This window comes from Bacteroides sp. 51 (assembly GCF_010500965.1).
GTDB lineage: Bacteria > Bacteroidota > Bacteroidia > Bacteroidales > Bacteroidaceae > Bacteroides.
Map to the genome: position 1 here is coordinate 115,344 of NZ_QVMI01000017.1, position 57,671 is coordinate 173,014.

40 protein-coding genes (2 of these 40 cut by a window edge) are annotated in these 57,671 nt (G+C 42.7%); 21 read left to right on the forward strand and 19 right to left on the reverse strand.

Going from position 1 to position 57,671, the window contains the following annotated elements; translation table 11 throughout:
• The 3 genes from D0T87_RS13845 to D0T87_RS13855 form a co-directional block, all read right to left on the reverse strand.
• On the reverse strand, nucleotides 1–1,208 hold the 5' portion of the coding sequence (locus D0T87_RS13845; protein WP_163175727.1) for an SWIM zinc finger domain-containing protein. It extends 547 nt beyond the left edge of the window; 1,208 of the gene's 1,755 nt are visible here — the first part of the coding sequence; its start codon is at nucleotides 1,206–1,208; its stop codon lies off the left edge, out of view.
• A gap of 33 nt (nucleotides 1,209–1,241) precedes the next feature.
• Complete coding sequence (locus D0T87_RS13850; RefSeq protein WP_163175728.1) at nucleotides 1,242–1,721, reverse strand: HU family DNA-binding protein; 480 nt, start codon at nucleotides 1,719–1,721, stop codon at nucleotides 1,242–1,244.
• Between the two features lie 308 nt (nucleotides 1,722–2,029).
• The gene (locus tag D0T87_RS13855; protein ID WP_163175729.1) at nucleotides 2,030–2,770 is read right to left on the reverse strand and encodes a helix-turn-helix transcriptional regulator; all 741 of its coding nucleotides are present in this window, start codon (nucleotides 2,768–2,770) and stop codon (nucleotides 2,030–2,032) included.
• Between the two features lie 94 nt (nucleotides 2,771–2,864).
• Between D0T87_RS13855 and D0T87_RS13860 the strand changes: the two genes are divergently transcribed.
• The 17 genes from D0T87_RS13860 to D0T87_RS13940 all read left to right on the forward strand — a co-directional run bounded on the left by D0T87_RS13860 (nucleotide 2,865) and on the right by D0T87_RS13940 (nucleotide 19,591).
• On the forward strand, nucleotides 2,865–3,074 hold the full coding sequence (locus D0T87_RS13860; protein WP_163175730.1) for a hypothetical protein: 210 nt from the start codon (nucleotides 2,865–2,867) through the stop codon (nucleotides 3,072–3,074).
• Nucleotides 3,067–5,103, forward strand: coding sequence for a DDE-type integrase/transposase/recombinase (locus D0T87_RS13865; RefSeq protein WP_163175731.1), 2,037 nt, complete (start codon nucleotides 3,067–3,069; stop codon nucleotides 5,101–5,103). The genes D0T87_RS13860 and D0T87_RS13865 overlap by 8 nt, the downstream gene beginning before the upstream one ends.
• Nucleotides 5,104–5,152: 49 nt before the next feature.
• Entirely contained in the window at nucleotides 5,153–6,004 is an 852-nt protein-coding gene (locus D0T87_RS13870; protein WP_163175732.1) for an ATP-binding protein, read from the forward strand.
• Nucleotide 6,005: 1 nt separating this feature from the next.
• On the forward strand, nucleotides 6,006–6,764 hold the full coding sequence (locus tag D0T87_RS13875; RefSeq protein ID WP_163175733.1) for a hypothetical protein: 759 nt from the start codon (nucleotides 6,006–6,008) through the stop codon (nucleotides 6,762–6,764).
• Entirely contained in the window at nucleotides 6,745–7,938 is a 1,194-nt protein-coding gene (locus D0T87_RS13880; RefSeq protein ID WP_163175734.1) for a head maturation protease, ClpP-related, read from the forward strand. The genes D0T87_RS13875 and D0T87_RS13880 overlap by 20 nt, the downstream gene beginning before the upstream one ends.
• 25 nt (nucleotides 7,939–7,963) lie before the next feature.
• On the forward strand, nucleotides 7,964–8,848 hold the full coding sequence (locus tag D0T87_RS13885) for a hypothetical protein (RefSeq protein WP_163175735.1): 885 nt from the start codon (nucleotides 7,964–7,966) through the stop codon (nucleotides 8,846–8,848).
• A gap of 95 nt (nucleotides 8,849–8,943) precedes the next feature.
• Nucleotides 8,944–9,210, forward strand: coding sequence for a transposase (locus tag D0T87_RS13890; protein ID WP_163175736.1), 267 nt, complete (start codon nucleotides 8,944–8,946; stop codon nucleotides 9,208–9,210).
• Nucleotides 9,211–9,619: 409 nt separating this feature from the next.
• A complete protein-coding gene (locus tag D0T87_RS13895; RefSeq protein WP_163175737.1) occupies nucleotides 9,620–10,837 on the forward strand; it encodes a transglutaminase domain-containing protein in 1,218 nt (405 codons plus the stop codon).
• Between the two features lie 273 nt (nucleotides 10,838–11,110).
• Nucleotides 11,111–11,491 carry a hypothetical protein gene (locus tag D0T87_RS13900; RefSeq protein WP_163175738.1) on the forward strand — a complete coding sequence of 127 codons (381 nt, stop codon included), beginning with the start codon at nucleotides 11,111–11,113 and terminating at the stop codon, nucleotides 11,489–11,491.
• A 231-nt stretch (nucleotides 11,492–11,722) separates the two neighbouring features.
• Nucleotides 11,723–12,799, forward strand: coding sequence for a tRNA 2-thiouridine(34) synthase MnmA (gene mnmA, locus D0T87_RS13905; RefSeq protein WP_163175739.1), 1,077 nt, complete (start codon nucleotides 11,723–11,725; stop codon nucleotides 12,797–12,799).
• An 80-nt stretch (nucleotides 12,800–12,879) separates the two neighbouring features.
• Nucleotides 12,880–14,253, forward strand: a complete 1,374-nt coding sequence (locus tag D0T87_RS13910) for a S8 family serine peptidase (RefSeq protein WP_163175740.1) — start codon at nucleotides 12,880–12,882, stop codon at nucleotides 14,251–14,253.
• A gap of 59 nt (nucleotides 14,254–14,312) precedes the next feature.
• On the forward strand, nucleotides 14,313–15,548 hold the full coding sequence (gene xseA, locus D0T87_RS13915; RefSeq protein ID WP_163175741.1) for an exodeoxyribonuclease VII large subunit: 1,236 nt from the start codon (nucleotides 14,313–14,315) through the stop codon (nucleotides 15,546–15,548).
• 12 nt (nucleotides 15,549–15,560) lie between these two features.
• On the forward strand, nucleotides 15,561–15,764 hold the full coding sequence (xseB, locus tag D0T87_RS13920; protein WP_163175742.1) for an exodeoxyribonuclease VII small subunit: 204 nt from the start codon (nucleotides 15,561–15,563) through the stop codon (nucleotides 15,762–15,764).
• A gap of 48 nt (nucleotides 15,765–15,812) precedes the next feature.
• Nucleotides 15,813–16,832, forward strand: coding sequence for a branched-chain amino acid aminotransferase (locus D0T87_RS13925; protein ID WP_163175743.1), 1,020 nt, complete (start codon nucleotides 15,813–15,815; stop codon nucleotides 16,830–16,832).
• 6 nt (nucleotides 16,833–16,838) lie between these two features.
• Nucleotides 16,839–17,645: an MBL fold metallo-hydrolase gene (locus D0T87_RS13930; protein WP_163175744.1), complete on the forward strand. Its 807-nt coding sequence runs from the start codon at nucleotides 16,839–16,841 to the stop codon at nucleotides 17,643–17,645.
• Between the two features lie 3 nt (nucleotides 17,646–17,648).
• Nucleotides 17,649–18,407, forward strand: coding sequence for a tRNA (guanosine(46)-N7)-methyltransferase TrmB (trmB, locus tag D0T87_RS13935; protein ID WP_163175745.1), 759 nt, complete (start codon nucleotides 17,649–17,651; stop codon nucleotides 18,405–18,407).
• A gap of 83 nt (nucleotides 18,408–18,490) precedes the next feature.
• Nucleotides 18,491–19,591 (forward strand): Mrp/NBP35 family ATP-binding protein, encoded by a 1,101-nt coding sequence (locus D0T87_RS13940; protein WP_163175746.1) that lies wholly within the window; start codon nucleotides 18,491–18,493, stop codon nucleotides 19,589–19,591.
• A 56-nt stretch (nucleotides 19,592–19,647) separates the two neighbouring features.
• On the opposite strand, the gene D0T87_RS13945 is transcribed toward D0T87_RS13940, so the two are convergent.
• The 8 genes from D0T87_RS13945 to D0T87_RS13980 all read right to left on the reverse strand — a co-directional run bounded on the left by D0T87_RS13945 (nucleotide 19,648) and on the right by D0T87_RS13980 (nucleotide 37,552).
• Nucleotides 19,648–21,717: a M56 family metallopeptidase gene (locus tag D0T87_RS13945; protein WP_163175747.1), complete on the reverse strand. Its 2,070-nt coding sequence runs from the start codon at nucleotides 21,715–21,717 to the stop codon at nucleotides 19,648–19,650.
• A 19-nt stretch (nucleotides 21,718–21,736) separates the two neighbouring features.
• Nucleotides 21,737–22,102, reverse strand: coding sequence for a BlaI/MecI/CopY family transcriptional regulator (locus tag D0T87_RS13950; protein ID WP_163175748.1), 366 nt, complete (start codon nucleotides 22,100–22,102; stop codon nucleotides 21,737–21,739).
• Nucleotides 22,103–22,314: 212 nt separating this feature from the next.
• A complete protein-coding gene (locus tag D0T87_RS13955; RefSeq protein ID WP_163175749.1) occupies nucleotides 22,315–25,218 on the reverse strand; it encodes a discoidin domain-containing protein in 2,904 nt (967 codons plus the stop codon).
• 99 nt (nucleotides 25,219–25,317) lie between these two features.
• Nucleotides 25,318–26,514 (reverse strand): DUF4998 domain-containing protein, encoded by a 1,197-nt coding sequence (locus tag D0T87_RS13960; RefSeq protein ID WP_163175750.1) that lies wholly within the window; start codon nucleotides 26,512–26,514, stop codon nucleotides 25,318–25,320.
• A gap of 16 nt (nucleotides 26,515–26,530) precedes the next feature.
• The gene (locus tag D0T87_RS13965) at nucleotides 26,531–27,709 is read right to left on the reverse strand and encodes a DUF4959 domain-containing protein (protein WP_239063666.1); all 1,179 of its coding nucleotides are present in this window, start codon (nucleotides 27,707–27,709) and stop codon (nucleotides 26,531–26,533) included.
• 20 nt (nucleotides 27,710–27,729) lie between these two features.
• Entirely contained in the window at nucleotides 27,730–29,634 is a 1,905-nt protein-coding gene (locus D0T87_RS13970; RefSeq protein ID WP_163175752.1) for a RagB/SusD family nutrient uptake outer membrane protein, read from the reverse strand.
• Nucleotides 29,635–29,647: 13 nt separating this feature from the next.
• Nucleotides 29,648–32,857: a TonB-dependent receptor gene (locus D0T87_RS13975; RefSeq protein ID WP_163175753.1), complete on the reverse strand. Its 3,210-nt coding sequence runs from the start codon at nucleotides 32,855–32,857 to the stop codon at nucleotides 29,648–29,650.
• Nucleotides 32,858–33,532: 675 nt separating this feature from the next.
• Nucleotides 33,533–37,552, reverse strand: coding sequence for a hybrid sensor histidine kinase/response regulator transcription factor (locus D0T87_RS13980; RefSeq protein ID WP_163175754.1), 4,020 nt, complete (start codon nucleotides 37,550–37,552; stop codon nucleotides 33,533–33,535).
• 367 nt (nucleotides 37,553–37,919) lie between these two features.
• Here D0T87_RS13980 and D0T87_RS13985 point away from each other — a divergent pair, with 367 nt between their 5' ends.
• From D0T87_RS13985 to D0T87_RS13995, 3 genes are read left to right on the forward strand one after another with little or no spacing between them, the layout of a single operon-like run.
• The gene (locus tag D0T87_RS13985; protein WP_163175755.1) at nucleotides 37,920–41,159 is read left to right on the forward strand and encodes a TonB-dependent receptor; all 3,240 of its coding nucleotides are present in this window, start codon (nucleotides 37,920–37,922) and stop codon (nucleotides 41,157–41,159) included.
• A gap of 12 nt (nucleotides 41,160–41,171) precedes the next feature.
• A complete protein-coding gene (locus tag D0T87_RS13990; protein WP_163175756.1) occupies nucleotides 41,172–43,154 on the forward strand; it encodes a RagB/SusD family nutrient uptake outer membrane protein in 1,983 nt (660 codons plus the stop codon).
• Between the two features lie 12 nt (nucleotides 43,155–43,166).
• Entirely contained in the window at nucleotides 43,167–44,384 is a 1,218-nt protein-coding gene (locus D0T87_RS13995; RefSeq protein WP_163175757.1) for a glycoside hydrolase family 88 protein, read from the forward strand.
• A gap of 637 nt (nucleotides 44,385–45,021) precedes the next feature.
• Here D0T87_RS13995 and D0T87_RS14000 read toward each other — a convergent pair.
• The 7 genes from D0T87_RS14000 to D0T87_RS14030 all read right to left on the reverse strand — a co-directional run bounded on the left by D0T87_RS14000 (nucleotide 45,022) and on the right by D0T87_RS14030 (nucleotide 55,122).
• Nucleotides 45,022–47,898, reverse strand: a complete 2,877-nt coding sequence (locus D0T87_RS14000; RefSeq protein ID WP_163175758.1) for a triple tyrosine motif-containing protein — start codon at nucleotides 47,896–47,898, stop codon at nucleotides 45,022–45,024.
• A gap of 235 nt (nucleotides 47,899–48,133) precedes the next feature.
• Entirely contained in the window at nucleotides 48,134–49,375 is a 1,242-nt protein-coding gene (locus D0T87_RS14005; protein ID WP_163175759.1) for an ABC transporter permease, read from the reverse strand.
• A complete protein-coding gene (locus tag D0T87_RS14010; RefSeq protein ID WP_163175760.1) occupies nucleotides 49,375–50,559 on the reverse strand; it encodes an ABC transporter permease in 1,185 nt (394 codons plus the stop codon). The genes D0T87_RS14005 and D0T87_RS14010 overlap by 1 nt, the downstream gene beginning before the upstream one ends.
• A 92-nt stretch (nucleotides 50,560–50,651) precedes the next feature.
• Nucleotides 50,652–51,650, reverse strand: coding sequence for an HlyD family secretion protein (locus D0T87_RS14015; RefSeq protein ID WP_163175761.1), 999 nt, complete (start codon nucleotides 51,648–51,650; stop codon nucleotides 50,652–50,654).
• A 221-nt stretch (nucleotides 51,651–51,871) separates the two neighbouring features.
• Nucleotides 51,872–53,338 carry a TolC family protein gene (locus D0T87_RS14020; RefSeq protein WP_163175762.1) on the reverse strand — a complete coding sequence of 489 codons (1,467 nt, stop codon included), beginning with the start codon at nucleotides 53,336–53,338 and terminating at the stop codon, nucleotides 51,872–51,874.
• A 301-nt stretch (nucleotides 53,339–53,639) separates the two neighbouring features.
• Nucleotides 53,640–54,116, reverse strand: coding sequence for a transposase (locus tag D0T87_RS14025; protein ID WP_163175763.1), 477 nt, complete (start codon nucleotides 54,114–54,116; stop codon nucleotides 53,640–53,642).
• A 130-nt stretch (nucleotides 54,117–54,246) separates the two neighbouring features.
• Complete coding sequence (locus tag D0T87_RS14030) at nucleotides 54,247–55,122, reverse strand: hypothetical protein (RefSeq protein WP_163175764.1); 876 nt, start codon at nucleotides 55,120–55,122, stop codon at nucleotides 54,247–54,249.
• Nucleotides 55,123–55,434: 312 nt separating this feature from the next.
• On the opposite strand from D0T87_RS14030, the gene mdh reads away from it, so the two are divergent.
• A complete protein-coding gene (gene mdh, locus D0T87_RS14035) occupies nucleotides 55,435–56,376 on the forward strand; it encodes a malate dehydrogenase (protein ID WP_163175765.1) in 942 nt (313 codons plus the stop codon).
• A gap of 361 nt (nucleotides 56,377–56,737) precedes the next feature.
• Here the strand turns inward: mdh and D0T87_RS14040 are convergent, their stop codons facing one another.
• On the reverse strand, nucleotides 56,738–57,671 hold the 3' portion of the coding sequence (locus D0T87_RS14040; protein WP_163175766.1) for an ROK family protein. It continues 47 nt past the right edge of the window; only the last 934 of its 981 coding nucleotides appear in the window; the start codon falls outside the window, past its right edge; its stop codon occupies nucleotides 56,738–56,740.

Here is a 57,671-nt window from a genome sequence, read left to right on the forward strand (position 1 = left end):
TCTTTAGACTTCTGTACACGCTCAATAGCTTCATCAGTCAGTATTAATGCTTCCTGGTATTTTTCTAATCTCATGAGTCGTTCGATCTCGTCCTGACGTATTTCCGGTAAATGCAGGAACTGTAGAACTATATGATTGGCTTCTTCTTCTCGTTCCAGCTCTCTTAGGATATTGATTTTTTCTCTGACGAACTGAGTCTTTTCATTGTTTTCAGTTTGTGAGTCAATTATTTGAGTAAGATATTCGAGTGCTTCCTCTTTCGAGCGGCTCTGTATATTCAGTTCATGAACGAAGTCGTCTATCGGGAAAACAGCTCCATCTTCAAATGCCTCTTCATCTTTTATCTGGTCAATTGCGGCGCATATTTCGGCTTTGAGTATATCGGATGTATTTGAATTATCGATAATTTCGAGAAGGAATTCGCAAGCTTTTTCGCATTCACAGTTCAGATAACCATCATCTTCATAATAGTTGTATTCGCTTTGATCGTAGTTGCGGGCAACGACTTCCAGTATCTGTATGGCTATGGCTGCGGCATCTCCCAATGCTCCTGACTCAAACAAAAATGTGGCTTTCTCGAGATGTTTTGACAAATTGCGAGCTGTTGCTTCATAATCTATATCCGAGTCATAATCGCCATACCTATGCCTCGAACGTCTTGAGGTATGAAAAGTGTATGAATTAGCAACATCCTGATCGTAAGTTGTTGATAAGTGGTCTGTGTTTTGGATTGGAATGAAGTGTTTTTGCGCATCTTCAGCAAACACCGGATGCTCTATGGCATACTGACAAATAAACTCAATGATTTCCTTCTTGTCGGCTTGCTTAAGGGCGTCTCGCAGCAGTAATTTGGTTTGCGATGGCTGACTATCGGTTTGCCCGGCTGAGACGGCTTCTTTTGTTTTTGATCTATCTTTGGCGGAAGTGAATATTGCTATAGCCTTTTGTTGATCTCTGATAGCGAAAAGAGTAGCTACTACATGTTTGCATACAGCGCCATCGTAAGGACAATTGCAGAACCAACTTTCGACCTGGTTTTTGCTGATAGATAATTCAACAGTGTAAAGCTCAGTACCTTCTACATAGGCTAGCCATTCTCCCGGCTCAGTTTCATTTAAGTCTGTAATGGCCTCACTGTTATAATAGTCTTTGCCCCGGTATAAGATTTTGGGGTCTATTTGTAGTTCGAAATCAGGAAAACGAATCATAAGCTTGTTGAATTTGGGTGTTTATCGGGTTTATTATTCAATACCATCAGGAGCAGGAAGCGTTGCATCTTCTTCCTGCATTTCTTTAGTCAGCAGTTCTTTTGGGAAATAGTATTTGAACGGAACACGCAGGCAGGGCACTTGCTTCATGCGGTATGCCAGTCCCCGGTCTGCCGTAAAATAGATGCGCGATACACTCACTTCGCTTGGCGTAATCTGTGTAGGATCTTTAAACCCTTTGCTGGTTAGCGACGTTTGGAACGTCCCCAAATCTTTGATGGTTACAGAGCGCCCCATTTCCAATACTTTTTCTATTGTAGCTGCCAGTTCGATGATCAATCCCTGAATCTCTCCCCGGCTGAAAGTGGTATGATCGGAAATCATCCACGCCAGATCTTCTTCTGTAACGCCTCCACCCTTCTTTTGCAGCTTTTTGGCAACGGCGTACCACATTTCTTCCCTTTCTCCTTTGATAACATTCGCTTTTTTGCGAACAACATACGGTATAGACATACTTATCTTCTTTTGGTTCGTTATTTTAAATACTATAATGTATAGGGGGCAATAACAAAGTGCGTAGTTCGGCAATTACTACATATTTCGCTCTATTTGTCTGATTATTAATTAATTATGAAAGTTTACTCTTGAGACTACAAGAACAGAAAAAGTTAACATTGCTTTCCTTTTGCTTTCCATATTTCCCTGAAAATCAAGAAAAAGCACCTCTTTTGCTTTACATTCAGCTTATAAGTCTTATCACGCATTTTGTTTTTGCCGATAAAACCCCTCATAAAAATCGTATTTTATACCCTCATTATTTGTCACTTTACCCCCTCATTTTTCTCAAGAATATGATCTTGGATCATGTCTTTATATCTCTCCATATATTCAATTGAATTAATTATCTGACGTGTCCAATGTCGAGTGATTTCTTTAATGTGAAGAATATATAATATTTCCTTTAATTTAGGATCATCCAATTTATGAGTATCTGAATTGAACTCAAATAATATTTCCTTCCAATATAAGGGAAATGGTTTAAGTTCTTTGAATTTTTCAATCATAAAGTCTGGGCCTCCATAGTAATGAATAATACTGCTTAAACTAATATTAGAGTTATATACTTCTTCCAATTCTTCCAAAAAGGTTTGAACCAACTTTTCATTCTCTTTAAGGGATAATTTTTCATAATATCTGATCTGCTGATATTCATAATTGGATGGAAGAAAAGACATACCGTTAAAGTACTCCGAAAAAAATTCTTTATGTCTCTCTATCAATTCTGATTTATTAGCATCCATATTATCGGTATGAGATTTATAACCTAAAATATCACTATTGGCAATATTGGAAAAGGGATTTGTGAAAATATTACCTTTCCCTTCGTAGAACCAATCAAACGAAACCCCCATCTTCCATAAAGCATCAGTGACTTTCACGTTTATAGGTTTTTTCCCACTTTCTATACCTGAGTAATAGGACTGCTTAATACCTATTTTTTCTGCAAATTCTTTTTGATTAAGATTCATGCTTTTCCTAATCTCTTTTAATTTATTGCTCATAGTGATTTTAATTCATTAAAATATTGCCAATAGAAATATATTGTTATATATTTGCAAACGGATAATTAACCACAAAGATAGAAATAATATGTATTTGTCAAAAGAAGAAAGGTTGAGGATAAAGAATGAACTCCCTCATGGAACTCAAGCATCTATTGCAAATAGCCTTGGCATTAGTAGAGCAGCCGTTAATAAATACCTTAATGGGAATAGTGCCAGCGTAGATATTGAAGAGGAGGTGATAAAAGAATATAAGAAATTTAAAATCAAAAGGGAAGAAGTAAAAAAACTCTTCAATGAATAATTTTATATCAAATAAAGAGGGCTTTTTTGTTTCCTATTGTTTCTTGGAAAAAACAGGAATAAGTAGAAAAACTATTGAGAATTGGAATATTCGTGGTTCAAAGGTTGTCAAAAATAAAGAATATTCTTATATCCTCTACTATTCTATTCCTGAGCCTACACGCAAGAAACTTCCTACTTTGGAGGAACTAAAAAAGCTAAAATTAAAACAAGATCGGGAAGAAAAGTCTCAAATGCTTTTTGAACGCATTTTGAATAACATGCAAACGGCTTACGAATGTAAGTTTCCACAGTATCGGGAAATATACAAAGAATTAGGTTGTTCTGATATTCAGGCAACAAAATATGCCCGTCTCCATGCTGTTTGGCAATACTTCATTGATACATATTATTCAGAACCGGGACTTATAAGTCCACTAAAAGAGGGTACGAAGGCCTATAATATTGTAAATCCAGGTAGGGATATTCAAGAGAGACGTTTTCTTGAGATATTAAGGAATGCTCAGAAATATGGTATTCCATCTGTGGTGATTGGAAAGCCCAAACACGGGCGAAAGAAAGAGTTCACCGAGATGTACAAATACTGGGTTATGCAACTTGCTAGTTCTGGTAAAGCCTATTCTCAAGCATACATTCATAGAGAAATTGAGGAAATGTGCGCTGAACTGAATTGCAAAGTACCTAGTATACGTACAATCGGAAATATATTCAATGAGATTAAAGCTATAGTAGCTGAAGGTAGATACGGAAAGGATAAAACTTTGTATGATAAAATGGCCTACGTCAGCATATTACGAGCAGAAAACGCAAATGATCAACACCAAATAGATGCTTGGAGAGTTCCATTTTTAGTAAAAGGCTATGAATCAGTTTATTTGTTTTATGTGTTGGATGCATGTAGCAGTAAGATTGTTGGTTACCAAATTGCTGAAACGGAGAATACAGAAACCATCTTAGATGGTTTGGAAGATGCAGTAAGAAAAACTGGAGCACTACCTTATGAAATCGTTTCAGACAACCATAGCTTCAACCAAACTAAAATTGCAGAAGAATTTAAAAAGCAACTTGATCAATTAGGATGTACATGGACTGTTTCAAGCAATCCACGATATAAATCACTGATTGAAAGGAGTTTCAGAACTTTCGGCGAGCAATACTGCAAAGAACACTATGGTTATATTGGGAGCGGTATCAAAAGCAAGGGAAAAGATGCACGTACCTCACAGGAACTATTCGATTCCTATACTTCTGCAAATGGATGGCTTTCAATAGATCAGATCAAAGCTATATTAGTGTATTGTGTAGAAGAATTCAATAAACGAACTGATAAACACGGGCTTACCCCCAATGAAAGATATGAGAATTCCCAACGACCCAATGAAATCCGGCTCGATAATCTGGACGTTAATCCTGACTTCTATCGCCTATTTACTCGTGATATGCAAAATATGCTTATTCGGAAGCAACAAATTTCTATAGTACGTTCAGGTGTAACCTATGAATATCTGCTCAATTCTGAATTAGCTAGTGTATGGAATGACAAACAAGTACGTGTACGCTATATTAATTTAAATGAGGGTATTTACATCTACAACCCTGAAACAGATGAGGCCTTAGGTTTTGTACACAAGAAAAGGCAGGCTCACGGAGCACTGGCTAATCAGACGGACGAAGATACAAAGACTATGAGCATTGTAAATTCAGTCAACAAAGCGGTCAAAAACAAACATAAAGAAGCCCAACGAGAACTAGCCGAAAAAGCTTATCGGATTGATGAGCGGGCGGCTGAACTTGTAAATCAAAGACTTGTACCTAAAAATGTAGTAGAAGAAATAAAACGTAGTACTCTACTATCCAATGAGTTTAGACGCAATGGTGGCGATATGATGACTGTTTCTGATATTCCACAACGAAGCGAGGCCAATACCGCCAAACCGGAAGATAAGGAAAGAATAAAAAAGGCCGAAAGCCCTTTTCATGTAACTGAGAAAGTAACTATCGACCTTAATAAATTATTATCTGATTATTAATTCCAATATGCTATGCTGGAACATAACATATTGATAACCAAATAACATAATGAAAAATCAAAGGACAAATTTACCTGAAAAAACCGAGATTAAAAAGGCGGTGAATGATTATTGCAAAGAAAAAGGTATCAGCAAGTCTGATTTTGCCGTAAAGAGTGAGGTAAGCCCCGCCACGCTCTCATCTTTGGAGAAAGAAAAATGGTTTGACCTCTCTGATGCAATGCTATTACACATTTGGAACTTCGTGAGGCAAAACGATGTAGACCAGTTGTACCAAAGTAATGATTTTATCAGTGTGTTCAATATGTGTGATAAAGCACGCAAACACTGTTTTATGTTAGGCTTAGTGGCAGATACCGGAATGGGAAAGACCACTGCCTTAACGACTTATGCAAAGCAAAGAAACGTGTTCTACGTGCGTTATAGCAAAAGTATGAACACTAACCAGTTCTTTGCCAACCTATTGCGTGAAATGGCAATACCTTTTTATGGTACACTAAATGAAATGATCTCCCGTGTATCAGACTATCTGAATAGATTGGATACTCCTTTGGTGATCATTGATGAATCCGGCAAGCTTACTCATTCCATGATACTGGCCTTACATGAGTTACGGGATAATACTAAAAGTAATTGCGGTATTGTACTTGCCGGGATGCCCTATTTTAAAGCAAATATGCAAAAAATGGCCACTAAAGAAAAGGAGGGCTACGCAGAGTTTCTGAGACGCATAAACATTTGGCACCAGTTTACTGGGTTGCAGCAATCCGAAGTTGTGGAGATATGCAAGCTACATGGCATAACTGACAAAGAACGCTTGCGTAAATTGAAATATGTTAGACGCTTTGGTGATTTGATGAATGAGATTTATTTGGAAAAGGCATTAAATGGAGAGTTGTAAGATGGAGAATGAAAAGGATAATGTTTACAAAGTCTTATACTATGATCTTCTTAATCAGAAGGATAACCTAATTATACAGATTAGTAGCCTAAGAAACGAATTACGATGGACAAAGATCACATTGGATAAAGCTCGGTTAGAATACTCCATTATTACCGGGGAAGATTGTTCTAGCTGGCCAAAATTAACCTGGGAGGAGAAAAGAAGTATCTATAACAATATAAACCCTTTCATTAATGATGAGGAAGTAAATATAGTAACTATGGATAAAAAAAATGCAGGAAAGCCGTTAACCCCGGCACAATTGAAAATGATTCAAACCTTATTTAGCAAACAGGGGTTTGAGAAAGAGGATAAAGCGGATATAATAAGCAAGCTAACCAACGGTAGAGCCGCCAGTACAAAAGACGTTACTTTCAGTGAGGCTAAGTATCTAATAGCCTACTTGAAAGGCGAAATAAAGCCTCAAAAAGACTATCCGGAGAAACGACAAAGAATATACGATCAGATATATGCGCTTTCTCGCGATATAGGTATCTGCTATGGCGAAACCGAAGAAGATGATTTAATGAACGCAGCCAAGTTGAATAGATTTTGCCGGGAACGTGGAACAGTAAAGAAAGACCTTACAGAAATGAGCCTATTTGAGTTAAGAAAGACACTGAATCAGTTTGAAGCAATTAATCACAAAGGGTTAGATAACGCAGTTAATTCATTGATAAATAAAAGTTTAAAAAGTAATGAGAAAGCCACTAAGTAGTAGTTCTGTTTTCTTCAACAGTATAACAAATGAAGATAATTCGATTTCCATTCTCTTATATGGAGATATAGGAAACTATGACAAAGTAATACCAGGAGATATAGTATCTCAATTGATGGAATTATCTTCCCTGCATGAATCCATTGAAATACATATTAATTCCAACGGTGGAGACGTTTTTTCCGGGATTGCAATATACAATGCTCTAAAAGGATCCAAAGCCAATATAACCATCTATATTGATGGCGTTGCAGCTAGTATTGCCGGTGTAATCGCACTATGTGGTAAGCCTCTGTATATGAGTAAATATGCTAAGCTTATGTTGCATAGTGTAAGTTGTGGAGCCTATGGAAACAAAGATGAATTTAAAAGTATGGTTTCTACAATTGAAGATATTGAAGATACATTGGCTGAAATGATTTCTTTACGTTGCCAGAAAAGCATAGAAGAAATTAAGGAACTCTATTTTGACGGTAAAGACCATTGGATTAGTGCTAATGAAGCTTTGGAGGCTGGATTAATAAATGGTATTTATGATATAGAAGAACCATTAGACGAAAAGAGTACAGAGGATATCTATAACTATTTCAATAACAAGTTCAACCCACTTATAAAAACAATTTCCATGAATTTTATTAATCGCATCAAAGAACTTCCATCTTTTTGCGGGATGAAGACCGAAGAGCAAATTTACAATCATATTGTAGAACTGGATAAAAATAATCCTAGGGATGCCCGTTCATTTGTAAATCAGGCTATAGGATTAGGTGTCATAACGGATAAGGAAGGAACCGATATAATCGCTTTATCCAATGGTAATATGCCTCGTATCCGACAGTATATAGAGAAGAAAGAGCATGAGTACCAACAAGCCTTTGAAATGAATTATAATCAGATTATCAGGAATAAGTTTAACTATAATGCAATATGTAATCTACCTGAGAGTTTTCTGAATAAGGAACTTAAGGCGTTGGCTAAAAGCGACTTTAATGCTTTTAAGGAAATGGTTCTAAAGTCGAAGAAAAGAAGAGTTGTTGATGAAATTCATTCAGGTAAGCAGAAAGATGAAAATAATTGGACTTTAGAAGATTATCGCAGATATGCGCCACATAAATTAAAATCTATTCCTGGGTTGTATAAATCACTTTTAGAGCAAGAAAAACAATTAAAATAATATTCATTTTAAAATTTAGTAAATTATGTCAGATGCAAGATTAGAAAAAGAGATTTGGATAAATCAGTTAATGGAAAACTTTTATCCTGATAGTTCTTTCCTTAATTACGTAAAGGATTTCTCTACATTAGTTGATAACAATGCAATAAACATGGCGGAAGTGGGTGTCGATCCTAAAGTATTGATCAACAATACAACTTACCCCATCAAAGTAGTACAGCGGGTAGATAAGCTCATACGCATTGAATTGGATGTATTTGAAACAGAAAATACATTGGTTAGAAGACCCGTAGCAATCGAATATAGCTACGATCAGCTGGAATCGGTATTGATGGGACACCGAAATGTTTTAAGGGCGCGTACAGCCGAGAAAGCAGCTCATGCATTTGCACCACAAGAAGATGCAGACTTCACGCCTGTTATAACTACAACGGGAAACATTGTTGGCGCACGCAAAAGAATTACCATAGAGGATATTCTTTTATTGAAAGAGCGCTTTGATGATATGAATGTTCCACAGGAAGGCCGGTACTTGGTTCTCAATCCCAAGCATCTCTCCGACCTGATTCTATTTGATGTAAAAGCGTTCAAAGACCTTACAGATATTGTTAATGGACAACCTAAACGTTTTGCTGGTTTCAGCATTCTGCAAACATCCATTACCCCTAAATACAATGCCACAACAAAGGGAAAAGTTGATTTTGATGCTGCCCCTGCTAGTACTGACACCTTTTGTTCTTTTGCATTTCAAGGTGGTGAGGTGATGAAAGCCGATGGAGAGGTCTTTATGTATGCAAACGAAAATGACCCTCAGGAACGTGGCACAATCGTAGGCTTCGATAAACGCTTTATAGCGTTACCTATCAGAGGCAAAGGAGTTGGTGCTATTGTTAGTTCTGTAGCTTCTTAAAAAGATACCACTCACATACAACAAAAGCGGCTTTTGGGTAACTGAAAGTCGTTTTTTATTTGTTCGTAATTCAAAGTATATGAGTATTTTTGTATATGGTAAAAGGAAGGGATAAATTACTTGTAGAAAAGCGAGATGAAGCATTATTGAGGCGTTATCATTATTGGACTGAGATACAACGTTTGAGGTTTGATGATGCTTTAAAAATACTATCTCACAAGGAGTTCTTTATATCAGAAGAACGAATTATGGCTATTGTGCGTGCAAACTGTAATAAATTGGATGATATAAAAATCATGCCAGTTCCTAAGGTTAGAAAGCCCAAAATTACAGAGGACGACTTACGACTATTGACAGAGTAAGAAAGGTGTAAGGGTACTCTTACACCTTAATAAGCACAAGCTTGAAGTTATCGCGCCCTTTCGGCTTCACCACAAAGATACATAATAGAATCTAAATACGACTCATAAATACGCTCTCTTCATTTACTGTAGTACGCACTTTGTTTTTGCCGATTTTGTTTTTCTGATTTTGCCGCTTACAAATGTTCTGCATTTGATGCAGCATTCGTTGATTAACTTAAGAACATCGTGGCGACCAGATGTACAGGTGGTCAGTGACCAAATGTACAACTAGTCATCGACCACCTGTACATCTAGTCAGCATGAGCTTACCGGCAAAGATAAGATAACATACGGTGAAATGCAAAGGATAATAGTGTGTTGTCTAATAAATTTTCCTATTTTTGTCGCTAGATTAATATATATTGCTATGAAGAAAATACTTATTATGCTGACTGCCTTGGTTATCTCGTTAACCGTAGCAGCACAAACAGATTCGCAAGCTTTTAACGAGTTTATCCCTAAGTATGAGGCGCTATACGAAGCATACCAGAATCATTACAAAGAAAAAGATTTTGAACAAACAAAGGAGAGTTTGCAAGAAGCATTGGCTTTGATCGACAACCTCAACTTGTCTGAAACTGAACTGGAAGATTATCGGCCTATTCTTCGGATGCTTAAAGCAAGCACGTATTATAATCAGGCTTGTACCTATTCTTTGCTCAATCAGAAAAAACAGGCGCTAAGTGCTTTTGAAAAAGCGATCGAATTTGGCTATTCAGAATATCAACACGCCAAAAAAGATCGTGATCTGGACAATATCCGGAAAGAGAAAAAGTTTACTCTCCTTATGGATAAACTTAGGGTTTATGACAAACTTTATATTCTGCAACATGCGGGCGACTATCAACAGGAAAATACCGATTCGTTGCCTAAGTTTACTTATCAGCCGGCTACAAACAGGAATCTAAAAGAAGTCAAACAATATTTTAATCTCGATTCTATTGCAGGTAATGGAGATGAAGTGACGAAGATCATAAATATACTCTTATTCGTTACCCATAGCGTAAAATACGACGGTTCAAACTGGGCGTTATGCGAGTTCGATGCTATTGATTTCTATAATTATCACAAAGCAACAAGCAAAGGTATAAATTGCCGGCATAAAGCCATGATGCTGAACGAACTTTATCTTGCTATGGGGCTTAAATCAAGATATGTTACCTGTATGCCAGAAGATCCGGAAGATCCCGATTGTCACGTTATAAACTGCGTTTATTCGGAAACTTTGGAGAAATGGCTTTGGATGGACCCATCGCACGGCATTTATATAACAGATGAAAATGGTAATTTACTAAGCATAAGTGAGGTGCGCAACCGGCTGAGAAATAATCAACCTCTAGCCGTAAATAAAGAAACAAGTAAAACAAAAGAATGGTATCTTGATTATTATATGGCTAAGAACCTGTACTGGATTCAATGTACCAATGTCAGTCGGTTTAATACCGAGAGCCGATACCGTAGCCAAGATAAAGATCTGCTTTATATATCGTTGCTCCCTATGGGATATGGTGAAGAAAACCCATATTTGAAAGGTAATATTGTAACACATGATCCGGATTATTTCTGGCAAGTTCCGGAGAAATAAACTGCCATGCCTATACCAGCTGATATTAGCATAATAGATGGGCGGTTGAGGATAAAAGTTTGAGGATTTCTTAAAATAGAGATGAAGCCAATGATTCCTAAGTAAAAGAAGTTTGTGGAATCATTGGCTTTTGTCTTGTTTATGGGATATATTGTTGCCTTTTGCAAGGTATATTATCTGATTTTGTATGTAATTGATCTTTTTGTCTCATGTTTTTTTGTCTTAAAGATTTAAAGCGGTATTTTAGCATATTGAAAAGTTAATACATGATTTATGAAGAACATCTTTTTCTTTTTTATTATCCTGGTTATAGTGGTTTCTGTCTCTTCTTGTTCTCTTCAAAAAAAGGCTGTTTTATTACCCGAGTTGGAATATGTGGAGGCTATTATGTATGCACATCCGGATAGTGCACTTAAAGTTTTGGAGCAAATGAGGATGCCCAAATCATCGGATGAGTTAAATCATGCAACATGGTGTTTATTTCTGGCTCAGGCTAAGTATAAGAGTTATATTAAGCAACCTTCCGACTCGTTGATTAATATTTTACTTATAATGACCTTACTTATGTATGCTAATATGCATGTCCTGTTTTCCCAAATTTGCTCTATATATAGAGCATCCGCAAAAATTGTTCAAACCAAACGAGTTTTGTAATTCGAAACTTCCTATATTTGCAATCGCATAAGAAACAGTAAAAACACTACCTGATGTAAGTCTTTATGTAGGCATTTCGTTTCTTGTTAAAAATCTACGACTGATATACAGTCAGTTACTTCAAATAAGGGCTATCCATATAGCGGATAGACTTTTTTTCTTTGACTATATTTATAATAATCTGCCCGTAATCCCTTACATTTGTATCATTATCTTTTTAAGGTACATAAGATGAAAGAGAGAAATAAGCGTGTATTAGTTGGAATGAGTGGCGGAATAGACAGTTCGGCTACTTGCTTGATGCTGCAAGAGCAAGGTTATGAAATAGTTGGGGTAACTATGCGCGTTTGGGGAGATGAACCGAAAGACGCGAAGATACTTGCCGATCGCATGGGCATTGAACACCATGTGGCCGATGAACGTATAGAATTCAAAGACACCATCGTAAAATACTTTATAGACGAATATCGCGGGGGGCGCACTCCGAACCCTTGTGTGATGTGTAACCCATTGTTTAAGTTCCGTATGCTTATAGAATGGGCGGATAAGTTGAATTGCGGATGGGTGGCTACAGGGCATTATTCCCGTTTGGAAGAAAAAGAAGGGAATATTTATATCGTGGCAGGTGATGATGATAAGAAAGACCAATCGTACTTCCTTTGGAGACTTGGACAAGATGTGCTTCGCCGTTGTATATTCCCGTTGGGAAACTATACGAAAGTCAAAGTGCGTGAATACCTTCGCGAAAAAGGCTTTGAAGCGAAAGCCAACGAAGGCGAAAGTATGGAAGTATGTTTTATCAAAGGCGATTATAGAGACTTCCTGCGCGAACATTACCCGGCAATAGATGAAGAGATCGGATCGGGGTGGTTTGTAAACTCCGAAGGTGTAAAGTTAGGAGAGCATAAAGGCTATGCCTATTATACCATTGGGCAACGCAAGGGATTGGAAATAGCTTTAGGTAAGCCCGCATACGTATTAAGAATAAACCCACAAAAGAATACAGTAATGTTAGGTGATGCTGATCAACTAAAAGCAACAGATATGTTGGTCGAAGAACCCAATATCATTAATGAACAGGAGCTTTTCTCCTGTGAACAGCTGTCTGTCCGTATTCGCTATAGAAGTAAGCCTGTACCTTGCGAAATTAAGAAACTAGATGATGGTCGTTTACTCGTTCATTTCAAGGAAGAGGCGTCGGCTATCACTCCCGGGCAATCTGCTGTTTTTTATGATGGAAACCGTGTGTTGGGAGGTGCGTTTATTGCTTCTCAACGGGGAATGGGAATGTATTTAGTTGACAGTTAACAGTTAACAGTTGACAGTTAACAGTTGATAGTTGACAGTTTCCATGCGGGATGTTTTTTTGTAGTGATAAAATATAAGAAATGAAGAAATCGTTATTAATCATTCTAGTCGTTATTACAGTTCAGGTCTCGGCTAAACAGGATACCTTAAAATATCGTATCAGTTTGAAAGATAAGGCTGAAACAACATATTCACTGGATCGGCCGGAGGAATTTCTGTCCGGGAAAGCTATTGCCCGACGTATCCGTCAGGGATTGGCGATAGATTCAACCGATTTACCTGTTTGTGAAACCTATGTGAAGGCTATTCGGAATAAAAAAGTCAAAGTTGTGGTTAAAGGAAAATGGGACAACTTTGTCACCATATCCTGCAATGATAGCACACAGATGGACCGGATAGCTCAACTTCCTTTCGTGAAGTCGGTTGAGAAAGTATGGACTGCTCCGGACAAAGAGAAGAAAAAGAAAGATATAAAAAGAGATTCCCTGGTTCATAAGCCATATCAGTTGGAAAATCCCTATGGGCTTGCCTATACACAACTGTGCCTAAGTGGAGGCGATCGTTTACATGAAGCCGGATTTCGGGGAGAGGGGATAACCATTGCCATTATGGATGCCGGTTTTCATAATGTCGACTGTATTGCGGCTTTTGATAGTACCCGGATCTTGGGTGTTAAAGATTTTGTAGGAAATACTAAGAGTATATACATGGAGAGTGATCACGGCTTGAAAGTACTCTCATGTATGGGTGCTAATTGGCCTTATGCTCTGATAGGAACGGCTCCTAAAGCCTCGTATTGGCTTTTACGTACAGAAGATGAATACTCGGAACACCTTGTCGAACAAGACTATTGGGCGGCCGCCATTGAATATGCGGATAGCGTTGGGGTAGATGTAGTAAACACTTCTTTGGGCTACAATACTTTTGATGATAAATCTAAAGATTACCGTCTCAGAGATCTGGATGGAGAATATTCTTTGATGTCCCGTCAGGCCTCTCGTGTTGCCGATAAGGGTATGGTATTGTTGTGTAGCGCAGGCAATGCCGGACAAGGTTCCTGGAAAAAGATCACACCTCCGGGTGATGCCAGGAATATAATAACGGTTGGTGCTATTACCGAAAGCAAAAAGCTGGCTCCATTTTCTTCTGTCGGGAATACGGCAGATGATCGTATAAAACCCGATGTGATGGCCATAGGTATGTTTACCCGGGTGATAGGAACGAATGGACAACCTGCTACTGCAAACGGAACTTCTTTTGCAACTCCTGTAATGTGTGGAATGGTGGCTTGTTTATGGCAGGCCCGGCCAGAGTTGACTGCAAAGCAAATTATCACCTTAGTGCGCCAGTCTGGTGACCGTGCTGATTTTCCGGATAATATCTTTGGATATGGAGTACCTGACTTATGGAAAGCGTATCAAACAGAAGGTGAGATAACAGAATCAGTCGATTAATATAATCGGTTTGTAGTTTCAATCGTCTAATCGTAAATTGTCAAATAGTAAATATCTTTATGGAAGGAATTTCCCTTTTTGAATTAAATTCTTTAGTAAAGAGAAGCATAACTCAATGTTTGCCCGATGAATATTGGGTACAGGCCGAGATAAGCGATGTTCGTTCCAACACCACAGGGCATTGTTATCTGGAGTTTATTCAGAAAGATCCCAGAGGGAATAGTTTGGTTGCTAAAGCTCGTGGAACCATTTGGGCGAATGTTTTTCGATTATTGAAACCCTATTTTGAAGAGTCTACCGGACAAGCCTTTGTTTCCGGTATAAAAGTTTTGGTTAAGGTTACTGTAGAATTCCACGAACTATATGGGTATAGTCTGACCGTACAGGATATTGACCCGACCTATACAGTCGGCGATATGATACGTCGACGGAATGAAATACTTAAACAATTGCAGGAAGAAGGTGTGTTGACGCTAAATAAAGAATTGGATCTGCCTTTACTTCCTCAGCGGATTGCCGTAATTTCTTCGGCTACAGCAGCGGGGTATGGTGATTTTAAACATCAGTTGAACCGTAATTCCGCAGGATATTATTTCTACACAGAGCTTTTTTCTGCCATCATGCAGGGAAATCAGGTGGAGGAGTCTGTTCTTAATGCATTAGATGCCATTCTGGAACGTCAGGACGACTTTGATGCTGTAGTCATTATTCGTGGCGGAGGGGCAACATCCGATTTATCCGGTTTTGATACTTATTTATTGGCTGCTGCTTGCGCTCAGTTTCCTTTGCCGGTCATAACCGGCATTGGTCATGAACGTGATGATACCGTGTTAGACTCAGTATCCCATACACGAGTAAAAACTCCGACCGCAGCAGCTGAGTTTTTGATTGGTCAGATGGATCGTGCAGCAGAACAATTAGAAATGTTGGCCGAACAGTTACGTGAGAGTGTTTTATGGCGATTGACTCAGGAGAAACAGCGTATGTCCGCTCTTCGTAACCGCATCCCTACGCTAACACTTAAACGATTGAATGATGCACGTATGGAGTTGCTTGGCTTAAAGAATGACTTGAAACAAACCACAATACTTTTATTGTCTAAGCAAAAACATAAATTGGAATTACTTCAGCAACGCATTGCGGATGCCTCTCCGGAGAAGCTACTACAGAGAGGATATAGTATTACATTGAAAAATGGTAAAGCGGTTACAGATGCTTCGCAGGTAGATACCGGCGATACGCTGATTACCCGGTTGGCAAAAGGAGAGGTTGTAAGTACGGTCTCTCCTAAATAGCATATAAAGATTATGAAAAAAGAAACCTATTCACAAGCAATCGAACGATTAGAGAAAATCGTTCGTCAGATTGATAACAATGAGTTGGAAATTGATGCGTTGAGCGAGAAGATTAAAGAAGCCAATGATATCATTGCTTTTTGTTCGGCAAAGCTCACTAAAGCCGATGCGGAAGTTGAAAAATTATTGAAAGAAAAGCAACAATCTGAGGAATAAAGCGTATTTTTGCTTTTCGTAAAAGCGAAACTATAAATAGATGTCGATATGAAGGAAATAGATTGGTCAAATCTGTCGTTTGGCTATATGCCGACAGATTACAACGTGAGAATCAATTATCGCAATGGCGAGTGGGGACTACTGGAAACAAGTAGCAGTGAATATATCAATATGCATATGGCAGCCACTTGCTTGCATTATGGACAAGAATCATTCGAGGGGCTGAAAGCCTTCCGTGGTAAAGATGGTAAGATCCGGGTTTTCCGTATGCGTGAGAATGCAAAACGTATGCAACTCTCCTGCGAAGGAATAATGATGGCAAAGTTGCCTGTTGAACGGTTTGAAGAAGCTGTCCTGGAAGCGGTGAAGTTGAACGAACGTTTTGTACCACCTTATGAAAGCGGTGCATCTCTTTATATCCGTCCGCTATTGATTGGAATGGGAGCACAGGTAGGGGTGAAACCTGCTACAGAATACATGTTTATTGTATTTGTTACTCCCGTAGGACCTTATTTCAAAGCAGGTTTCAAGCCAACTCCTTATGCTATTCTCAGACACTATGACCGCGTAGCTCCATTGGGTACGGGCCGTTTCAAAATCGGAGGTAACTATGCCGCTAGCCTGGCAGCAGGAGAAGAAGCCCACAGATTAGGCTATTCGGCTGTGTTGTATCTGGATGCAAAAGAAAAGAAATATCTTGATGAATGTGGACCAGCCAACTTCTTTGGCATCCGTGGTAACTCTTATATAACTCCTAAGTCAGACTCTATCTTGCCATCCATCACCAATAATAGTTTGATGACTTTGGCAGAAGATTTGGGTATGACGGTAGAATGTCGTCCTGTAACAGTCGACGAACTGGCTACATTTGATGAGGCAGGTGCTTGTGGTACTGCCGCAGTTATCAGTCCGGTAGAACGGGTGGACGATCTGGACGAGAAGAAATCATATATACTCAGCAAAGACGGCGAAGCCGGACCGGTATGTACAAAACTGTATAATAAGTTGAGAGCTATTCAATATGGCGATGAACCGGATACACATGGCTGGGTGACAATCGTAGAATAATCCGGAATGAATTTTAAAATAACAACCCTCGTAGAAAACACTGTTTACGGCAAGGGATTGCAGGGAGAGCATGGGCTTTCCCTGTTTGTCGAAACACCCGAACATAAAGTTCTTTTTGATACGGGAGCTTCGGATCTTTTTATCCGTAACGCACGTTTAATGCATATTGATCTGAGCGAAGCAGATTATCTGGTGCTCTCTCATGGACATCGTGACCATACCGGCGGTTTGCACCATTTTATGGAAATCAATAAAACAGCTCCGATCATTTGTAAGCGTGAAGCATTTGTACGAAAGTTTAAGAATGACCGCGAAAACGGTATTCATCACTCGGAAAACCTGGATAAGTCCCGTTTCCGTTTTATAACTGAGCAAACTGAGATTGTGCCTGGAGTACATGTATTTCCTGATATTAAGATTGTCGACAAGCATGACACTCATTTTGAGCAATTCTATATTGAAGAGGAGAGCGGAATAGTGACTGATACGTTTGAGGATGAGTTATGTGTAGCTCTGAAAAGCGAAAAAGCAATGTCGGTAATAAGTGCCTGCTCGCATCGGGGAATTACCAATATGGTGCGTGCTGTACAGGAAGTCTTTCCAAGCATTCCTTTGCAGATTGTACTGGGTGGATTTCATATCCACGAAACAACAGCAGAGAAGTTTAATGTGATCTCCGGATTTTTCGGGCGCAACTTGCCTAAACGTTTGGGCGTTTGCCATTGTACGGGAGTGGAGAAATATGCGATGTTCCGCCATCAGTTTAACGATCGGGTATATTATAACTATACCGGCTGGATAGAAAAGATTTAATCAATGGGAAAGAATAAACTACAGAAGTTTGCCGATATGGCAAGTTACCCTCATGTATTTGAATATCCGTATTCTGTAGCGGATAATGTTCCGTTTAAGATGAAAGGTAAATGGAATAAGGACTTCTTTAAAAATGATAACCCGATTGTATTGGAATTGGGTTGTGGGAGAGGGGAATATACCGTCGGTCTCGGTAAGATGTTTCCGGATAAGAACTTTATTGCCGTAGATATTAAAGGTGCGCGCATGTGGAGCGGTGCAACCGATTCATTGGAGGCAGGCATGAAGAATGTAGCTTTTCTCCGTACCAATATTGAGATCATTGATCGCTTCTTTGCCGAAAATGAAGTGAGTGAAATATGGTTGACCTTTTCCGATCCGCAAATGAAGAAAGCAACTAAGCGGCTTACTTCTACCTATTTTATGGAACGTTACCGTCGTTTCCTGAAATCGGATGGAATTATTCATGTAAAAACGGATAGTAATTTTATGTTTACCTATACCAAATACATGACAGAAGAAAACCAGCTTCCTGTAGAATTCATAACCGAGGATTTGTATAATTCAGGTTGGGTTGATAATATCTTAGGAATCAAAACCTACTACGAACAACAATGGTTGGATCGAGGTTTAAACATAAAATACATCAAGTTCCTTTTACCACAAGGTATGGAACTTAAGGAACCGGATGTGGAAATTGAACTCGATCCATACCGTAGTTATAATCGCAGTAAACGTAGCGGACTTAAAACAGCTAAATAAATTATAAATTTTGAATTTTGAATTATTGGCTGTTATAAAGGGTATTTAATTCAAAACTCAAAATTCATCATTCAAAATTAATTATGACTTTATACCCCAAACTTATACTCAACGCACTTGAAACCGTACGTTACCCCGGTACCGGAAAGAATCTGGTCGAAGCCGGTATGGTAGATGATAATATGCGTATTGACGGAATGAAGGTTTCTTTCTCTTTGGTTTTTGAGAAACCAACCGATCCGTTTATCAAATCCGTAGTTAAAGCAGCAGAAACAGCTATTCTTACTTATGTAGACCGCAATGTGGAAGTTGACATATCCGTAAAATCTAAACAAGCCCCCCGTCCGGAGGTTGGCAAGCTGTTGCCACAGGTGAAGAATATTATTGGCATATCTTCCGGTAAAGGTGGTGTTGGTAAATCTACGGTTGCTGCCAATCTTGCGGTTGCTTTAGCAAAGATGGGGCATAAGGTGGGACTACTTGATGCCGATGTTTTTGGGCCTTCTATGCCTAAAATGTTTCAGGTAGAAGATGCCCGGCCCCATGCGGAACAAATGGACGGACGCGACATGATCATCCCCGTAGAGAAATATGGAGTAAAGCTATTATCTATCGGTTTTTTTGTAGATCCCGATCAAGCTACGCTTTGGCGTGGTGGTATGGCTAGCAATGCTCTGAAACAATTAATCGGTGATGCACTTTGGGGAGATCTGGATTACTTCCTGATAGACCTTCCTCCCGGTACAAGCGATATCCACCTGACTATTGTACAAACCCTGGCCATGACGGGTGCTGTTGTGGTGAGTACGCCACAAGAAGTTGCTTTGGCCGATGCCCGTAAGGGGATTAACATGTTTACCAATGATAAAGTAAATGTTCCTATTCTGGGATTGGTAGAAAATATGTCCTGGTTCACTCCCGCGGAACTTCCTGAAAATAAGTATTATATCTTTGGAAAAGACGGGGCAAAGAAGTTGGCCGAAGAAATGAATGTTCCTCTGCTTGGTCAGATTCCTTTGGTGCAAAGTATTCGTGAAGGTGGAGACGAGGGTAAGCCGGTCGTCTTAGATGAAGACTCAATCACGGGACAGGCATTTATGAGACTGGCCGAAAATGTGGTTCATCAGGTGGATCATCGGAATGAGAATATGGACCCGACAAAGATTGTGGAGATTCATAAATAACAAATAAGAACCCCGGGAGTAGTTATTTCTGACCTCCCGGGAGTTTCTTTATTACTTTATTCGATTCTGAACATAATAGGCACCGTGTACTTTGTAGATACATCTTCACCTTTAATTTTTCCAGGTTTCCATTTAGGCATATTATTAATAATTCTAAGTGCTTCCTGATCGAGTGAAGGATCTACATTGCGTACGATTCGGGGATATTTTATATCTCCCTCTTTATCAACAACAAATTGTACAATTACTCTGCCTTGTATGCTCTTTTCTTTAGCATTAGCCGGATATTGCATTTCCTTTGTGATGTAATCCATTAGTGCTCTGGCGCCACCCGGAAATTCGGGCATATTATCAGCTAAGCCGTATACTGTTTCTCCATTGATCTTACTTTCTTCGTAATCAGTAATTTTAGATGGAGTAAATTGAGGAGAGTTGGCGCTTTGTCCCAGATTGAACATGATTGGAATCGTATATTTTACGTTCACAGCTTTTCCGCGTTGCATACCTGGTTTCCATTTAGGCATTAGGGTTATAACGCGCATAGCCTCTTCGTCTATTTCCGGGCTTACATTACGAATAATTGTTGGATTCTTGATATCTCCCGTTTCACTTACTACAAATTGTATAATAACACGTCCTTGTGTTTTGCTATCTTGTGCTGCTTTAGGATATTTGATATTTGCCGAAAGGAATTCCATCAGAGCCTTGTTTCCACCCGGGAATTCAGGCATCTGCTCTACGATCTCAAAGATGACATCTTCACCAGGACCTTTAACTTCTTCAGGAATGAAAGCCGGTACTTGGGCCATTACAATGACCATATTTTGCCGATCTTCCTTTTTACTATCACTTGTGACTGTTTGTGCCATTACAACATTCTCGCTAGTTCTGTACAACAAAGAAAATGTGGCTTGATCTTTCCATTCAAAAGAAAATTCACCTTTCTCGTTTGTAACAGTTAGTGGAGTCGTTGTGTTTGCCATAACAATCTGCACACCTTTTAAGGGTTTGTTATTTGTATTAATTACAGTTCCCTTATACAGGTACTTTTTTTCTTGTTGTATAGCGGCCGGTGGCGCAGGCGGTTCGGATGCTGTACGTGTTGCTGCGATGTAATTGTCCTGCTGAGTGGACGCAGTGAGTGGTTCTTGCACAGGTATATTACTTTCCTGTGTCTCTATTATAGCCGAACTGTTTTCGGGTTGGATCACATGGTCAATAAGTTTTTCTGTGCTACGCGCTATAGCTTCAATATTGCTTACAATAAGCAATAATGCGGCCAGGGGGAGGAAGATCAGGTACTTTGTTCTTCCTATCTGTTTGGTTCTTTTTTTATTCATCATTCTAATGCGAATTTTGAGTGGTAAAACATTGAAACTATTATAAAGAGTAGCTACTGACTTTTGATGTGCCAATCCCAACAAATGGTATTGGTATGTTTTGCAGTCATGACCCGTTTCCAGGACCTTATGATCTGCCATAAATTCAAGATTATTGCGTATTTCCCGCTTCATTAACCATACGAATGGGTTAAACCAACAAAGAATACATAGAAGTTCACTAAGAAGGACATCTATGGAATGCCATTGTGAGGCATGGGTTTGCTCGTGGGTGAGTATCTCCTCCAACTCCTGTTCCGTGTGTGAATCGGGGTGTACAAAGATCCATTTGAAAAAAGAGAAAGGTCCTTGATGTTTATCCAATAAATGGACTTTTGTGTTTTGTAATATAGTGGTTGGCGTGCGAAACCCTATCCTGATGATTCCTAAAAGCTGAACCAGGAAACGGATGATAAACAATCCGGCAATTCCCCAATATATATACTTCAAAGAGGAGATTATAAGGTATTTCCAGTCGGCTTGGGAGGCTTCATCCGAAAAATCAATGTTGATCTCCGGCAGTATTACGGTTGAATAAATATCAGCCATGGCCACTATTGGCTCTTGTTCTTTGATCCATTCCTGAATATTCAGGAGTGGATATAATATAGAGATACCGAAGAAGCATAATAATGCTGTGCGTCTCCATTTAAAGAATGTGTCTTTATAAAAGAATAACCTGTAGAAAGCATAAAAGAGCGCAATGGCTACATTTACTTTCAGGAAATAGGCTAATTCGGGGTTCATGGTATGGGTGTTTTTCTGGTTACTCTTTTTTGCCTTTTTCAATCATATCAATGATTTCTTTTAATTCGTCTGTGGATATTTTCCGGTCTTTGGCGAAGAAAGAAACCATTTCCTTGTATGAGTTCTCAAAGTAGTTGCGTACTACGCCGCTCATAAATGTGCGTTTATATTCGCTTTCTTTAATGGCGGGGGCATATTGATAAGTATTGCCTACACGTTCGGCCAGAACATAACCTTTCCTTTCCAGATTCTTAACGATGGATGCCACTGTAGTGTATGGCGGAGCAGGTTTAGCGAATTTGGCTACAATGTCTTTTACGAAGCAGCTATTCAACTCCCAAATATAGATCATCACTTCTTCTTCTTGTATCGTTAACTTTTCCATATAGCTATTTGAATTACGATTATATCACAAATCTACGAAAGTTTCGTAGTAATGCAAGGATGTTAGAGTTAAAGATTCTAAAAGTGAGTAATCCACAGGGCTTTAAATATATATCCCCCCAGTTAAGGCATTGAATGCCGACTGGGGGGATATGTATTTAAGCCCTGTGAGCTAGCTTTAGGATATTTGAAAAACCTGGCTGTAGCGCCTCGCTACCGATTATATGGTCTTACTTCCAATTTGTATGATCCTCCTTGTAACAAAGCCTCGTCGAATGCGATGGATATTTTTTTGCTTTCGCCCGACATCAAGGTAAAATAGTTCTCGTTGATGATGGCTGGTAATATCCTTTCGCCATCTGTTGTGCGAATAGCTTGTACATGTACGGCAAAAGCAACGCTTTTAGCTGATTTGGGTTGGGTAATGACGGCTTGTATCTCAGCTTTTCCATCTTTTTTGAGGAGTTGTGAGGTTACCTTCAGGTTTGCTTTGGGCAGAGCGTTCAGTGCGGTGAAGTCTATCCGGTTGGTGCCACGCCAGTACATGTTTTCACTGATGGTCTTTCCGGTATGGTCTTTCAAACGGAGTTTAATGAAATGCACATCGGTTAGTTCTTTATTGTGTTCCATGCCGCCATATACTTTAAAGTCCCAGAGCGAGTATCCCCAGCCGGTTCCGCGTTCCATTCCCTGCATGCGCACGTACCGGGCTTTGATATCATCGAAGTAGATTTTCTGTATACCTACTCTTCCATAGGTTACGGTAGATACGTCTTTCCAGGATTGTGCATCGTCCGATACTTGTATTTTGTACTTTTTGCCATAGGCTTTCTCCCAGTTGAGGCCTACACCGAAGATGTTTTCCTGTTTCTGTAAGTCGATGTATATCCATTCATTGTTATTCGAGTGACTGCTCCAGCGACTGTTCAGGTTGTTGTCGGTCACTTCTTCCGGTCTTCCGGTGTCGGATGAAGAGGCTGTGGCCGGTTTACCGAGCGCAATATTTTGGGCTTTCTCATAGAATGGGATATAAAAACAATGCGTGGCAGTATTGGAGTACGACTGTATGGTGGCCGATTGCCGAAAAGCGGTTACCTCCGAACCATCTGAATTGTAAACAGATGCTTCGGCCGTAAGTTCTTCCATATCCTTGGCGGTGGAATTGATTACTTTGATGGAGTTGGTGGCAGGATTCCATTGAATATGCATGGGTTCACAGGACTTTTTTACCCCCCAGTATGCACCGGTCAGGTCATAATAATAGTCGTATGTTTGCCATACCATCGAAGGATAGGCCGACTGGCTCATCCAGGTCATGATGCCCGAAGCATCTTCCCACATATTGTCCAGCCAGCCCTCGTACATGGCCTGGTTGGTTTCAATGTTGAGTAGTTGCGCTTTGCGGCAGTAATCTTCTATACTTTCGGGTGTTCCGTAGCGTCCGGCTATGCTTTCGTCGTACTTATCGGGTGTGGCGTTGAATGCCCATTGGCCGAAGAAGTGTTGGTTCCACATCTCGTTGCGCGGCCATAGTTTGTCTTTGGGCATGAATTTGATGAGGCTTTCGTAGTTTACGAATACTGCCGTGCCGATTTCTGTTCTCAGTCCCCAGGTAGCATTGTCGAGTGTCATGCTCTTAGGATAGGGGGTGAAGTACCACCTGGGATCGAAGTTGCCCCATACACCGCTACCGGAGAGGCTCTCGGCATTCGAGATGGGTTGGTAATACCGATCGTTGCCGTCGAATGTGGCGATGTTTTCCTTTAGCCAGTTCTTGAGAGGCGCTACGGGATATCCTTCGTTGTTTCCGCACCATACGGCTACGCAGGGGTGATTGCGTATTCTCAGAATCTTTTCAATGGCATTCCGGTTGAAGCAATGAATGTCCGATGGAAGGTTTGGATTGGCATTGAGCCAGAAGTCGTCCCAAACCAGGATACCGTATTTATCACATGCTTCGTAGAACTCATCGTCGGTTGTGGAGCCTAGCCAGTTGCGGATGATGTTGAAGTTCATCTCTTTGTGCAATTGGACTTTGGTATCGTATTCGTTTCCGCGGCATCTCAAGAGATATTCAGACATGCCCCAGTTTCCGCCTTTGAGGAATACGCGTTTACCGTTGATGGAGACATGGAGTACATCGCCTTCGGTGTCGTAGGTGTATTTCCTGATTCCGAATTTGATTTGTTGTGTTTCGGATACCTTGCCGTCTACTTCCAGGGTGATGTCGCACACATAGAGGTGGGGTTCGCCGTATCCGTTTGGCCACCATAGTCGTGGGTTGTTAATGATTAGCTCGTGGAGTGCGGATTTATCGAAGTTATATTCGGTGGTGCGGCCAGGGTTGGCATTTACTCTTTGGGAGAATTCGATGTTGCCCGGCTGTATCTTTACTTTTAATGTTCCTTCTTTATGGGATTGGGTGGGGTTCTTTATTCCGAAGGATAGTGACAGTTCGGCTCGGGCATTGGTAGGCAGGTCGGTTCTGATCCATGGATCTTCGATCAACAATCCTCCGGTGTTGCTTAGAAACACTTTATCGGTGATACCAGAGTTTAGTCCCGGAACGTATGGCATCCAATCCCATCCGCCACTGGAAATGTAGGTAGGGGTTCCGTAGTTGTTCAGTGGGTGTTCGGGGATTTCGACACGTACGGTGAGTATGTTCTTTTCGTTGCGGCGGGCAATGTCGGTGATGTCGAATTTACCTCTTTGCATGAATCCGTCGAGTATTCCGAGCGACTTTCCGTTGAGTGTGATTTCGCCTCTGCGGTTTATTCCCCTGAAGTTCAGCCAGATCTTTTCTTGGGTAAAGTCTGTGGGGATATCGAATTGGCAGCGGTACATGAATGGACAGTCGTACTTTGCTTTGTCTACCTGGTAGATGTTGTCGCCGAAGTTCGGGTCTTTTTCCAGTCCGGCTTCCACGTAAGAGACGAATACGGTTCCGGGTACAACGGCGTCGATCCATTGTTCCTGGTGTTGGGGCGTTACTTGCCAGGTCACCCCGGGGTTGGAGCTTTCCAGTGATTGTATCCGGTGCTGGGCTAGCATTCCGGCTGGTAATAACAGGAGCGCTGCGAGTGGCAGGGAGTATTTTTTTATGTTTATCTGCATTTAGATTGATGTTATTTGGTTCTTTATTATTAGTAATGCGCTTTGCGACATGAGGGCAGACACAAGGCCTGCCCCTACACAAAAGTGGTGAAAGTTTTGTTATTCTGCAAGTATCATCAGTTTCACCGAATTGATGTGCATCCAGGTGGATGATCCGAAGCTGACTGCCCAACCGATGGTAACGGTTTTCGGCTGATCGAGTTCAAACTCCATGCTGTGCGTGCCTCCCATGAAATCTTTATTCCAAACGTGCGAGGCAATGGCTTCGCCGGTATTTCCGATGTCGGGCAGCGTATTGCCGGTGGCCACCATGAAGTTTCCTGTGAAGTTGTCCGATCCGCCGCCATCGCTGTAGAACTCGATGGAATAATGACCCGCAGGTAGTGATATGGTTTGATAAATCTTACCGTTGGTTACGCCATCGCCGCCCCAGTCTTTGGATTCGAAATGTATTACGCCTCCCGAGTCGGTAGACCATCCGCCGGCCGTATCGCCATTCTGGTTAATGATGTTAGGCGTGTACTGCCAGTCTTTGATGACTCCCCATTTGCCCGTGCCATCGTCCGACCTGGCAAACGGATTCCCGGGATTCTTGATCAGGCGAGTGATATCTTCGTTTACACCTATATATAAAGGAGCTACTTTGAAGGTATCAATAGATAGTTCATCGGGCAGGTAGTAGGCTTGCATACTGAACTCACTCATGCTTTTGAAGTTTTCCAGTATGGTCTTTTTCTCCGATGTCGGTACTTTTATGGTATGTGCCCGGTCGTTGGAATCCGTATAATCTACCTTGACGAAAGGTGATGTTTCATCTCCGTTGTACCACTCAATGACTACGTTGTCGCCTACTTTTTCGGCGCTTTTGATTGGGCGGTTGTAGAGCGTTTGCCTGTACGTGTCTCCATAGGATACACCCGTAGTGACAACCGGAATAGAGGAGTTGCCTTCGCCATCATACGAAATCACTTCGAAGTAATACCTTCCTTCGGGCAGTGCGATAGGCTTTTCTATAATATCTACGCCCGATGTTCTTTGTACATCGATAACCAGTGAGTCTTTCCGGTTGTTCCAGTAGATGTTCACTTTAGTGATCTTCGGATCAGAGGTAAGCATACCGTAGAATACTACGCGCTCGTCACCCGACAGGAATATAGCTGGGTCTACTTTGCCGGTATATAGCCTTGGCTTACCCTCTGTATATTTCAGATAATCGTCCATGTCCGAGCAAGATGCGGCACCAAACAGGTACACGAATACCATGACCGGAAGTACTGATTGTATAAATTGTTTCATGATTCTTTCCTTTCTGTTATTTATCATTACCCCATAAAGTTACTTCACTGATCACCATATTGGTGTTTCCGGACCAGTTGTTCAGGCAGCGGATACGGATATAACGCACCTTAGGCATATCACTCGGAATATCCGCGTCATCGCCCTGGCGGGCTACACGGCGGTCGTCTTCGGTGAGTAGTCCTACAGGTAGTCCGGATGGTTTTATATTCTCAATGGTCACCAGCTTGGTCCAGCCGTCAAAGCTTCCCGACGGATCGAATGTTTCGCATCCCCAGATTTCGTATAGCCTTGGGCTTACGTCATTGAACATGTGCTTATCATCTGCGGTTGGTTGCAGATTAAAGCGGCTCAACTGTGCTGTGACACCCATATCGAAGGATACGTATTTGGGCTCTCCCGAAGCAATGTTACCGGTATGAGCGGCTTCGCCGTCGTTCACGCCATCCCACATGTATTCCAGGCTTCCGCCCCAGTTGGTGGCGGGGGCGTCGCCAGGCAGGATGAGGGCTTTGAATTTCGTCTTATCGAGCATGATTTCATAGATTGGGGTAACTTCTGCGTAAACCGTGTCGGACAGGTTCTCCCATTTATCGCGAACAACGACAGCGAACTTCCGGGGTTCGGACTCATATCCTCTGACAAAGAACTTAGCTGTGTTAAGCGCTGTGTAGAAGGTTTCGGCTGTAGTCATCTCTCCGTCTTCATTAGCGGTGGAGACCATGATGGCTAAGTCCGCTCTGGCTTCATTATTGATAACAATATTGATTCCTCCAAAGTCGGGGTTGATTTCCAATTGTCCGGCGGTAAGGATCACCTGCGGGGTGAGGGGTTTGATCTTTGTTTCAACCGCTACCGACTTATTTTCGCTCCGGTCTACAGCATAGAGTTGAATGGTGTATTCGTCTGTGTCGCCGAATCCTTCTACCCGTATAGAGTTGGTATAGTAAGAAGAGCGGGCGTTTACCACCTGTCCTTTCTTATTGGTATAGCTAGCCAGTACATACAGCAGGTCTTCGTTGGTAGGTAGGCTGTAGTGAATCAATGCAGCACCTGACAAGTTTTCGACTGTTACATTGTACACCGGTTCGGGTGCACTTTTGTCTTTTTCCATAGGCGAGTTAACATCGTCCGAGCAACTGCCCATGACAAATATATGCAGTACGCCTACTATAAATGCAATGTATTTTTTCATATTCATTTCGTTTTTCAGGTTTACCACCCAGGGTTTTGTACTAGATTTGTATTTAAGAGCAGCGTATACTTCTTTATTGGGAACAGGTAGTCGCGTGGGGCAACAAACTCCTGGCTAAAGAGCATCTTGGGTCTGTAGTATGCTTCGGGTATTTCCTGATCAATATCCCAACCGTACACTTTCTTATTCATCACCTTGTCGGCCTCTTTCCAGCGGCGGATGTCCCAGAAACGTTGGCCTTCGAACATCAGTTCGATGGTTCTTTCCTGATGTATAATCTCGCGCAGGCCGTCGGCAGATGCAAACTTGTTGGGTTTGGTAGAGAATTGCGTCCATGACTCTTTTACTCCTTTTAGTCCGGCTCTTTCTCTTACCTTGTCTAGCCATACAATGGCTTCGTCCTGTTTACCGGTTTCGTTGAGGGCTTCGGCATACATCAGATAAAGATCGGACAGGCGGAATTCCGGCCAAGGGTATTCCTCGTATGTACTGCTGTTGTCGGATAGAACGTATTTCCAGTTGACCAGTTTCTTGGTCCAGTATCCGGTTACGGTATAGTTATAGGTACCCAGTTTGGCTTGTGGTTGCCCTACGCGTGCTTTAACGGTCCAGGCATTGTCGTCGCTACGGTTGTTTTCCATAAACCATAACGATCCGTCGAACGCCAGGTTGGCGTAGAACCGCGGCTCTCTACCGAAGTGGATGTTGGCTGTGGCGTATCCCTCTACCAGTTTGAAGCGATTTTCATGATTCGGAACGCTGATATCATACCTGCCGCTGTAGTTCCATATCTTATCTTCGTTCATGGGCACCCCATTCTCGGTATAGTACTGATCGGTAATGTGCAGTGTAGGATTCATCAAATCGCGTGCCGCCCACATGTTAAGCAAATACTGCGGGTCGACACGTGCCATACAATCAACTTGTAATTCGTTGACCCGGCGTCCGGACAATCCCCAGATCAGTTCACTGTTCCATTTTTCGCTGAAGCTGTTGCGGATGCTCATCTGTAGTTTGATATCATCGCTCAGAGGCAGGTAGGATGTGAAAGTGTATAGCTTCATGAAGTTCTCTTCGCAGGATTCGATGGCGGCTTTGCATATTGACGCTGCTTTCTCCCATTTAGTGACATCGTAAACGGAGTTGAACAGGTGTTCGCCGTCTTTATCCACAAAGTCGGCATAGTCGGGGTTACCATTGAATAGCGGACTGGCTGCGGTAAGCCATAGTTTGGCTTTAAGCATCAAGGCTGCGGGTTTGGTAACGCGTCCCAGTTCTTCTACACGGTTGGTAATGTCTTGTGGGAGTTCGGTGATTGCCTCATCCAACAGGTCGGAGATGTATTGCACCGCTTCGTCCACCGGACTTCTTTTCAGGCGTACTTCATCGGGTGAGGAGTAAACCGGCAGGTTTTTATCGGCAATAACGATCGGACCGTACATACGGAACAGTTGGAAGTGGTAGTAGGCTTTCAGGAACTTGACTTCGCTGATCCATCTGAGGCGCATGCTGATACTCAGGTCCTGCACTTTGGTGCGGTCTTCGACGTATTCGAGGAAGATGTTACAGTCTCTGATGGCTTTGTAGTACGACTTGCCACCATTGCTTCCGTCCCAGCAGTTCATATACGGGTCGTTGGCGTTCTGATTTCCACGGGCAATCTGCCAGGGGGTATGACTGTTTCCGGGGTAGAATACCCACACTTCGTCGGCTCCCATGAGGCCGGTGTTTCCCCATCCGGTGTTGTTGTCGGGCAGATAGGAGTAGCATGTAAAGAGATATTTCTCGGCTTCATTCCGGTTGGTGAAGGAATTGTCGAGCGTGGCTATATTGTCCGGCACCACGTCCAGATAGTCGGTGCATGAGCTAAACAGGCCACCGAGTGACCATAGCATGGTTAGTATGATGGTATATATCTTTTTCATTTATATCGGGTATTTAGAAGTTGATTTGAAATCCCAGGTTAACGACGCGCTGAATGGGATAACCCAGTCCGTTGCCTCCCATTTCCACATCCCAGAGGTCGAATCCGCTGAACATCAAGAGGTTGTTTCCACTGGCGTACAGGCGTAGCGATTCAACACGTAGTTTCCTCAGTAGTTTTTCGGGGACTTTATATCCTACTTCTACGGTTTTTAGTCGTAGGAATGCTCCGTTGCGCATGAACCAGGAGTTTCTTACGCCTGTATTGTTTTTCACGAGTGTCGGACTGAGTCGTGGCCACAGGGCGTAGATGTCGCGGTTGTCTTCCGACCAATGGTCGTCGGCATAGGCTCTGATCAGTGGCACATCGTTTTGGAACGGAGATGTTTTGTCACCATCAATCCAGAATGATGATCGTGCCGAACCCTGAAAGAAGGTGGAGAAGTCGAAACGATTGTTGCCTATGGAGAAACCGAATCCGTACACAATTTCCGGAACGGTAGGGTGACCCAGCGGTACCATATCGTCGTCGGTAATCTGTCCGTCGCCGTTCGTATCGTAGTATTTAATATCCCCCGGACCGTACTCTCCGTAGTTTTGCCGGGGCGAGTTGAGTACGTCGTACTCATCAATAAACAGTCTTTCGGCGATGAGTCCGTATTCTTGTTTGAGCGACTGGCCGATGTGCAGGCGGTATTTCTCATTATATGCCGGTTCTTCGTACTTCACGAATTCGCTGTGTGCATAGGTAAAGTTTCCGCGGGCTTGTATCCAGTATCCGTTTTTGAACATCTTGTTGTAGTCTATCGAGAAGTCTACGCCCGATGCTTTGGCCTCGCCTACGTTGGCCCGTACGGTAGAGGATAGTCCCATGGATGGCGGTATGGAGGTTCTGTCCATCAGGATGTTTTTCCGTCTCTCGGTGAAGAAATCGAACTGGATATCAAATTCGTTGAACAGGCCGAGTTCGAAACCATAATTGGCTTTATAGGATTTCTCCCAACTGATGGTGCGGTTGTCGTACCGGTTGATGGTTACACCGTCTCGACCGTATCCGAAGTTCTCGCCAAACTGGTATCCTTTCCATTCGTCGTTCATATTCATGTCCGAGAGGTAGAAGAAGCGGTCGTTTTCATCGCCGATGGCATCGTTACCCACGAGTCCGTAGGTGGCTTTAAGCTTGAATTTGGATACCACGCGGCTGAGAGGTTCAAAGAATTTCTCGTTCGAAACGATCCAACCCACACCGACGGCGGGGAAGAAACCGTAACGTTTGGATTTGTAGAAACGTTCCGAACCGTTGTAACCGAAGTTAAACTCGGCCAGGTAACGACCGTCGTAAGCATAAGTGAAACGACCGGACAGACCTTGGTTGCGGTAGGGAAGGGATTTCTGCAAGGTGCCTTTGTTGGCGTAGATTTGTTCGCGGCGTTGGAAGACGAGCATACCGCTTACATCGTTCATGCCAAATACCCTGTTGTATGACAAAGCCGCCTCGATATATACGGTAGAATTGATGTCTTTGTCCTTGCCTTCGCTATAGTCCAGATACTCCGTCGGGTTGCCGTCTTCGTTGAGCAACATAATGGTGTATTCGTCTTGTTTCTTATCGTACGATCGCACTCCATAATAATAAGGGTTGTACTTGCGCTCGACATCGAAGTAGGAATAGCGCGATGTATTGAACATAGCACGGAAGTTCAGTCCCTTGGTGATGAAATTCAGGTCTTGTTTTACTTCGGCTTGTGCATCGAGTTGTGATTTGGAGTAGTCCATATACCCTCTCACCATTTCGGCGTACGGGTTAATGTAATCGGCGCTCTTCCCACCTGCCGAGCGGCTGGCGTTACCAAACAGAATGTGTTTCGTATCGGGCTGTATGGACGAGGGGTAGTAGGCCGGGAACTGTACCGGATTGGCGACCATGATTCTTCTGTACATGGCTTCCCCGCCGCTGATGCGGTTGCCCCAATCATCGTATCCGCCAAGAGGACCACGATAGTCATCGAAACTACCGGACAGACGTATGGAGGCTTTCGTGGTTTTGGTTAGTTCGAGGTTGATGTTGGACCGGATTTGGTAGGTTTGCAGGTTGATGTTGTTGTTGAAATTGTTCTTGTTATCTACCTTCAGGTTACCTCCGTCGCGGCTATAGCTTGCTGCGATATAGTAGCGTCCGATACCTCCACCCCCGCTGAGGTTCATGTTTACGCGTTGACTGTTGGCTACGTCTTTGATGAGTAGTTTTCTCCAATCGTTTGCCGGATAAACGTATGGGTTCTTGCCGGCAACGGTGTTGTCGATCTTTTCGTACGAGTAGGGTAGTGGCCGGTCGGGGTTGCGGGTAAGCGTGGCTTCGTTGGCCATTCGCATGAACGTTATCGGGTCGGCCAGTTTGATGTCCTGGGTGTTTCCGGAGAAGGAGTTTTCAAACCGGACGGATACTTTGATTGGTCCTTCATGCCCTTCTTTGGTCGATACCTGAATTACACCGTTGGCTCCGCGCGCACCGTAGAGCGCCGTGGCGGTGGCATCTTTAAGGATAGAGAAGGCGGAGATATCGTCGGGTTGCAGGCGCGACAGTTCGGTGGTGGTAGACTCTGCCCCGTCGATAAGAATGAGTGGATCTTTCTTGTATCCGAATGTCGTTACCCCACGGATAAAGAAGTCGGCATTGTCCTTGCCCGGCTCACCGCTGCGTTGGTAGGCAATCACCCCGGACATACGTCCGGCCAATGCCGTGGTGAGGTTACTGGAAGGGACTTTCAGCGACTTTGGGTTGACGGTTTGTATGGAGCTGATCATACTTTCCTTCTTTTGTGTACCGAAGGCTACGACAACCACTTCGTCGAGTGCTTTGGCATCTTCCTGCAATACCACGTCAATGACGGTTTGGAGGTTTACGGCTACTTCTGCCGGTTGCATCCCCATAAACGAGTAAACCAGCGTGGCATCTGTGGGTACATTGTTCAGTGTGTAGTTACCATCGGCGTTGGTGATGGTGGCGTTGGTAGTTCCTTTTACTACGACCGTGGCGCCGGGCACGGGGTCGTTGTAACTGTCTTTCACGGTACCTTTTACGGTGAGGCGTTGTTGATGTTGGTCTTTGACTTCGGGCGTATGATCACCCTCGAAGGCCAACGCTCTTCCTGCGCACAGGGTCAGGAGAATGAAAAGGCCGACTTTGAGAAAAGACCGGGTCTTCACATAGTGTGTTTTCGTCATAAGATTAAAAAGTTAAATTAGTATTTGATTTAATAAGTTGATTAACAAATTCTCATAACATTAAATCTAGGGTCAAAATTATGGCTTATGGGGACTGTGCTGTGAGTGATTCTTCTGCAAAAAATGAAAAAATTGCTGCATTTGCATCGTTTGAGGGTAATACAGTGCGCATATTTTATATTTTGCAGCATTTTTGTCATAAAGTACCGTTACCCCATTTTAAGAATGCTGTACTGTTTTTCTTTCGATTGTTATGGTTCTTCTTTCAAATGCAAGTACTATAATTTTGTTTAGATGTACATCTAAATGTAATTGACATGTACATCTAAAATAAGTTGACACCTAGGTGTAAATACGATGAAGAAAGCACTGTTTGAGAAAGATGAAGTAATTTGTTTCAGGTTTCTCTTACGTTGTTTTAAAAAGATGCAAGTATGCTGTAGGGGCAGGCCGGCGGGTATAAAAAAGAAAAGGCACCCGCTCTATCACAGAGCAGAGTGCCCGGATTTCTCTTTGAGTTTCTTAATCTGCCTTCATTTGCTTATCACTAAGTACATGCGAAAAATAGTATATTGAAAATCATGAGAAAAATTAAGCTAAGAGCAAAAATATGCATTATTACCCTGGGCAACCGAATAAAATCAATGCAAAAACAAGCACTTTTGCAGCAAAGCATCATTCTTCCTTCTCCAGATTACTTCTGGTCAGATTTTGATTCTGTTTCTCGAACTCTTTGGGCGTCATTCCAAACTGTTTGAGGAAAAGTTTGGCAAAGTAGGAAGCCGAATTGAAACCTACCATGAAACAAATATCACCTATCAGATACTTCCCTTCCTGTATCAACTCTGCCGCCTTCTTCAAACGGATGAGGCGGATGAAATCCACCGGATAAAGATTAAACAAGATCTTTATTTTCCGTAACAAACTGGAGCGGCTCATACAGAGAATATCCGCCATGCGTTCAACATTAAAGTTCTCGTCGGCAATGTTCTCATCTATAATCGTGATTACCTTATTCATAAACTCCTCGTCGGCCTTGTTGAGCTGCATGTTCGTCACTGGGAAGAAAGGACGTTTGGAGAAAGCCTCACGCTCTTTCCGACGGTTGTTTAGCAAGGAGAGCACCTGGTTTTTGAGGAAGTTGAGCGAGAAAGGTTTCTCTACGTACGCCTCGGCGCCAATCTTCAAGCCATTGATTTTGCTTTCCAGATCGTTCTTTGCCGTAAGGAATATCACGGGAATGTGACTCAGGTCGATGTCCGATTTGATTTCGCGGCACAGTTCCCAACCGTTCATTACGGGCATCATAATGTCGCTCACCACCAGGTCGATATGGCTGTTGTGGAGAATTTCAAGCGCATCCTTGCCGTTGCGGGCACACTCTACCGTGAATGATTCGCGCAGGCCATCCAGCATAAAATCGAGCATTGTTTCCTCATCTTCCACCACTAGCAGCGTGTAGCAAATGTTGTCGGCATCGTAGGACGAAGGCTCCTCGTCGAGCGGTAAATTCTGTCCAACCATGATTTCGTTGTGCTGCTGTATCCTTTCCTTATTCAGCGGAATGGTCAGCACGAATGTGTTTTCCGGCTGGGTGGTGTCCAGGCAGAGACTACCTTTGTGCATCTCGGCCAACGAGCGCGCCAGGGGCAATCCCATGCCTACGCCGAAACTTATGGCATCTTTCTTGGCCATTTGGTAGAACGGCTGGAAGATGTGCTCGCTTTTTTCCAATGGAATCTTTTCACCATCGCTCACCACGCGTATGGTGAACGTGCTATCGTCTACGATGAATTCCACCATGATCTTCTTTAGCGTATATTTGAGCGCATTGTTCAACAGGTTGCTCAGAATGCGGGTTATAGCCTCCTTGTCTATCGATGCCCTGACTTCCATCTCCGGGATATGAAGGAACAATTCCTTTTTCTTCTGCAGGATGGTTGGTTCGAAGCGGGCTATTGTTTCGTTCAATAGCGTAACCACGTTTACGTTCTCGAAGTGTATTTTGAATTGCTGCGAATCAATCTTCTGGAAATCCAGCAATTGTCCGGTGAGTTCCAGCAACCGCTTGGTGTTTTGTGCAATTACCCCCAGGTTCTTGTTCACCTTTGCATCTTCGAGACCCATCTCCTGGATGGTTTCCAACGGGCCGTTAATCAGCGTCAACGGCGTGCGTACCTCATGGGCAATGGTGGCGAAGAAACTCACTTTCGATTCGTACAATTCCTTTTCTTTCTCAATCTCGAACAGCTTCTGATGCTCCCGCATTTGTTTTTCTTTGCGCTGCCTGTACCAGAAGAGCACATAGGAAATAAGTGATATTCCTATAATGGAGTAGACAATATATGCCCAGACAGACTTCCACCAAGGGGGAAGAATAACGATGGACAGGGAACGGCTGGCGAATTGTCCGTTGAACCCATCGTGTGTGGCCCGAACGCGGAAGATGTATTCGCCGGGCGGTAGTTTGGCGTATGAAATGTTCTGGCTGCTTGCCGCCCGTACCCAATCATTATCCACCGGGTCCATGCGGTAGTAGTATTGGTTGGCCTCCGCGGTAGAATAGTTCAGTAGCGCCACATCGAAACTGATGTTCGACATGTCGTAGTCGAGCACGATCTTATCCGTGTGTGTAATGCTCTTTTTGAGTGGCGACTGTGGGGTGTGCGTGGTTATTTCCTTATTATATATAGAGAATTTCGATATGTATACCGGGGGGAGATCCTGCATCATATCGGCTGTATAAGGATCAAAAGAGATCAGTCCGTCAATACCACCGAAGTAGAACTTCCCGTCGCTTGCCTTCAGGGCCGACTTATAATTAAACTGATTGCCCAGCAGTCCGTCTTTCGTCGTAAATATCCGTACGTTTCCGTTATCGGGGTTGAACTTAACCAGCCCCCTGTTCGTTCCGAACCAGAGGTTGTGCTGGTCATCTTCCAGAATCTTGTATGCTACATCGTCCGGCAACCCCTCGCGGATGGAGTAGGACGTAAAGTTATCCTCTTCGGGGTTGTAGCGGCAAATCCCCCCACGGTCGGTAGAGAACCAAAGCGTTCCCCGGCTATTCTGAAAAATAGAACTCACGGAGTTGGACGCCAGGCAATTATCCTTTCCTTTCTCGTAAATATACTTGTGAAAAGTCTGCGCCGCAGGGTCGTGCTTCCACAATCCGCTACCCATGGTAGCGAACCACATGATACCGTCCTTGTCTTCCATGATGTCGAATATCCAGTCGTACCCCGTATCGCTAATCAGGCTGAACGACAGACTTCCCGGGGGAGCCATGTACAACCCCCATCCGTTTCCGATCCATGTTTGTTTCTTACTGTCGACATAGAACGCATAGATGCTATTCTCGGCCAGATTCAAATCCTTTGCGGTATAATGCCTGAATGATTTCTGTGAAAGTTCGAAAACATCCATCCCCTGTTTGAATAACCCGCAATAAACCTGGTTATTATAATAACTCATGTTCAGCGTAATCTGATGACTCACGTTGCGCCCCTTTCCGTAGTTCGGCCTGCTGACCTGTCCGTTCTTCGGATTAAGTATGTTCACCCCATTGTTCTCGGTGCCTATCCATATGTTTCCGTCGGCATCTTCTACAAGTTCGCGTATGCGCTTGGTGCTCAGGGAATTTTCATTGCTATCGGGTACATACTTATCGAAAAGCAATTGGCGGTTAGGGCGATAGTTTACCCCGCCGAACAATGTTCCTATCCATACACCCTCCGAACGGTCGCCATAGATGGTATAGATGAAATTGTCCGAGAGGCTGAAAGGGCGAACCATATCTTCTTTAAGATGCACAACGCTTTCTCTCTCTTCGTTAATCACAAACAGTCCGTTGAATGTTCCCAGCCAGATCTCGTTGTTGATGTACTCCACATTGTGGAAAAAGATATTTCTGGTACTGGCCGGCAACGGTATATCCATCAATTCGTTTGTATTTGGATTATACCGGATGAGCTCGCCTTCATGTATGGTAAAGAGTAGATTGTCGTCCTGTGCGCAGATTCCGTTTATGGCTTTCCCGATCAGCGACCTTCCGTTCCTGTCGGTTTGGTATTGATCAAAGCTATCCTTCTTGCGGTTATAGCGAAAGAGGCCGATTCCCGACGTGCCTATCCACACATCTCCCCGTTCGTTGACACAAATGGAATTGGGGCTTTCGGTCTTGAACTTTTCTTTGTCCGTAATGGGGTAGAAGTGCATCTGCTCGTCCTTGATCCGGAACGCGCCCTGATCGGGAACCAGTACCCAGATGTTGTTTATCGAATCTTTCAGTATCTTTCCCACCCAATTGCCTATACCCACCCCTTCGGGCGATTCTTTGGAAAACTTGGTGAAGATGTCATCGGCCGGGTTGTAGATGTAAATCCCCCGGTCTGTTCCTACCCAGATATGGTGATTCTCGTCTTCATACAATGCGGCGATATTGTTGTTGCCTTCGCCCAATACGGCATCTTCACAATTAATCTGTATAATGGATGTGCCGTCGTACCGGTTCAGTCCGTTTTTGGTGCCGAACCACATGAAGCCATAACTATCCTGTAGAATGGCTTTGACATTACTTTGTGACAGTCCGTTCTCGCCGTTAATGTGCGTAAAGTAGTAACTGGCGGCTTCGCGCGCATACAGACAGACTGGGAATAAAAGGAAAACAAGGAGGATAGGTGTTATTTTTCGCATAATATTAGATAATTGGCTACACAAAGATGACACTTAGAGTCGTGATATCCAAAAAATGTAGGATAAAGACTTTCAAAAAGGATACTTGATTTAAGGTCTTGTTACAACACACAAAATTAAAGATTGCTCTGTTTCAACTTTAATAAACGTGTGGCAGAAAATGAAAATTATGCAGCAAATAATACTTAATTGCCTGATCGTCAGGTGCGGTTTCTGGAAATGAGAAAAGAATGATGTATATGCTCCGGCGGGTTGCTGTACTTTTGATGGTACGGATCATGCGGTTTGCGTTTCATTCTCCCATACTTTAGTTCAACAGTTCTTTTGGGCTGTGTAATATTAACAGTTAAACTTTTATTTAATTATTATGAAAGGAAAACGACCTCTAAGGCAAAAGCCTTTGCATTTCCCAATGCAGTTTTTTCTATTGTGCTTTTTACTTTTCATGTGCGGCGGCCATCTGATTGCGCAGAACATAGAAGTAAGAGGTAATGTCATTGATGCTTTAACGAATGAACCTTTAACCGGGGTTACAGTTGTTGAGAAAGGAACAACCAACGGAACCATCACCGATTTTGATGGTAACTTCCTGTTAAAAGTCCCCCAGGGTGCTACTTTGCAGGTGTCGTATATTGGTTATATCTCAATAGAGACAAAAGCTACTCCTAATTTGCGCATTAGCCTGAAAGAAGATTCCCAAACACTTGACGAAGTAGTAGTAGTCGGTTTCGGTGTACAAAAGAAAGTAAACCTTACCGGTGCCGTAGCTACGGCTAATGCCAAAGACCTGGAAGCACGCCCCGTGTCCAATGCCGTACAAGCGTTGCAGGGACTTATTCCCGGATTGAATATTTCTAACCAGGGACACGGTGGTGAGTTGAACAATACAAAATCAATCAGCATTCGTGGTATTGGTACCGTGGGTACTGATGCGAGTAACAATCCATATTCAAAGAGCGACCCGTTGGTACTGATAGACGGGATGGAAGGCGATATCAATACCATCAATCCGCAGGATATTGAAAATATATCTGTATTGAAAGATGCGGCGGCTTCTTCTATTTACGGATCGCGCGCACCTTTTGGGGTAATTCTTATCACTACGAAAGCGGGTAAAGAAGGACGCCCTGTGATCAATTACAATAATAGTTTCCGTTTCAACAAGCCGATCAAGTTACCTCGGATGATGAACTCCTGGGAGTATGTGAACTTCTATGATGATGCGAAGTTTAATCAAAACAACACACATTATTATACGGAAGAATATAAGCAAAAGGTAAAAGATTACTACGATGGAAAACTGGAACCCTGGGATGTGGCCGAGGCGCAAGGAGACGGTAAATGGAATTATGACTATACCTGGGGCAATGTTGACTGGATCAGAGAGTATTTCAGAAACAGTTCTTTCTCGCAGGAACACAATGCAAGTATCAGCGGGGGAACGGGTAAATATACCTATTACCTGTCTGGTAACTACATGGGACAAGATGGTTTTATGAGATATGGAACCGATGATTACGCCCGTTATAACCTGACGGCAAAGGTTTCTGCACATATTACGGATTATGTGAAAATCGACTATTCTTCCCGTTATGTCCGCACGGATTATGAACGCCCGGCTGTACTATGGAATGATTTCTATAATAATGTATTGCGTCGTTGTCGTCCGGTTCGTCCGATCTATGACCCGAATGGATATTACATGTCTGATATCAACTATATTGACGCTTTGCAGAATGGCGGACGCCACCGGGAGCAAAACGATGGATTATCTCAACAGATACGTATTACCATTACTCCGTTGAAGAACTGGAACATTATCGGAGAGTTTAACATGAAAACCGATAATAACTGGACGCATTATGACCATAAGCCCGTTTATTCGCACTACGCTAATGATCCGGAGAAAGCTTATATTGCCACGATGACGGGTCCCAGTCAGAGCAAAGTATCCGAAGAAGTATATAAAGGAACCTTCCTGAATCCAAACGTGTATACCAATTATAATATAAACTTCGGTAAACACGGACTGGCTGCCACTGCCGGTATGCAGATAGAACAACAGAAATTCAGAAAAGCAAACGCTAATCGCGCGGATATGATCTCTGAAGACTTGCCTGTATTAGACTTGACCACGAGTGGTTCTATTTATGAAATCGGTGGAGTTTATCAGGAATGGGCCAACGCCGGTTTCTTCGGACGTGTAAACTATGACTATGATGGTCGTTACCTGGTGGAAGGTAATCTTCGTTATGATGGTTCTTCCCGTTATCGCAGAGAAGACCGTTGGATACTCACTCCTTCTTTCTCTTTGGGATGGAACATTGCCCGCGAGAAGTTCTTTGAATCCTTAACGCCTTATGTTTCGACATTAAAGTTGAGAGGTTCTTATGGTGTATTGGCCAATCAAAATACGTTCAGCCTGTATCCTACGTATAGAGTGCTGCAAGTGGGAGCTTCTAACGCCAATTGGGTAATTAATGGTGCAAAGCCAAATACAGCGCAGGCTCCCAAACTGGTTACTTCTACCTTAACCTGGGAAAAAGTGAAAACCACCAATATCGGTTTGGATGTTGTGGCTATGGATGGTCGTCTGACCGGTTCTTTCGATTATTTCAATCGTAAAACCGAAGACATGATGGGACCGGGTGTAGATTTACCTGTAGTATTAGGAACCGATGTGCCCAGAACAAATAATACTGACTTGAAGACATACGGATGGGAACTTCAATTGGGTTGGAGAGATAAGATCGGCGATTTCTCTTATGGCGTACGCTTCAATCTTTCGGATGCCCAAACCAAGATCTTGCGTTATGGCAACCCAACGAAAGATTTGGGAACGTATATTGAAGGACAAAAAGTGGGTGACATCTATGGTTATACCACCATTGGTATTGCTAAGACCGAACAGGAAATGAACGACCATCTGGCCAGTCTTCCTAACGGTGGACAAAATGCACTGGGAAACCAATGGAGTGCCGGTGATATTATGTATGCAGATATAAATAATGATGGTAAGATCAATAACGGAAGTAACACACTCAACGATATGGGCGATATGAAAAAGATCGGTAATGATACTCCCCGTTTCCTCACCGGACTTAACCTGGATGCTTCATGGAAAGGTATTGACGTGCAGATGTTCTGGCAAGGTGTACTGAAACGTGATTTTTGGCCGGGAGATCGGAATATGACATTCTGGGGTGTAACGGACGGTGAATGGTGGTCTACTTCTCTGAAAGCACACATGGACCACTATCGTCCTGAGGGCCATCCGCTGGGAGCGAATATTGATTCGTACTATCCTCGCCCTGTATTTAATACAAAGAACAATAAAGTGCAGACCAAATATTTGCAGGATGCTTCTTATATCCGCTTGAAGAACGTGCAGATAGGATATACTTTCCCGAAAAGAATAGCAAATAAGTTGATGCTACAGAATCTTCGTATTTATGTATCCGGTGAAAACCTTCTTACCATTACCGATTTGAGCGACACAATGGACCCGGAAACAGCAGGCGTTGGCGGTCAGGCAAACGATCAGGCCAATGGTACGGTATATCCGTTGTCTAAAACCTATTCATTCGGATTGAGTGTAAACTTTTAAATCAATACAATAATGAAACAGAATACATATTTATCTATTTTAAAGGGGGTTGCATTAAGCCTTTCCTTTACATTTCTGGCAAGTTGTAATGACTTTCTGGATATCACCCCGCCATCTACCGTTTCTCCGGAAATGTATTTGGTTGAGGAATCTCAACTGGCAGCGTATACGATCAGGTATTACCAGGAAAACTTTCCGCGACTGAACGATCAGTATGGAGGAGATGTGGTCACAGATAATGCTACCACGAAAGCCGTAAATAACCGCTATGTACCGGGAGAGTGGAAAACACCCGAGAAAGACGGCGATTGGGACTTTAAACGCATTTACGAAATGAACTACTACCTGGAAACCGTAGTGCCCCGGCTGGAAGCAAACGAGATTAAAGGTGATCCGGTTAAGATTAAGCACTATGTTGGCGAAGGTTATTACTTGCGCGCATATCAGTATTTCTTTCGTTTAAAGAAACTGGGCGACTTCCCTATCATAACAAGAACATTCTCTGATGATGAGGTTGAGGCTTTGGTTGAAACTTCTCAGAGACAACCCCGCAATGAAGTGGCGCGTTTCATTTTGAGCGATTTGGATAAAGCCATCGCATTATTAACCAATAATCCCGATGGTGGAAAAGCGCGAATCACACTAAATGCCGCTTTGGTACTGAAAGCGCGTGTTGCTCTTTTCGAAGCAACCTGGTTGAAATATCATGCCGGAACTCCGCTTGTGCCTAATGGCCCTAACTGGCCGGGAAAGGACAAAGCGTATAATGCAAATTATCAGTTCCCCAGCGGGTCTTTACAGGGAGAAATTAATTTCTTCCTTGATGAAGCGATGAAAGCTTCGGAAATTGTGGCCGATGCTATTCAACTGGAAACAAACAGTAAAGTGATTCAGGAGAGCCTGGGAGATCCCGCCAATGATTATTATAATATGTTTGCCACTCAGGACCCACAGAAATATGCAGAGGTTATATTCTTCCGTCCGTACAGCACGGCTCTGAATTTGGGAACAGACTATAATCACCACATTTATCATGGTTATGCACGCGGCTATACACGCCAGATGGAACAAGTATTCCTGATGCAGAATGGTCTGCCCGTGTATGCTAATGGTAGCGGATATGCCGGTGATGATTTTATTGGCGATACGAAGGTGGATCGCGACTGGCGCTGGCGTCTTTTTATGAAGGCTCCGGGCGAGGTGAAGGCTTTTATCAATACATCGACTATTGAGCGATTCAGTGACGCCCCTATGGTGTATTCCAATGACGTTAAATACTCTACTTCAACCGGTTATCTTATAGGAAAGGCTTATTCGCACGACTATAATAACCAGATCCTGAATAAAGACGAAACGGCTTCCATCATGGTGCGTGCCGTAGAAGCATACCTGACTTATCTGGAAGCGTATTATGAAAAGAATGGCCGCGTAGATGGCAAAGCCGGTTTGTATTGGAAAGCTATTCGGGCAAGAGCCGGAGTGGATACCGATTACAGTAAAACTATAGCCGCTACGGATATGGCAAAAGAATCGGCAAACGACTGGGGAGCGTACTCGCATGGGCAGTTGATTGATGCAACGCTGTATAATATTCGTCGCGAACGCCGTTGCGAATTTATTGGCGAGGGTTTCCGTTACGATGATGTAATCCGTTGGAGAGCTATGGATCAGTTGAACGGTTATCAACTTGAAGGCTGTAAACTATTTGGTCCGATGTTGGCTAATTATGACCAATCTAAACTGGTTTACGATAAGAGCGATAAAGAAAACACGGTTTCTTCGCCAACGAAGAGTATCTACGTCCGCCCCTTCCAGGTGGCATCCAATAGTTTGCTGTATGATGGTATCAAGTTTATTGAACCCCATTACCTGACTCCTATCGCCGAGAAACATTTCCTCATTACCTCTCAGAATGGCGATAATCCGGAGACTTCTCCGATTTACCAAAATCCGGGATGGTCGATTAAAGCGAACGAGGCACCGAAATTGCCATAATATCGTTAGTGTATGAAATTAAAGAATATAGTATTAGTTTGTTTTCTCCTTGCAGGCATTAGCGCCTGCAAGGCCTCAGAAGAAGGTTTGGTGAAGGATAACTTCAGTTTTGCCACAAAGCAGTTGGAGTATGCACTGAAATGTTCGGACGCTGTTCTGACTCAGAAGCCGACCGAAAAGAATGGACGTGCAAAGGTTATTCCACGGACCATCGAAAAAGATGGTTCGCTGCGTGTGGTGTCCTCTCATGATTGGTGCTCCGGGTTTTTCCCGGGCACCCTTTGGATGATGTACCAGTATACGGGTGATGAAAACTGGAAAGATGCTGCCGCAAGATACACCTGGTCTATAGAAGGTGCTAAGTTTCATCGGGGGACGCATGACCTGGGCTTTATGATCTTCTTACCTTACGGAAAAGCCTATCAGCTAACCGGCGAGGAACGCTATAAAGATGTGGCTTTACAGGCGGCAAAAACATTGAGCACCCGCTTTAATCCTACCATAGGTTGTATCCGCTCGTGGGATTGGAACAGGCAGAAGTGGCAGTATCCGGTTATCATTGACAACCTGATGAACCTGGAACTCTTGTTTTGGGCTACAGAAATGACAGGCGACTCTACGTATTATAATATGGCGGTGAGCCATGCGGATAAAACTTTGAAGAATCATTTCCGGCCGGATTATTCTTCCTATCATGTGATTAATTATGATACCATCACAGGGGGAGTAATTTCAAAAGAAACGTTGCAGGGTTATAGTGATGAATCGGTCTGGTCCAGGGGGCAGGCGTGGGCTTTGTATGGTTACACCATGTCCTACCGCTTTACGCACAAGCAAGAATATTTGAATTGCGCCAAAGCCGTGGCCGATTTAATGTTGAATTATCCCGGACTGCCGGAAGACCTGATTCCGTATTGGGACATGAGCGATCCGGGCATCCCAAATGTTTCGCGCGATGCATCGGCAGCTTGTATCATGGCCTCCGGTTTGTATGAGTTGTCGGAAGTATTGCCTATTGATGGGGCAAAGTACAGGCAGAAAGCGGATCAGATATTGGAAAACCTCTCAAAAGGTTATCGCGCCCAGGTTGGTACGCACCAAGGATTTCTTTTGCTTCATTCTACGGGCAACCGTCCGGCAAATGATGAGGTAGATGCACCGATTTCGTATGCCGATTATTATTATTTAGAGGCATTGCTGCGGAAAGCTACGCTGGATAAAGCGAAATAACGTGAATTCTTATATCGGACTCGCGTTAAATAGCTTTCTGTCAGAATGACAATTTGATATCCTACTATGCCCTGAATTGTAAATTCGGGACTTATGGCCGGGGGGAGAGAATAAACGGCAAAAGAATCGTGTTAGAGGGAAAGCGAAAAGATGCGTATTTGTGAAGTTCTTAATCAAAAGCATGCAATGTGGTTGTAAGTTCAAGCAAAATGAAGTAGAATATGTAGTTTGTGTGGAAAATATGTATTCTATTTCTTTCGTTCGAAATTATTCAACCAGAGAATGAAAACCTATAAAATGAAACACGCTGGACACTTGAGCCACGCGCTGTCTACACTTGAGCCGCGCGCTGTTGATACTTGAGCGCTTGACTGTCTACACTTGAGCGCTTGACTGTCGATACTTGAGCCGCGTGCTATCGACAGTACGCGGCTCAAGTGTAGACAGTCGAGCGCTACTATACTCTCAAATGTCAGTAATACGCTACAAAAACATGCCTAACATCTGTTTTTAACATCTCATTGAGGGGTTTTAAAATATTGGCATGTAATTGATATGGTGTAAATATAATCTTTTTGATTGCTATTTAGTTAAATTCGAATCTTTTTGATTATTCTCGAAACGCGTTCTTTATGTCCTATTCCTTACCCGCCGTTATCTTCTGAAGAAACTCATATAAATTATCCTTCTCTCCCAGATTCAACTTCTTCCGTAGCCGGTACCGGGTAATTTCAACCCCTCGTGTTGATAAATTCAACAATGGTGCAATCTCTTTCGATATCATATTCATACGAATATACACACATAGCATTTTCTCTTTCTTATTCAATCCGGGAAATTGTGATTCCAGGATACTGATAAAACCATGATGCAGCGCATCAAAGTTTGTCTGAAAGCTGTCCATATCGCTATCATGCCCCAGATTGACATCTATTTTATTAATCAGTCGCAGATTCTTCCGGCGCAGACTTGGCAGGTCGGCATCATTAATTGCATTTCCCATATGGATCACCTCTTTCTTAATCTCTCTGAGGATCTCATTCTTCCGCGTCAGATTCAGGGTTGAGTTAACCAGTTCTGCCGTTTTGTGCCTTAGTTCCGCTTTCAGGTTCTCTTCTTGCAGTGAGTCTATCTTCTTGTCTTTAATCTCATTTTCCTGTTTGAACTCCAACTCTTTTTGTAGAATCTCCTGCTCCTTCTGTAGAATCAGCAATTTCCGATTCTCCTGTATACGCTGCCATATGGAGTATATCAACAAGATGAACAATGTTCCATACAAGATATACGCCCATATGCTTCGATACCAGGGCGCTTTAATCCTGAAAGTGAACGAAGCAATGGCCGGTGTTAATGAGCTGTTTGTTATTGCCCTCACCTCAAAGGTGTATTGCCCTTCCCTCAGATGCGTGAAATCTTTCATGGTTTGCTTACTATACTCACTCCATTCTTCCTTCTCATTGCCCAGCAGCCTCCATGAATAAATGGCATTTTGCAAGGGATCGAATATACTTGTGCTATATTCCATCCTCAATGAATTGTGCGAATAAGGCAATACAATCTCTTCCTCCTGTGTAGTGAAACTCTTACCATAAATAAGCGAATCCTGATAAGTCGTATTATACACCTTCCTGATTTGCAGATTCACCGGCCGGTGGGCTACATCTTTTTGCTCCGCATTGATCAGCGAAAACCCATCTTCGGTACCAACCAGAATTTCGTCTTCATGATAGAAATAAATATCTTCAAAGTCTTCGATTAATGAGTTGCTGAGGTATGACTCATATTTATTCTTTTCATAAACTTTTTCTTTCGGATTATATCTTACCAGCTTCAATGTGCCATTGGCAACATACCAGATGTTTCTTTTTTCATCTTGCTTTATATACGTATAATGCGTCTTTCCATCCAGCAAATCTTCCAGTTCTTTATATACTTCCAGCGAGTCGGTAAGCTGATTATACCGGTATAAACCATTAACAGATGTCAGTACAATGCTATTATCTATGCGTGATATGCAAATGTTTCCTTGTATCGGGAACTTTTCGCTATTATAGTTCTTGATGTTCTCTACATTCTTCAGATCATCAGAAATATGTAGCCTACATACTCCATATTCGCTATTCGCTATCCATATGCTGTTTCCCATATCCTCTGCCAGCATCGTTTTGCATGATTGCGAAAAACCAGCTATCCGATGTGCGAATCTCCATGTTCCATTTTCTTTCCGGACAACATAAAGGCCGGAGTATGTGCCCCCAATCAATACGTCTTCTTTGTTGTTGAATGATAATAGATTCCATGTGGGGAGTGTGTTTTTGATCTTTTCCGCTTTCCCGCCGTTAAGGACAAATAACCCATTATCGGAATTGCAGAATGCATCGCCTTGAATATGCCGTACCGACCATACCTGTCCTTCCGTTCCCGGTAGGAGGCGGATATCCAATTCCTTTTCTTTCGTTAGCCTTTCGGCCTCTGCATGGTATAGTCCTTGGTTTGTTCCCAGGTATAAATTTCCTTCTTTTACACAAGCGCTATAGCCCGATCCAATCATCTTGCTTTTACATATGGATAGAATGGGCGAGTTGAGATGAATACAATCGATGCCGTTATCCAGACCAGCCCATAGATTATCATCTTTATCGAAATATAATTTTAATGCGGTTTTGTTTTGTAGTCCGTTGTCTATCGTAATATGTTCAATCTCGTCGCTATCCAGATGGATGAGTAGTATGCCGTTTTGCACGGAACCCAATGCCAGGTATTCGTTATTCATGGCTGCACAAAAAATCTGATTGCTTTCGATGAAACGGCTGGCTGTACCTTGGTAGGGTGTGATTTGTCCATCATTGAAGAAATAAAGCCCGTTGCGGCTACTTATCAGCAAGAGCCCATGGCGCGTTGGGAGGATATCGACAATTTTTAAGTCTCCTAAATGCGATGTGCCGGATATTGGGGTTAATTTATCATCATTGAGTTCCATTAATCCCTGGTTGGTGAATACATATAATGTATTGCCAATGGTGGTTGACGATACAATCCTGTAGTCTGTTCCTATGGTGGATAGCTTTTTGTCTTTCCAGTGGAATATAGCGTTATTGGAAGTAAAGTATACGCTGTTGTCGTCTGTTATATCAATATTCCATATCACACCAATCTTGATATCTTTCGGGAGCATATCGGATAGACTGAAATAGATCAGTTCTCCTTTGTTGTTGGATACATAATACCCGAATTGTTCTAATCCGCCGGCGTATATGTAGTTGTCCTTTCCGGTTTTAACAGCCCTCATCTTGGTATACTTGAATGAGTAACAATTCCAGTATACACCATCGAATTCGAGCAAACCCTTTCTATTGGCAATATACATCCACCCGTTAGGATGTTGCGTAATTTGCCAGTTCTGGTTACCCGCACCATATTCTTGTTTGCTGTAATTACTAATGGTGTATTGCCAACTGGCAGATACGGGCACGGCAAATGCGGTGAAGAATAATAAAATGAACAGGTTTTTCATATGGCATTAGTATAGATTAAGTCGGAACACTTCACGTGCAGAACAAAGTTAAGTATATCTTTGAAATAGAATGCTTGTATTGACAATTTCTTTTAAGAATAGAAGTGTATGGCTTTGAATGTTTTATTCCGCTGATTATCAATGTTGTGTTTTTGTGTTGAGTATATTTTGATGTAGTTAAATACTGCTTTTGTTGAATTTTTGATGTGCTGTAGGGGCGGTTCGCGAACCGCCCCTACGCTAATCGTTTTTCCTTAAGCTCTCTATGCCTTTCGATAATATGCTTCCGGCTTGTAAGTATCTGCCAGCGGTATACCAGGCAGGTTGTGATAAAGTAAATACCCGCTTGTATCCACAATGCTTTATACTCAGGAACAATTTCATTTAACGTGGCTCCCATATTATTAATCCGTACAAATCCGTTAATCCCGAATGTGGATGGGAATATGTAAGAGAAATACTCCCAGAATTTAGGAATTGCAGCTCCGGGCCAGGATATACCCGAGATAAATAATAGCGGAACAGATGTAAATACAAAGATCAACATACACGTTTCACGATTCCGAATAAAAATAGAAACCGTCATTGCAAAGAATATAGATGCAATGAGATAGGGGAGGATAAATAAAATCAAGTCTTCCGGCAGTCCGATTTGATTGAGTTTAAACAAATTGGGGACCACACATAAAATATATACGGATACCACGGCATAAATCATGAAGTAACTCAATCCTTTGCCCAGTACAATACGCAGTGTACCATGATAATGACGGTTGATGGGTACCAGATCTTTGAACTTATTCTTTTCGCGTGCGGTTCCTGCCGATAACCCGATTCCCAGCAATAGTGTTTGCTGGATAATCAATACAAGAACAGCCGGGATAAGGAAAGCTGCAAATCCGTTTGTGGGGTTAAACATAGCCACATCCTCATACTTGATGGGATAGGCGGTGATCTCATTTTCCCGGTCGGTACTATTCCCGGCAACAGTCATCTTGATATCCTGGTTCATATCCAGGGAGACGGCTGTATTCGCCATCAACAGACTTTTGTAGTAAAGCAAGCCACTCATATCGCAATACAAACCAATCTGCGATTGCTTACCTCTGACAATGTTACTGCTAAAATCGGAAGGGATATAGATGAGCCCATAGGCATCTCTTTCTTTCATTACCAGTTTGGCTTCTTCCATATCCGAGCAATAAGCTATGATTTTAACATCCGGTGTAGCATCTACCTTTCGTAGATACTCCCGGCTCAGAGACGTACGGGAGTCATCAACCACCACTGCGGGTACATCTCTGACTACTTCATTGGTATAAATAAAAGCGTAGACCAACGGATAAGCCAATGGTACCAATATAAAGAATATCAATACGCCCTGATCCCGGAATACGGCACGGAATTCCCGTTTCCAGATATAGAACATATCGAGAATTCCTTCTTTAATTGTTTCTTTAAATGTATGTGTTGCCATCAGGGTATGTATTTATAGTAAATCAGTGCTTCTTTCAGACGGTTTACAACCAGGAAGGGAAGCATCATAAATAAGAGTAGGGCTACATAGTTCACCCATGAGTATGCCATACTGTATCCGTTAAGTGCCTGATCTACGTAGATCAGGAAATAATGTCGCAATGGGAATAGATTACTCAATGCCTGCAACACCGGGTGCATGGCCATAACCGGAAAGGTAAATCCGGAGATGGAGAATGAAACGACTCCCCAAAGTGAAGCAAAGCTTAGTCCCAGGCGCAGGGTGGGCAGGACTCCAATCATGAAAATGCCACAACATTGCGATGCCAGTATCATAAGTAATGTGGCAAATAGCATGGGCAGGATGCCACTGTTTATCGGGAAATGCAGATATCCATATAGGTATATATTGTAGAAAACACCCATAATGAAAAAGACAATGGTATGCGGTAACAACTTACCGGCCAATGAAATGTAGATTGAATTATTTCCCATGCGCAGCCATTCGCGTGCTGTACGGTCTTTGATTTCTACCCCGATGGAGTATACGGTTACCATAAATATCAGTAACATCAGTACACCGGGAATCAAGGTATTGCACAGGTAAACCGAGTAGTTCAACCACGGATTATTCAATGGGTGTGTATCTATAACAATGGGTTGCAGGAAGGCCATGGCCTGGTCTTCTGTAGCTCCTTTAGCATATAGAACACTGCGTGCAGCGGCTCCGGATGCTAGTTCGGACATCATTTTCATGTCCTTGAATAGTAGGGAACCTGCAATCAGGTATGAATTGTTTGTATAAAATGATAAGGTGGGCTGTTGCTGATTCTGCGCATCGGCAGATAGTCCTTTAGGGATATAGAAGAAACCATAGATATCTCCGCGTTGAATGGCGGAGCGCGCTTCATCTATAGTGCCATACCGGGTTATAACAGATGTTTGTCCGAAAGCGTCGAGATTGCGGGCCAGGTTGCGCGAAGTAGAAGTGTCGTCTAAATCGACTACGGCTATGGGGAGGTTCGTTGGCAGACCTGATCCCATGAGGGTAGTAAAGAAGATATAGCAGAACAGGGGGGCTATGACCATACAGAACAGATATAGAGGGCGTGCTACCATACGTCGGCATTCACGCTTCATAATCTGTCCTAGACTAAATAGCTTATTTTTGTTGTTTTTGGTCATATCTTGCTGTAGGGGCGGTTCGCGAACCGCCCGATAATGGTTTTATATATTTTCTGTGTATTGGGCGGTTCGCGAACCGCCCCTACAAGCTTTTACTTCTTTATAATCACCGACATTCCCGGGCGCAACCCTTCTACCTTTTCCTGTGGCAATCCTCTGACCTCAAACGTTTTCAGGTCGAACTGCCCGGTGGTTTTCGTGGCTTTCCATGCTGCATAGGTGCCCAAGTCTTTTAAATAATAAACTTTCAGTTTAATGTTCCTATTATCCATTGCGGGAATGAATGCTTCGAACTCTGCACCCATAGTCAGGTCTTTGAGTAAATCTTCGCGTACGTTGAAGGTTACCCACATATCATCCAGTATGGAGATGTTCATGATAGGTGCTCCGGTGCCTACAAGTTCGCCCATTTTGGGGAATATCTCGGAAACTTCACCTGCTGCCTGTGCTATCAGGTAGGTTTCTTTGATGTAGGATTCCACTTCGGCAACGGCTCCTTTGGCACGTTCTACCATAGCAGCGGCGGCCATTTTATCTTCACGTTCGGCACCATTCTTTGCCATTTGGTATTGAGATTTGGCAGCCTTCTCTGTAGCTATGGCAGCATCGCGTTGTGCTTTGGCTTCATCATGCTTCTGGGCCGACATTACCCCTTGCTCATACAGGTTTTTCACCCGTTTGTATGATTTCTCGGCAATATCTACTCCGGCTATGGCTTTCTGCCACATTTCGTAAGCTCCCTGGATCTCTTCCGAGCGAGCGCCTTTGATAGCTTTTTCGTTTTGGGCCTGTGCAGCGGCTTCGGCTGCCTGGGCCTGTTCCATTTTGGCTACAACATCGGGTGCTTCCAGTATGGCTAACGTATCTCCTGCGTTCACCTTCTGTCCCTCTTTAACCCGAAGCTCCAGAATGCGTCCCGGAACTTTACTTGATACCCTATACTCGGTAACTTCTGCTTGTCCCTGAATCATCTCAGGTCCTTTTCTGAGCATGAAGAACCCAACGATTGCTACCAATGCAATAACCCCTAGCAAGGTTAAGAATGCAAGTAACATATTGCTGTTTTGCGATAGTTTTGGTTTATTGTTCATATTCTATTATTTTGCTGTAGGGGCGGTTCGTGAACCGCCCGGTGATGGTTTTGTATGCGTTACTGTATATTGAGGGTGTGTTATAAGCATATTTCGTTACGTCATTGCGAGGGTTTACCCGAAGCAATCCAGCTCACAAAGTGTATAACCTGGATTGCTTCACTACGTTCGCAATGACGAAGTGTATTCAACCCATTTATGACACACCGCCCCTACGGAAGTCAGTTTGGACTGCTTTTCAAAGTCCCAAGTGATTTCTGTAGGTAAATCTCTGTTAGTTTCACGTCAATTTGTGCATCAATCTTATCAGATTGTGCCGATACCCAAGCCGTCTGAGCTTCCAGGAGGTTAAGGGCAGGAATAACTCCTTCCTCAAATCCCAGTGTGGCATAACGCAGGTTTTCATTGGCTTTCTCCATATTCTTTTGTGCCATATTTAGTTTCTTTGTGGCTTCGTTTACTTTGAATACAGATTGATTTACCTGAAGTTCTATTTTCTCTTTGGCATCATTCAGCTGATATTCTGCTATCCGGGCCTCGGCTTTGGCGGCTTTTACCTTATACATGCCTTCTCCCCAGTTCCAGATGGGTATTTGTACGGCAACGCCTACATTCCACATGCCACGGAATTTGTTCTCGAAGCCGTTGAATACGCTGGGATTGGACACGATGTAGTTTCCCATCAGGGCTACCGTCGGCAGGTGTTCTGCACGGGTCACGTTTACCTTTTGTTTGTATATCTGGGTGCCTAACTCCAGACTGCGTATTTCGGGGCGTGTACTGTATACGGCATCCATATCAAAAGCGGTATTGTTTTTCATAACCGGGATGTCTTCAATTGATTCATCCAGCAAGGTAATAGGAGTGGTCAAATCGAGTCCACATAGTTGACACAACAACATTTTTGATAGACTTAAGCCATCTTCTACTTTGGTTAATGTCATTTCGGCTTCGTTCACTTTAACGCGTACGGATAGACCATCGGCTTTGGTGGCTACCCCTTCGTTGATCATCTTCTCCATGTCGCTATCCATTTTGCGTAGCAACTTGAGATAGCTTTCTGCCAGTTTCTTCTTATTTGCGAGTGACACGACTTGCCAGTAGGCTTGGTCTGTACTAAGGATAACTTCCTGTAATCCAGTTTGATGTTGCTGGTGGGCAAGTTCTTCTGTGTACTTTGTAATTTTATTGTAGGCGCGGATTTTTCCTCCCATATAAAGAGGTTGGGTGAGGGTGAGGGCGCCTGCATATACATTGCGTGTATCTGTGCGGAAAGCATCTACAACAGAGTTTCCGATGCCGTTGAGCGGGTCAACCACTGTATTTCCCAGGGATGAGACTAGTGGTTGAAGGTCGGGGAACTGGGTGCCTATGGCTTGTGCAAATTCTTGTATGCTTCCGTTAACTGTGGTTCCTACATGATTTAATGCTCCTTTTTGGTCATTATTTAATAGGGAGAACTCTTTCTGATTGCGCATGTATGCTCCTGTAGCCGAGAGGCTTGGCAGGTAGTTCGTAAAAGCTGCTTTTCTTTCATAATGTGCGGAATTGATGCGCTCATTACTTATCATCAGGTCTTTGTTGTTGGCAATGGCCAATGCGCGACAGCTATCCAGGCTCAGGAATTCCTGAGATTTCACCGAGAATACAATGCATGATAAAAGGGCTAGAATAAACAGTCTTCTCATTATATTAACAATCTATATTTATGATACTCTGCATTTAGAACAACAAGGTTTAACGCTTTGTTCACCTGGTTTTAACATTTCCACTTTTAGTTCAAGAGGATTATAATTGCATAGACAACTATGCAAATATATTGGATTTACAAATAGAATGCAAGAATGATTGAAGTTTTTTGTAATGAGGTGTTGTGTGATTCTATGATATACTGTAGGGGCGGTTCGCGAACCGCCCGATAATGGTTTTGTATGTACTTTCTGTGTATTGTATGTGTTTTCTGTGTATTGGGCGGTTCGCGAACCGCCCCTACGGGTGTAATGAGTCTTCTATCCAACGTTCAGGGTTGGTTCTGATATAATTTATGATGGAATCATAAGAACGTGAATCTCTAATGATGTGCTCATAATAATTCCTTTGCCAAAGCTGGATGTTATTTTGAGTGATTATTTGATTAAACTTTTTGGTAGATACAGTTTTGAATGCTCCAATTATTCCTCCGAGATTTTTGGTGGCAGTATCTTTAAGTTCAATAATAGCATGGAGATGATTGGGCATAATAGTCCATTCGTGTATCGTCATAAATGTATATTGTTGTTGTAACCATCCCCAGGTTTCTATTATTAATTTTCCTGTTTTATTTAAAATGATGGTGTTTTCTTTTATCTCTCCAAAGAGGCATTCTTTATTGATTGTACATAATGTGATGAAATAGCACCCCTCTTTAGAATAATCATATTCTTTTAATCTAATGGAACGGCGATGGTGGATTTGAGGGTCGTACATTTAGTTTGGTTGTGTTTGTATTAACCGTAGGGGCGGTTCGCGAACCGCCCGATAATGGTTTTGTATGTATTGTATGTGTTTCCTGTGTATTGGGCGGTTCGCGAACCGCCCCTACGATATATTCCAAGGGTTATTCCAAGGTGAGTCCTTGTGAGCCGATGAGTGTTCCGTCTGCGAAGATATCTACGCGATAGTTGCCTGCATATAGGAATTCTTCTACATGCCAGTAAACGGTGATGTTTTGTTCTTCGCCGTTGTATTCGATGTATTTCTTGATCGAATAGTTCAGGGTACGGTTTTCGTAAGTAAATGTATGCGATGCATCTTTGGTTAATACATCATTATCCGGCTTGGTGATACGTATATATAAGGTACGTTCGCCGGTGGTTGCGGTTATGTTTTTAACGATGGTGAATCCGATGTTGAACTTTACTACGTCCTTTACCTTTTTCACGGTTTTATCGCGTTTGTTCTTGGGCTGAACCCAAACGTTGGTAGCATCCAGTTGTGCGGCAAGTGTGACTTGTTTGTTCAGCTTTTCTTTTTCGTCGGAAAGGTTGCTGATCTGGCGGGATGCTGCGTTGTATTTCTGGGTAACATCAGCTATGACTTGTTTTTGTTCTGCCGTCAACCGGTTCAGCGAGTCAATCTGGTTGATGTAGCTCATCATGACCTTTCTCAGCGTGCCCAATTCGTTTTTCAGTCTTCTGATTTCGGCGGCGTTGCTACTTTTTACGGTGCGTAATTCTTCGAGGAGCCTTTGCGTTTTCAGTTGTTCCTGACCCAGTAGTTGTGCCAGCGAATCATTGGTGATGGTCATTTTCAACTCATCGTATTGTGTGGCAAAACGCGTATAGTCGTTTTCCAGTTCTTCTTTTTCCAATTCAAAAATCTGCACCAGTTCTTTGTTGTTCTGTTTTTCGGAGAACAACAGGTATGTGACAGCTAACATGGCTATTACCAATACGCCGACTGCAATGAGTAATCCCTTGTTTTTCTTATTCATAGTTTTTTATCCGGATAAGAGCCTGTAGGAACAGGGTCTAAGTTAAACCGCTGCAAAAATAATGTTTTAAATCTGTTTTACCTCATAGACGTATAGAGAATTATGGTTTCTTTACACCCAGGCCCTTAAAATAAGTTGTTAACCGTTTAACTAAATTTATTGCGGAAAAATTTCTTTAATTAGATTATCGTTGTAATTTTGCAGCTCCAAGTTTTGAGTTATGAGTTTTAAGTTCTGAGTAGAATGCGAAACTCAAGACTTATAACTCAAAACTCAAGATTCAAAACTTATTAACTCAAAAACTTAAATATTATGTCAAAAGTAACCGTAGTAGGCGCAGGTAATGTAGGTGCTACATGTGCAAATGTACTTGCTTTCAATGAAGTGGCAGACGAAGTAGTAATGCTGGACGTTAAAGAAGGCGTATCGGAAGGTAAAGCAATGGATATGATGCAGACTGCTCAGCTGTTGGGATTCGATACAACTTTGGTGGGTTGCACTAATGATTATGAAAAGACTGCAAATTCTGACGTGATCGTAATTACTTCGGGTATTCCTCGTAAACCGGGCATGACTCGCGAAGAATTGATCGGCGTAAATGCAGGTATTGTGAAGACTGTTGCCCAGAACGCATTGAAATATTCTCCTGATGCTATTATCGTGGTTATCTCTAACCCTATGGATACGATGACATACCTGGCGTTGAAAGCACTGGGCGTACCAAAGAACCGTATCATCGGTATGGGTGGTGCTTTGGATAGTTCACGTTTCAAATATTTCTTGTCGCAAGCTATTGGTTGCAACGCTAACGAAGTAGAAGGTATGGTGATTGGTGGTCATGGTGATACAACGATGATTCCATTGGCTCGTTTCGCTACATATAAAGGTTTACCTGTTTCTAACTGTCTTTCGGCAGAAAAGATTGAAGAAGTAGTTAAGTCTACCATGGTTGGTGGTGCTACACTGACTGGCCTTCTTGGAACTTCGGCTTGGTATGCACCGGGTGCAGCAGGAGCTTTTGTTGTTGAAGCTATCCTTCACAACCAAATGAAGATGGTTCCTTGCTCTGTATCATTGGAAGGTGAGTATGGCGAAAATGATATTTGCTGTGGTGTTCCTGTTATTTTGGGACGTAACGGTATCGAAAAGATCGTTGAACTTCCACTGAATGAAGAAGAAATGGCCAAATTCAAAGCCAGTGCTGCTGCAGTACGTAACACCAATGGCGATTTGAAACAAGTAGGTGCCCTTTAAACTAACCCTATATAAGTATTATGGCGGTGCTGTCTCTTTGTTGAGGCAGCACCGTTTGTTTTAAAACACCCGGGTGTTCCGGTTTAAAAGACCCGGGTGTTTCATACCAATACACCCGGGTGTATCTGTACGAAACACCCGGGTGTATTAAACTTTATGCAAGTACATTGTTGAAGAAATAGAGTAAGCTGAAAGAAAGAACTCCACTTCTTTTTAAGAAGAATGCACTTACGTGTGACTTGTGTACAAGTGTGTTAGATGAAAGAGATAAAGCAACATGCTTAACGTTTTGTTATTCAGGAGGTTGTCTGCCGGTGTGTGAGATGTGTCACTTTTTGGCGAAAAAATCCCTGTATAACGATTACTCTTTTATATCTTTCAGCTCCCAAGCCAATGCGCTTGCTCCAAGAACGGCAGCATCAGAGTCTTTAAGTTCGGATACCAATAATTTGGCTTTTCCTTTAAAGATATTCAGCACATTATCGTCGATGGCTTTCTGAATGGGGATCATAATATAATCGCCCGATTTAGCCAAACCGCCAAATAGAATAATTGCTTCGGGACTGGAGAAGGCAATAAAGTCGGCCAACGCCTCGCCCAATATTTCGCCGGTAAACTTGAAAATGCCTTTTGCAATTTCGTCTCCCTGTACGGCTGCATCATATACATCTTTCGAAGTAATGCTTTCCACAGGAATGTTGCGTAGCAAACTAGGTTCTGTACGGGCAGCCAGGAGTTCGCGTGCTGTACGCGCCACACCCGTTGCCGAGCAATACGTTTCCAGACAACCTTTACGTCCGCAACCGCAAAGGCGGCCATCGCGACGTACGATAACGTGTCCCAGTTCTCCGGCAAAGCCATCGTGTCCATACACCACCTGTCCGTTGATAACGATACCGCTACCTACACCGGTTCCCAGCGTGATCATGATAAACTCTTTCATACCACGGGCAGCACCATACGTCATTTCGCCTACGGCAGCAGCGTTAGCGTCGTTCGTCAGAGCGGCAGGAATGCCAAGCTTTTCTTCGAACATGGCAGCCAATGGAATAACGCCTTTCCACGGTAGGTTAGGAGCAAATTCAATGGTTCCGCTGTAAAAATTGCCGTTTGGAGCACCAACACCGATGCCTTTTATTTTTTCTACACCACCTTGCGCGATGATCAGGGGAAGCAGGTTTTTGCAGACATCGTCCACATAATCTTCTACGTTGTCGAACGTAGAAGTCTTTACGGCACCACTGGATACAATGTTACCGCGTGCATCTACAATACCAAAGACAGTGTTCGTTCCG

What these genes read in the sequence shown, in the direction of transcription:
- D0T87_RS13850 (WP_163175728.1), bottom strand. Translation starts at nt 1,721, where the DNA reads ATGTCTATACCGTATGTTGTTCGCAAAAAAGCGAATGTTATCAAAGGA.
- D0T87_RS13855 (WP_163175729.1), bottom strand. Translation starts at nt 2,770, where the DNA reads ATGAGCAATAAATTAAAAGAGATTAGGAAAAGCATGAATCTTAATCAA.
- D0T87_RS13865 (WP_163175731.1), top strand. Translation starts at nt 3,067, where the DNA reads ATGAATAATTTTATATCAAATAAAGAGGGCTTTTTTGTTTCCTATTGT.
- D0T87_RS13870 (WP_163175732.1), top strand. Translation starts at nt 5,153, where the DNA reads ATGAAAAATCAAAGGACAAATTTACCTGAAAAAACCGAGATTAAAAAG.
- D0T87_RS13875 (WP_163175733.1), top strand. Translation starts at nt 6,006, where the DNA reads ATGGAGAATGAAAAGGATAATGTTTACAAAGTCTTATACTATGATCTT.
- D0T87_RS13880 (WP_163175734.1), top strand. Translation starts at nt 6,745, where the DNA reads ATGAGAAAGCCACTAAGTAGTAGTTCTGTTTTCTTCAACAGTATAACA.
- D0T87_RS13885 (WP_163175735.1), top strand. Translation starts at nt 7,964, where the DNA reads ATGTCAGATGCAAGATTAGAAAAAGAGATTTGGATAAATCAGTTAATG.
- D0T87_RS13890 (WP_163175736.1), top strand. Translation starts at nt 8,944, where the DNA reads ATGGTAAAAGGAAGGGATAAATTACTTGTAGAAAAGCGAGATGAAGCA.
- D0T87_RS13895 (WP_163175737.1), top strand. Translation starts at nt 9,620, where the DNA reads ATGAAGAAAATACTTATTATGCTGACTGCCTTGGTTATCTCGTTAACC.
- D0T87_RS13900 (WP_163175738.1), top strand. Translation starts at nt 11,111, where the DNA reads ATGAAGAACATCTTTTTCTTTTTTATTATCCTGGTTATAGTGGTTTCT.
- mnmA (WP_163175739.1), top strand. Translation starts at nt 11,723, where the DNA reads ATGAAAGAGAGAAATAAGCGTGTATTAGTTGGAATGAGTGGCGGAATA.
- D0T87_RS13910 (WP_163175740.1), top strand. Translation starts at nt 12,880, where the DNA reads ATGAAGAAATCGTTATTAATCATTCTAGTCGTTATTACAGTTCAGGTC.
- xseA (WP_163175741.1), top strand. Translation starts at nt 14,313, where the DNA reads ATGGAAGGAATTTCCCTTTTTGAATTAAATTCTTTAGTAAAGAGAAGC.
- xseB (WP_163175742.1), top strand. Translation starts at nt 15,561, where the DNA reads ATGAAAAAAGAAACCTATTCACAAGCAATCGAACGATTAGAGAAAATC.
- D0T87_RS13925 (WP_163175743.1), top strand. Translation starts at nt 15,813, where the DNA reads ATGAAGGAAATAGATTGGTCAAATCTGTCGTTTGGCTATATGCCGACA.
- D0T87_RS13930 (WP_163175744.1), top strand. Translation starts at nt 16,839, where the DNA reads ATGAATTTTAAAATAACAACCCTCGTAGAAAACACTGTTTACGGCAAG.
- trmB (WP_163175745.1), top strand. Translation starts at nt 17,649, where the DNA reads ATGGGAAAGAATAAACTACAGAAGTTTGCCGATATGGCAAGTTACCCT.
- D0T87_RS13940 (WP_163175746.1), top strand. Translation starts at nt 18,491, where the DNA reads ATGACTTTATACCCCAAACTTATACTCAACGCACTTGAAACCGTACGT.
- D0T87_RS13945 (WP_163175747.1), bottom strand. Translation starts at nt 21,717, where the DNA reads ATGAACCCCGAATTAGCCTATTTCCTGAAAGTAAATGTAGCCATTGCG.
- D0T87_RS13950 (WP_163175748.1), bottom strand. Translation starts at nt 22,102, where the DNA reads ATGGAAAAGTTAACGATACAAGAAGAAGAAGTGATGATCTATATTTGG.
- D0T87_RS13955 (WP_163175749.1), bottom strand. Translation starts at nt 25,218, where the DNA reads ATGCAGATAAACATAAAAAAATACTCCCTGCCACTCGCAGCGCTCCTG.
- D0T87_RS13960 (WP_163175750.1), bottom strand. Translation starts at nt 26,514, where the DNA reads ATGAAACAATTTATACAATCAGTACTTCCGGTCATGGTATTCGTGTAC.
- D0T87_RS13965 (WP_239063666.1), bottom strand. Translation starts at nt 27,709, where the DNA reads ATGAAAAAATACATTGCATTTATAGTAGGCGTACTGCATATATTTGTC.
- D0T87_RS13970 (WP_163175752.1), bottom strand. Translation starts at nt 29,634, where the DNA reads ATGAAAAAGATATATACCATCATACTAACCATGCTATGGTCACTCGGT.
- D0T87_RS13975 (WP_163175753.1), bottom strand. Translation starts at nt 32,857, where the DNA reads ATGACGAAAACACACTATGTGAAGACCCGGTCTTTTCTCAAAGTCGGC.
- D0T87_RS13980 (WP_163175754.1), bottom strand. Translation starts at nt 37,552, where the DNA reads ATGCGAAAAATAACACCTATCCTCCTTGTTTTCCTTTTATTCCCAGTC.
- D0T87_RS13985 (WP_163175755.1), top strand. Translation starts at nt 37,920, where the DNA reads ATGAAAGGAAAACGACCTCTAAGGCAAAAGCCTTTGCATTTCCCAATG.
- D0T87_RS13990 (WP_163175756.1), top strand. Translation starts at nt 41,172, where the DNA reads ATGAAACAGAATACATATTTATCTATTTTAAAGGGGGTTGCATTAAGC.
- D0T87_RS13995 (WP_163175757.1), top strand. Translation starts at nt 43,167, where the DNA reads ATGAAATTAAAGAATATAGTATTAGTTTGTTTTCTCCTTGCAGGCATT.
- D0T87_RS14000 (WP_163175758.1), bottom strand. Translation starts at nt 47,898, where the DNA reads ATGAAAAACCTGTTCATTTTATTATTCTTCACCGCATTTGCCGTGCCC.
- D0T87_RS14005 (WP_163175759.1), bottom strand. Translation starts at nt 49,375, where the DNA reads ATGGCAACACATACATTTAAAGAAACAATTAAAGAAGGAATTCTCGAT.
- D0T87_RS14010 (WP_163175760.1), bottom strand. Translation starts at nt 50,559, where the DNA reads ATGACCAAAAACAACAAAAATAAGCTATTTAGTCTAGGACAGATTATG.
- D0T87_RS14015 (WP_163175761.1), bottom strand. Translation starts at nt 51,650, where the DNA reads ATGAACAATAAACCAAAACTATCGCAAAACAGCAATATGTTACTTGCA.
- D0T87_RS14020 (WP_163175762.1), bottom strand. Translation starts at nt 53,338, where the DNA reads ATGAGAAGACTGTTTATTCTAGCCCTTTTATCATGCATTGTATTCTCG.
- D0T87_RS14025 (WP_163175763.1), bottom strand. Translation starts at nt 54,116, where the DNA reads ATGTACGACCCTCAAATCCACCATCGCCGTTCCATTAGATTAAAAGAA.
- D0T87_RS14030 (WP_163175764.1), bottom strand. Translation starts at nt 55,122, where the DNA reads ATGAATAAGAAAAACAAGGGATTACTCATTGCAGTCGGCGTATTGGTA.
- mdh (WP_163175765.1), top strand. Translation starts at nt 55,435, where the DNA reads ATGTCAAAAGTAACCGTAGTAGGCGCAGGTAATGTAGGTGCTACATGT.